This window comes from Gemmobacter aquaticus (assembly GCF_007859075.1).
GTDB classification, from domain to species: domain Bacteria; phylum Pseudomonadota; class Alphaproteobacteria; order Rhodobacterales; family Rhodobacteraceae; genus Gemmobacter; species Gemmobacter aquaticus.
On sequence record NZ_VOAK01000021.1, the window covers coordinates 168,235 to 225,348 of the forward strand.

49 protein-coding genes and 1 other RNA gene (2 of these 50 cut by a window edge) are annotated in these 57,114 nt (G+C 63.1%); 17 read left to right on the forward strand and 33 right to left on the reverse strand.

The genetic code is table 11. The annotated features are described in order from the left end of the window. On the forward strand, positions 1-946 hold the 3' portion of the coding sequence (gene murJ, locus FQU74_RS12515) for a murein biosynthesis integral membrane protein MurJ (protein ID WP_146286807.1). It extends 611 nt beyond the left edge of the window; the window shows 946 of its 1,557 coding nt (coding positions 612-1,557); the start codon falls outside the window, past its left edge; it ends in the stop codon at positions 944-946. Here murJ and ccoS read toward each other — a convergent pair whose 3' ends face one another. Genes ccoS through ccoG form a run of 4 tightly spaced genes read right to left on the reverse strand, consistent with a single transcriptional unit; the run spans position 947 to position 5,284 of the window. Continuing rightward, positions 947-1,105, reverse strand: a complete 159-nt coding sequence (gene ccoS / locus FQU74_RS12520) for a cbb3-type cytochrome oxidase assembly protein CcoS (RefSeq protein ID WP_146286808.1) — start codon at positions 1,103-1,105, stop codon at positions 947-949. It lies immediately after the preceding gene. A 3-nt stretch (positions 1,106-1,108) separates the two neighbouring features. Further along, the gene (locus FQU74_RS12525; protein ID WP_146286809.1) at positions 1,109-3,328 is read right to left on the reverse strand and encodes a heavy metal translocating P-type ATPase; all 2,220 of its coding nucleotides are present in this window, start codon (positions 3,326-3,328) and stop codon (positions 1,109-1,111) included. A 4-nt stretch (positions 3,329-3,332) separates the two neighbouring features. Continuing rightward, positions 3,333-3,788: a FixH family protein gene (locus tag FQU74_RS12530; protein ID WP_146286810.1), complete on the reverse strand. Its 456-nt coding sequence runs from the start codon at positions 3,786-3,788 to the stop codon at positions 3,333-3,335. Positions 3,789-3,841: 53 nt separating this feature from the next. Further along, positions 3,842-5,284: a cytochrome c oxidase accessory protein CcoG gene (gene ccoG / locus FQU74_RS12535; protein ID WP_146286811.1), complete on the reverse strand. Its 1,443-nt coding sequence runs from the start codon at positions 5,282-5,284 to the stop codon at positions 3,842-3,844. A gap of 239 nt (positions 5,285-5,523) precedes the next feature. Here ccoG and FQU74_RS12540 point away from each other — a divergent pair, with 239 nt between their 5' ends. Next, the gene (locus tag FQU74_RS12540; protein ID WP_146286812.1) at positions 5,524-6,204 is read left to right on the forward strand and encodes a DUF2270 domain-containing protein; all 681 of its coding nucleotides are present in this window, start codon (positions 5,524-5,526) and stop codon (positions 6,202-6,204) included. 120 nt (positions 6,205-6,324) lie between these two features. On the opposite strand, the gene FQU74_RS12545 is transcribed toward FQU74_RS12540, so the two are convergent. The 5 genes from FQU74_RS12545 to ccoN all read right to left on the reverse strand — a co-directional run bounded on the left by FQU74_RS12545 (position 6,325) and on the right by ccoN (position 10,929). Further along, complete coding sequence (locus FQU74_RS12545; protein WP_146286813.1) at positions 6,325-7,224, reverse strand: LysR family transcriptional regulator; 900 nt, start codon at positions 7,222-7,224, stop codon at positions 6,325-6,327. A 265-nt stretch (positions 7,225-7,489) separates the two neighbouring features. Then, positions 7,490-8,371 (reverse strand): cytochrome-c oxidase, cbb3-type subunit III, encoded by an 882-nt coding sequence (ccoP, locus tag FQU74_RS12550; RefSeq protein WP_146286814.1) that lies wholly within the window; start codon positions 8,369-8,371, stop codon positions 7,490-7,492. Positions 8,372-8,373: 2 nt separating this feature from the next. Further along, positions 8,374-8,577, reverse strand: a complete 204-nt coding sequence (locus FQU74_RS12555) for a cbb3-type cytochrome c oxidase subunit 3 (protein WP_146286815.1) — start codon at positions 8,575-8,577, stop codon at positions 8,374-8,376. 10 nt (positions 8,578-8,587) lie between these two features. Further along, on the reverse strand, positions 8,588-9,313 hold the full coding sequence (gene ccoO, locus FQU74_RS12560) for a cytochrome-c oxidase, cbb3-type subunit II (protein ID WP_146286816.1): 726 nt from the start codon (positions 9,311-9,313) through the stop codon (positions 8,588-8,590). A 14-nt stretch (positions 9,314-9,327) separates the two neighbouring features. Further along, positions 9,328-10,929: a cytochrome-c oxidase, cbb3-type subunit I gene (gene ccoN, locus FQU74_RS12565; RefSeq protein WP_146286920.1), complete on the reverse strand. Its 1,602-nt coding sequence runs from the start codon at positions 10,927-10,929 to the stop codon at positions 9,328-9,330. Positions 10,930-11,136: 207 nt separating this feature from the next. Between ccoN and FQU74_RS12570 the strand changes: the two genes are divergently transcribed. Continuing rightward, entirely contained in the window at positions 11,137-11,985 is an 849-nt protein-coding gene (locus FQU74_RS12570) for a universal stress protein (protein WP_146286817.1), read from the forward strand. 22 nt (positions 11,986-12,007) lie between these two features. Here FQU74_RS12570 and fnrL read toward each other — a convergent pair whose 3' ends face one another. Then, positions 12,008-12,748 (reverse strand): transcriptional regulator FnrL, encoded by a 741-nt coding sequence (gene fnrL / locus FQU74_RS12575; protein WP_146286818.1) that lies wholly within the window; start codon positions 12,746-12,748, stop codon positions 12,008-12,010. A gap of 68 nt (positions 12,749-12,816) precedes the next feature. On the opposite strand from fnrL, the gene hemN reads away from it, so the two are divergent. Continuing rightward, positions 12,817-14,172, forward strand: a complete 1,356-nt coding sequence (hemN, locus tag FQU74_RS12580) for an oxygen-independent coproporphyrinogen III oxidase (protein WP_146286819.1) — start codon at positions 12,817-12,819, stop codon at positions 14,170-14,172. Between the two features lie 15 nt (positions 14,173-14,187). Here hemN and FQU74_RS12585 read toward each other — a convergent pair whose 3' ends face one another. The 6 genes from FQU74_RS12585 to FQU74_RS12610 form a co-directional block, all read right to left on the reverse strand. Continuing rightward, complete coding sequence (locus FQU74_RS12585; RefSeq protein WP_146286820.1) at positions 14,188-15,417, reverse strand: glycosyltransferase family 4 protein; 1,230 nt, start codon at positions 15,415-15,417, stop codon at positions 14,188-14,190. Positions 15,418-15,427: 10 nt separating this feature from the next. Then, positions 15,428-17,011, reverse strand: coding sequence for an ABC transporter ATP-binding protein (locus FQU74_RS12590; RefSeq protein WP_146286821.1), 1,584 nt, complete (start codon positions 17,009-17,011; stop codon positions 15,428-15,430). Next, positions 17,008-18,117, reverse strand: coding sequence for an ABC transporter permease (locus FQU74_RS12595; RefSeq protein ID WP_146286822.1), 1,110 nt, complete (start codon positions 18,115-18,117; stop codon positions 17,008-17,010). Before FQU74_RS12595 ends, FQU74_RS12590 begins: the two co-directional genes overlap by 4 nt. Before the next feature lie 3 nt (positions 18,118-18,120). Then, positions 18,121-19,278, reverse strand: coding sequence for a microcin C ABC transporter permease YejB (locus tag FQU74_RS12600; RefSeq protein WP_146286823.1), 1,158 nt, complete (start codon positions 19,276-19,278; stop codon positions 18,121-18,123). Positions 19,279-19,300: 22 nt separating this feature from the next. Further along, complete coding sequence (locus tag FQU74_RS12605; protein ID WP_146286824.1) at positions 19,301-21,226, reverse strand: extracellular solute-binding protein; 1,926 nt, start codon at positions 21,224-21,226, stop codon at positions 19,301-19,303. A 201-nt stretch (positions 21,227-21,427) separates the two neighbouring features. Continuing rightward, on the reverse strand, positions 21,428-21,955 hold the full coding sequence (locus FQU74_RS12610; protein WP_146286825.1) for a c-type cytochrome: 528 nt from the start codon (positions 21,953-21,955) through the stop codon (positions 21,428-21,430). Positions 21,956-22,135: 180 nt separating this feature from the next. On the opposite strand from FQU74_RS12610, the gene FQU74_RS12615 reads away from it, so the two are divergent. Continuing rightward, positions 22,136-22,966, forward strand: coding sequence for a prephenate dehydratase (locus FQU74_RS12615; protein ID WP_146286826.1), 831 nt, complete (start codon positions 22,136-22,138; stop codon positions 22,964-22,966). Positions 22,967-22,981: 15 nt separating this feature from the next. On the opposite strand, the gene FQU74_RS12620 is transcribed toward FQU74_RS12615, so the two are convergent. Together FQU74_RS12620 and nudC are read right to left on the reverse strand one after the other, a co-directional pair. Beyond that, on the reverse strand, positions 22,982-23,455 hold the full coding sequence (locus FQU74_RS12620) for an SRPBCC family protein (RefSeq protein WP_146286827.1): 474 nt from the start codon (positions 23,453-23,455) through the stop codon (positions 22,982-22,984). Positions 23,456-23,507: 52 nt separating this feature from the next. Continuing rightward, entirely contained in the window at positions 23,508-24,458 is a 951-nt protein-coding gene (gene nudC / locus FQU74_RS12625) for an NAD(+) diphosphatase (RefSeq protein WP_146286828.1), read from the reverse strand. Between the two features lie 230 nt (positions 24,459-24,688). Here nudC and FQU74_RS12630 point away from each other — a divergent pair, with 230 nt between their 5' ends. The 4 genes from FQU74_RS12630 to ffs all read left to right on the forward strand — a co-directional run bounded on the left by FQU74_RS12630 (position 24,689) and on the right by ffs (position 28,345). Continuing rightward, positions 24,689-26,563, forward strand: a complete 1,875-nt coding sequence (locus tag FQU74_RS12630; RefSeq protein WP_146286829.1) for a bifunctional 2',3'-cyclic-nucleotide 2'-phosphodiesterase/3'-nucleotidase — start codon at positions 24,689-24,691, stop codon at positions 26,561-26,563. Positions 26,564-26,597: 34 nt separating this feature from the next. Continuing rightward, positions 26,598-27,227 carry an HAD family hydrolase gene (locus FQU74_RS12635; protein WP_158635582.1) on the forward strand — a complete coding sequence of 210 codons (630 nt, stop codon included), beginning with the start codon at positions 26,598-26,600 and terminating at the stop codon, positions 27,225-27,227. After that, on the forward strand, positions 27,224-28,180 hold the full coding sequence (locus FQU74_RS12640) for an alpha/beta hydrolase family protein (protein ID WP_146286831.1): 957 nt from the start codon (positions 27,224-27,226) through the stop codon (positions 28,178-28,180). The genes FQU74_RS12635 and FQU74_RS12640 overlap by 4 nt, the downstream gene beginning before the upstream one ends. A 68-nt stretch (positions 28,181-28,248) precedes the next feature. Next, positions 28,249-28,345, forward strand: an RNA gene (gene ffs / locus FQU74_RS12645) — signal recognition particle sRNA small type. A gap of 32 nt (positions 28,346-28,377) precedes the next feature. Here the strand turns inward: ffs and FQU74_RS12650 are convergent. Then, the gene (locus FQU74_RS12650) at positions 28,378-29,781 is read right to left on the reverse strand and encodes a hypothetical protein (RefSeq protein WP_146286832.1); all 1,404 of its coding nucleotides are present in this window, start codon (positions 29,779-29,781) and stop codon (positions 28,378-28,380) included. 284 nt (positions 29,782-30,065) lie between these two features. Between FQU74_RS12650 and FQU74_RS12655 the strand changes: the two genes are divergently transcribed. Further along, positions 30,066-30,431: a hypothetical protein gene (locus FQU74_RS12655; protein WP_146286833.1), complete on the forward strand. Its 366-nt coding sequence runs from the start codon at positions 30,066-30,068 to the stop codon at positions 30,429-30,431. Positions 30,432-30,449: 18 nt separating this feature from the next. Here FQU74_RS12655 and FQU74_RS12660 read toward each other — a convergent pair whose 3' ends face one another. From FQU74_RS12660 to FQU74_RS12695, 8 genes are all read right to left on the reverse strand, one after another. After that, positions 30,450-31,937: a UbiA family prenyltransferase gene (locus FQU74_RS12660; RefSeq protein ID WP_146286834.1), complete on the reverse strand. Its 1,488-nt coding sequence runs from the start codon at positions 31,935-31,937 to the stop codon at positions 30,450-30,452. Between the two features lie 82 nt (positions 31,938-32,019). Then, complete coding sequence (locus FQU74_RS12665) at positions 32,020-33,204, reverse strand: glycosyltransferase family 87 protein (protein WP_146286835.1); 1,185 nt, start codon at positions 33,202-33,204, stop codon at positions 32,020-32,022. A 216-nt stretch (positions 33,205-33,420) separates the two neighbouring features. Continuing rightward, a complete protein-coding gene (locus tag FQU74_RS12670; RefSeq protein WP_146286836.1) occupies positions 33,421-36,024 on the reverse strand; it encodes a cation-transporting P-type ATPase in 2,604 nt (867 codons plus the stop codon). A gap of 103 nt (positions 36,025-36,127) precedes the next feature. Continuing rightward, entirely contained in the window at positions 36,128-37,042 is a 915-nt protein-coding gene (locus tag FQU74_RS12675; protein ID WP_206665026.1) for a formylglycine-generating enzyme family protein, read from the reverse strand. Positions 37,043-37,164: 122 nt separating this feature from the next. Continuing rightward, entirely contained in the window at positions 37,165-38,145 is a 981-nt protein-coding gene (locus FQU74_RS12680; protein WP_146286838.1) for an HAD family hydrolase, read from the reverse strand. 115 nt (positions 38,146-38,260) lie between these two features. Then, positions 38,261-38,626 carry a response regulator gene (locus tag FQU74_RS12685; protein ID WP_146286839.1) on the reverse strand — a complete coding sequence of 122 codons (366 nt, stop codon included), beginning with the start codon at positions 38,624-38,626 and terminating at the stop codon, positions 38,261-38,263. A gap of 73 nt (positions 38,627-38,699) precedes the next feature. Beyond that, a complete protein-coding gene (locus FQU74_RS12690; protein WP_146286840.1) occupies positions 38,700-39,323 on the reverse strand; it encodes a response regulator transcription factor in 624 nt (207 codons plus the stop codon). Further along, positions 39,320-41,131 (reverse strand): sensor histidine kinase, encoded by a 1,812-nt coding sequence (locus FQU74_RS12695; RefSeq protein ID WP_158635583.1) that lies wholly within the window; start codon positions 41,129-41,131, stop codon positions 39,320-39,322. The genes FQU74_RS12690 and FQU74_RS12695 overlap by 4 nt, the downstream gene beginning before the upstream one ends. A 221-nt stretch (positions 41,132-41,352) precedes the next feature. On the opposite strand from FQU74_RS12695, the gene FQU74_RS12700 reads away from it, so the two are divergent. Continuing rightward, positions 41,353-42,960, forward strand: a complete 1,608-nt coding sequence (locus FQU74_RS12700) for an arylsulfatase (RefSeq protein WP_146286842.1) — start codon at positions 41,353-41,355, stop codon at positions 42,958-42,960. 86 nt (positions 42,961-43,046) lie between these two features. Here the strand turns inward: FQU74_RS12700 and FQU74_RS12705 are convergent, their stop codons facing one another. From FQU74_RS12705 to FQU74_RS12715, 3 genes are read right to left on the reverse strand one after another with little or no spacing between them, the layout of a single operon-like run. Then, positions 43,047-43,922 (reverse strand): SRPBCC domain-containing protein, encoded by an 876-nt coding sequence (locus tag FQU74_RS12705; RefSeq protein ID WP_146286843.1) that lies wholly within the window; start codon positions 43,920-43,922, stop codon positions 43,047-43,049. Further along, a complete protein-coding gene (locus FQU74_RS12710) occupies positions 43,919-44,395 on the reverse strand; it encodes an SRPBCC family protein (protein WP_146286844.1) in 477 nt (158 codons plus the stop codon). Before FQU74_RS12710 ends, FQU74_RS12705 begins: the two co-directional genes overlap by 4 nt. Then, positions 44,385-44,732, reverse strand: coding sequence for an ArsR/SmtB family transcription factor (locus tag FQU74_RS12715; protein ID WP_146286845.1), 348 nt, complete (start codon positions 44,730-44,732; stop codon positions 44,385-44,387). Before FQU74_RS12715 ends, FQU74_RS12710 begins: the two co-directional genes overlap by 11 nt. Before the next feature lie 378 nt (positions 44,733-45,110). Here FQU74_RS12715 and FQU74_RS12720 point away from each other — a divergent pair, with 378 nt between their 5' ends. The 5 genes from FQU74_RS12720 to FQU74_RS12740 are packed head-to-tail and all read left to right on the forward strand — an operon-like array spanning position 45,111 to position 51,696. Then, positions 45,111-47,093: an acyltransferase family protein gene (locus FQU74_RS12720; protein ID WP_229704383.1), complete on the forward strand. Its 1,983-nt coding sequence runs from the start codon at positions 45,111-45,113 to the stop codon at positions 47,091-47,093. Then, positions 47,090-48,667, forward strand: a complete 1,578-nt coding sequence (locus FQU74_RS12725) for a GMC oxidoreductase (protein WP_146286846.1) — start codon at positions 47,090-47,092, stop codon at positions 48,665-48,667. The genes FQU74_RS12720 and FQU74_RS12725 overlap by 4 nt, the downstream gene beginning before the upstream one ends. Further along, positions 48,664-49,464, forward strand: a complete 801-nt coding sequence (locus FQU74_RS12730; RefSeq protein WP_146286847.1) for an SDR family oxidoreductase — start codon at positions 48,664-48,666, stop codon at positions 49,462-49,464. The genes FQU74_RS12725 and FQU74_RS12730 overlap by 4 nt, the downstream gene beginning before the upstream one ends. Next, entirely contained in the window at positions 49,461-50,366 is a 906-nt protein-coding gene (locus FQU74_RS12735) for a hypothetical protein (RefSeq protein WP_146286848.1), read from the forward strand. Before FQU74_RS12730 ends, FQU74_RS12735 begins: the two co-directional genes overlap by 4 nt. A gap of 13 nt (positions 50,367-50,379) precedes the next feature. Continuing rightward, positions 50,380-51,696, forward strand: coding sequence for an oligosaccharide flippase family protein (locus tag FQU74_RS12740; RefSeq protein ID WP_229704384.1), 1,317 nt, complete (start codon positions 50,380-50,382; stop codon positions 51,694-51,696). Positions 51,697-51,772: 76 nt separating this feature from the next. Here FQU74_RS12740 and FQU74_RS12745 read toward each other — a convergent pair whose 3' ends face one another. Together FQU74_RS12745 and FQU74_RS12750 are read right to left on the reverse strand one after the other, a co-directional pair. Beyond that, positions 51,773-52,957, reverse strand: coding sequence for a calcium-binding protein (locus FQU74_RS12745; RefSeq protein WP_146286849.1), 1,185 nt, complete (start codon positions 52,955-52,957; stop codon positions 51,773-51,775). Between the two features lie 212 nt (positions 52,958-53,169). Beyond that, positions 53,170-54,345: a glycosyltransferase family 4 protein gene (locus FQU74_RS12750; protein ID WP_146286850.1), complete on the reverse strand. Its 1,176-nt coding sequence runs from the start codon at positions 54,343-54,345 to the stop codon at positions 53,170-53,172. Between the two features lie 170 nt (positions 54,346-54,515). Between FQU74_RS12750 and FQU74_RS12755 the strand changes: the two genes are divergently transcribed. Next, entirely contained in the window at positions 54,516-55,823 is a 1,308-nt protein-coding gene (locus FQU74_RS12755; protein WP_146286851.1) for a glycosyltransferase, read from the forward strand. On the opposite strand, the gene glnT is transcribed toward FQU74_RS12755, so the two are convergent. Next, positions 55,820-57,114, reverse strand: partial view of a type III glutamate--ammonia ligase gene (glnT, locus tag FQU74_RS12760; protein ID WP_146286852.1) — the 3' portion only. Its footprint extends 13 nt past the window's final position; the window shows 1,295 of its 1,308 coding nt (coding positions 14-1,308); the start codon falls outside the window, past its right edge; its stop codon occupies positions 55,820-55,822. The two genes, FQU74_RS12755 and glnT, sit on opposite strands and share 4 nt — an antisense overlap.

Here is a 57,114-nt window from a genome sequence, read left to right on the forward strand (position 1 = left end):
GTTTGCCGCACGTGCGGCGGGGCATACCTTCACCCTCGGGCGACCGCGCTGGACACCGGATCTGAAACGGCTCGCGATCATCGCGGGGCCCGCGATCCTTGCGGGCGGGGTGGTGCAGATCAACCTGCTGGTCGGTCGACAGGTGGCATCCTTTACCGAGGGCGCCGTGGCCTGGATGTCCTATGCTGACCGGCTATATCAACTGCCGCTTGGCGTCGTCGGCATCGCCATCGGAACGGCGCTGCTGCCTGATCTCAGCCGCCGACTGCGCGCGGGCGATGCCGAGGGCGGACGGGCGTCCTTTAACCGGGGGGCCGAGTTCGCGCTCGCGCTCACCCTGCCCGCGGCGGTTGCGTTGGTGGTTATCGCCATGCCGCTTATACAGGTGCTGTTCCAGCGTGGCGCTTTTGGCGCGGATGACACGGCCAATACCGCGCTGGTTCTGGCCGCCTATGGGCTCGGCCTGCCCGCCTTTGTGCTGCACAAGGTTCTGCAGCCACTCTACTACGCGCGCGAGGATACGCGGCGACCGTTCAAGTTCGCCGTCTGGTCGATGGTCGTGAACGCGGCCTTTGCCATTGGGATGATGCCGGTGATGGGCTTTGTCGCCGCAGCGCTCGCCACCTCGGTTTCCGGCTGGACGATGGTCTGGCAGTTGTGGCGCGGATCGCGTGGCATGGACGATGCGGCCCGGTTTGACGACCGTTTCAAGCAGCGCCTGCCACGGATCATCCTCGCCGCCCTCGTGATGGGGGTCGTGCTGTGGGGTATGACCGTCCTGCTTGGCCCCGCACTCGATGTTGCGCGCTGGCGCTGGATGGCACTGGCTGCGCTGGTCTTCGGCGGGATGCTCTCGTACTTCGGCGCCGGAACCCTGTTCGGGGCATTCCGACTGGCCGAGTTCAAGGCGCTGATGCGCCGCCGTCGCGATACGGATGCGGGCTGATCAGGGTTTCGGCCGGTCGTCGTAGTCGGTTGTCAGGATGCGGTTCGCATCACCCTGTGGGTCATCGAATTGCCCCTTCTTCAGCGCCCAGAAGAAGGCGGCAAGTCCAATGCCCCCCAGAAACAGGGAAATCGGGATCAGGATGGTCAGGATTTCCATGGATCAGCGCAGCCTCAACGCGTTCAGCGTGACAGAGATGGAAGAGAGCGACATCGCAAGCGCCGCCGCCAGTGGGGTCGCCGCCCCCACCAGTGCCAGAGGCACCGCAACGACGTTATAAGCCGCCGAGATCGCGAAGTTTTCCTTGATGCGACTTGCCGATTGGCGGGCGATGCGCGCGGCATCGCCGATGGGGGCCATGTCTTGCCCCAGAAGCACGATGTCGGATGCGGTACGCGCAGCCTCCAGCGCGGTCGCGGGCGAGATTGAGACATGGGCTGCGGCCAGCGCCGCAGTGTCATTGAGCCCGTCCCCCACCATCAGCACACACCGCCCCTGCGCCGTCAGATCGGCCACCATCGCGGCCTTTTCAGCGGGCAGCGCGCCTGCGGTGTAGTCGAGGATGCCCAGCCGTGCCGCCAGCGCGGCAACCGCACCTTCGGTATCACCGGAAATCAGGCGGATCTGTTTGCCCTGCCGCCGCAACTCGGCGATCGCCTCGGCCGCGCCGGGGCGCAGACTGTCGGTGAAGGTAAAGGCATGCGGCGCGCCATCCCCCATGCAGAGCCAAGTCGCGGTCACACCCAGATCGGTCTCTGCCCCGCACCACCCGGCCCGACCCAGTCGAACCCGGCGACCATGCCAGGTGCCCTCGACGCCATAGCCCGGCACCTCGGTCAGATCGGCGACCGTCTCGGGGCGCAGCCCTGCCGCACGCGCGCCCAGAACCAGAGCCTGCGCCAGCGGATGTGACGAGCCCTCGGCCAGCGCCATCGCAAGCTCGGCGGCCTGCCGGGGGTGATCGCCCAGATTGGTCAGTTCCGGCACACCCATCGTCAACGTCCCGGTCTTGTCAAAGACGACGGTATCCACCTCGGCCAGGCGCTCCAGCGCCGTGCCCTGCTTGATCAGAAGCCCCTTGCGGAACAGTTTGCCGCTTGCGGCTGTGACCACCGCCGGAACGGCAAGGCCAAGCGCGCAGGGGCAGGTGATGATCAGCACCGCAGCTGAGATGTTCACCGCATAGCGGATGTCGCCGCCCGTCGCCCACATCCAGTACCCGAAGGCCGAGAAGGACAGCAAATGCACCAGAGGCGAATAAAGGCGTGAGGCGCGTTCCGCGAGGCTCGTGTAGCGGGTCTTGGCGCTTTCGGCCACCGCAACCAGATCGGCCATGCGGTGCAGGCTCGAATCGCGACCCGCCGCCGTCACGCGCAGGGTCAGCGGCCCGGTCAGGTTCACTTCGCCCGCGCTCACGATGCTGTCGGGGCCGGCCCATGCAGGCAGGCTTTCCCCTGTCAGAAGCGAGCGGTCGATCTCGGACGTGCCCTCAACCACCACACCGTCGACCGGCATCCGCCCGCCGGGGCGCACGCGCACAAGATCGCCGGGGCGGATTTCCGAAATGGGGGTGATGACCTCGGCCCCGTCCCGCAGGACAGCGGCGCGCGGCACCTCGAGCGCGGCCAGTTCCTCGGCGGCCGAACGCGCCACGGCACGGGTGCGGTGATCGAGATACCGCCCGAGCAGCAGGAAGAACGCAAGCATAACGGCCGCGTCAAAATAGGCGTGATGACCCGAATGAATCGTCTCGAAGACCGAGATGGACGAGGCGAGGATCAGCGCGAGGCTGATCGGCACGTCCATGCCCAGCCGTCCGGCCCGCAGGCTGGCCCAAGCCGAGCGGAAGAACGGCTGGCCCGCAAAGACCACGGTGGGCAGCGCAATCGCCCCGGAAATCCAGTGGAACATGTCGCGCGTCGCATCCTCGGCCCCCGACCAGACGGCGACCGACAGAAGCATGACGTTCATCATGGAAAAGAACGCCACGCCAAGCCGCATCAGCAGATCACGGCCCTGCTTGTCGGTTTCGGTCGCGGACAGAAGGCCGGGGTCAAGCTCATGCGCCTCGTATCCGACGCCCTCCAGAACCCCGGCCAGCATGTCGGCATCAACCTCGGGTGATGCATCGACCGACACACGCTTCATCGTCAGGTTCACGCGTGCCGAATGAACCCCTGGCACTGCGGCCAGTGCGTTCTCGACCGTGGAGATGCAGGCCGCGCAATGCGCCGTCGGGATAGACAGCACGAGCCGCGCATCCTTTGCCGAAGCAAGCGCAGCAAGCCGCTCGGCTGAGGGCGCGGCCACACAGGCCGGGCAGGCCGAAACCGCCGTCACGCCATCGCCTTCGGCCAGCAGCGGCCCCTGGACAGTCGCCATGCTCTTAGCCCTTCACGAACAGGTCTATACGTTGCTGGAAGCGCGTGCCATCCTCGGCCTGCGCCTTGACCTGCAGCATCCACTTCCCCGGCGCGAGATCCAGCGGCGCGACGAGCCTGCCCGCCTCACGCACGAACTCGGGCCGCTGGTCCTCGTTGGACGATGTCGTGCGACCCACAAGCACCTCAAGCCCGTTTACCTGAACCGGCAGCCCCGCGCGGTCGGTGAAGGTCAGAAACAGGCCCTCGCCTGCGACATACTCATGCTGAAGCGTCCAACCCAAGGCATCTTGCGCATCGCGGGCGGCCTCGAACTCCTGCGAGGCGACGTAGGAATTCTTCACCTCCAGCCCCGGAAAGGTGGACACAGCCTGCCAAGCCATCACCACATTGACCGCGATGATCACCGCGAATGCGCCCGCCGTTACCAGAAAGACCTGCCGCCCCGTGATCTCTGCCATGATCTTTTCCTTTCCTCCGTTGGCCGGGCGACGGTGCGCCGCGCGGGCCACGGTTATTTTCCGGCGCCGTTGAAGACCGTGTCGTGATAGGTCCGCGCCTCTTTGCTGCCGGGCGTCGTCACCGCCTCGGAAACCCAGATGCGGACATCGGTGCGCGCAGACTGCGCGGCCTCGGATCCGGCCTCCGCCTCAATATAAAGGCGGGCGGACAGCGTGTCATTCGCCGGTACGCGCACGACATTGCCCTCGGCCCCCTCGACCTTCATCGTCACATGCGAACCAGAGGTCACCGTCAGTGCGTAGTCGTGATCCGATCCCAGCTTGTTGCGCAAACGGACATCATAGGCATTGCGGATCGTGCCGTCCGAGAGCGTAACAAACAGCGGGTTGCGAATGGGCGAGACGTTCATGTCGATATCCGACCGCAGGAACAGCGCCACGATCAGACCGATGCCGACGCCGCCCCAAAGCACGGTGTAGAGCACGGTGCGCGGGCGGAAGACATGTTTCCAGATCGATTTCGGGGGCATCCCGGCGCGCTCGCGCGTCTCATCGGTCAGCGCCAGATAGTCGATCAGGCCGCGGGGCTTGCCCACCTTGTCCATGATGTCGTTGCAGGCGTCGATGCACAAGCCGCAGGTGATGCAGGCCATCTGCTGACCATCGCGGATATCGATCCCCATCGGACAGACGTTGACGCAAGCCATGCAGTCGATGCAATCGCCCAACTCATCCGCGCCATCGGCCTTGCGGTGCTTGCCGCGCGGCTCGCCCCGCCATTCGCGATAGGCGATGGTCAGCGTATCCTCATCCATCATCGCCGCCTGAATCCGCGGCCAGGGGCAAGCGTAGATGCAGACCTGTTCGCGGAAAAAGCCGCCAAAGGCAAAGGTGGTGGCCGTCAGGATCGCGATGGTGGTGTAGGCGACCGGATGGGCCTGCCCGGTCAGCAGGTTGCTGAGCAGCGTCGGCGCATCGGTGAAGTAGAAAACCCAGGCCCCGCCCGTCGCAAGGCCGATCAGCAGCCACAGCGTCCATTTGATCGCGCGCTTGCGGATCTTTTCACCATCCCAGGCTTGACGATGCAGGCGCAGACGGGCGTTGCGATCCCCTTCGACCCAGCGCTCCACGAGGATCATCAGATCGGTCCACACAGTCTGCGGGCAGGCATAACCGCACCAGACCCGCCCCGCCGCCGAGGTGAACAGAAAGAGCCCGAGCCCCGCCATGATCAGAAGCCCGGCCACAAAGTAGAATTCGTGCGGCCAGATCTCGATCATGAAGAAGAAAAAGCGTCGATGCGCCAGATCAACCAGAATCGCCTGATCGGGCAGTTCCGGCCCACGATCCCAGCGAATCCAGGGCGCGATGTAATAGGCGCCCAGCATGAGGGCCATAAGCCACCACTTCAGGGTTCGGAAGGTGCCCTTCACCCGCTTGGGGAAAACCGGCTCGCGCGCGGCGTAAAGGGACGGCTGGCTATCTTGGCTGGACACGGAGGCACTCCGGCTGACGTTCTGGCGCTTGGTCTGGCGTGATATGCAGGCAGGGAACGCACCCTGCCTTGACCTGTATCAAAAATCGCATCGCCGATACATCTAAGCCATGCGTCAAAGTGCCCGCCAAGGGCTTTGATAACCATTGCCATGGCCCACCCACGCCTTTGACCGCCCGCCGGCGGGCTGTCATGCTGCGACGCAGGGTCGCGGGAGGGTGGCCCGACAAGGGGGGAAGCATGGCAGACAAACGCAGCGTCGCACGGTCCGAGGAATTCAGCGCCGCTGAAATCGGTGCGCTCGCGCACCTTTACCGTGGCGAGGTCTATCGCTCGACCGTCTGGCGCACGCGGCTGGACACGACGACGAACTGGAGCGTGGTGACGCTTGGGGTGGCGCTTTCGATCACTTTCAGTTCACCCGGCGCCTCTCCGCTGCCGCTGATCCTTGTCGGCGTGCTGATCCTGCTTTTCCTTTCGCTTGAGGCCCGGCGCTATCGATACTTCAACGTCTGGCGGGCGCGGGCGCGCTGGATCGAGACGCATTTCTATGTGCCCATGCTGCGCGATGGCGATCTGCACACCGAAGAAGACTGGCAGCGCGTTCTGGCTGAAGACTACCGCACGCCGCAATATCACGTCAGCTACATGACTGCCGTCGCTCGCCGCATCCGGTCAAACTATCTGTGGATCCTGCTCATTCAGGCGTTGGCCTATGTGGGCAAGCTGATGGTCCATCCGGGTGCGGTATCGGGTTGGGATGAATTCGTCAGCCGCGCCGATGTCGGTCCGGTGCCGGGCGAGGTCATGCTGCTTGCGGGTCTGGTCTACATCGCAATCTGGGGCGGTCTTGCCGCTTGGGTGACGATTGAGGACCAGCGACGGGGCCGCAGGCGCGGGCAAGGCAGCTCCATGGGATGAAAGAAGGCACCGCTACCCCCAGGAAACGCGCGAACAGGATGGGGCGGCGGTGCCATGTCCAGCTTTGGGCCCGGACACATGAAACATAGACAGCCCGTGCTGCCACCACCTTGACCTGAATCAAGCGCGGGGCGGCACGGGCGGAAAAAACCCTGTGCCAGACTGTCGCAGCACCCAGCGGGTAAAGGCTTTGACGGCGGCGCGTTGCGGACCGGGCCGCGTCACCAGAAAATAACCCTCCTTGTCCGGGTCCTCCATCAACAGGCGCAGCCGGCCTGCCGCCAGATCACCCTCGACAAAGGCGCGCGCAACCACGGCCACCCCCTGCCCGTCGCGGGCGGCATCCAGCATCAGGTTGCCGGGAAGCGAGATGATCGCCGCCCCCTTGCGCCGCGTGAGGCCATTGCCATCCAAAAATGTGCTGGCCTCATTGGTGCCCAGTTCCTGCAACCATGGCAGTCCTGCCAGATGCGAGAGATCAGCAGCACGGTCTGCCGGCACCAGAGAGGGAGCGGCCACAACAACGATCGACGAGCGCAGGATCAACTGGGCATCAAGCCCCGGCCAGCCACCGTTGCCGTAGCGCAGGCCCACATCGGCCTCGCGACCGATCTCGCGCATCTCGGGGGCCGGATCGATGGCAATGTCGATCGCCGGATGATGTGCGCGGAAGTCCGGCAGGCGCGGCATCAGCCAGCCGGCAGCAAAGGAGGGTGTGGTCGTTATGCGCAGCGGCGCCGTTTCATCGGCGCCCGTGATCTGCGCAATGGTCGTGGCGATCTGCGAGAACCCTTGGCTCAGCGCCTCGGCGAGCCGCTGGCCGTCGGCGGTCAGTGTCAATCTGCGGCCACCACGGTCAACCAGCGCCACCCCAAGCTCGCCCTCAAGTGCCCGGATCTGTTGCGAGATCGCGGCGTGCGTCACACCAATCCGCACGCCCGCCTGTTCCAGCGAACGCGCCTCGGCAAAGGCCGCAAAGGCCCTGAGGGCAGAGAGCGAGGGAAAGCGCCGCCAGTCCATTGTGTAACTTCACCTTACATTTTGCAAGAATCGCTGAGTCGATATCGGCACGATATCAATGCATACATAGGCTATCGAAGATCGAAAGGAGAATACGATGTTAGCCCTGATTGCACAGAGCCTGATGATTGCCAGCCGGATGGCACCGCAGGATGCCCGGCATGACGATACGCGGAAGCGCTGAGACCATGGTGGCAGAACAGTAAAGGCCCCCGGACATCATCCGGGGGCCTTCGAATTTTCAGGGACTGCAGGCTTGCAGAGATTACTCGCCGCCACCCAGGCTATGGACATAGACCGCAACGGCGCGAATCTCATCCTCGGTCAGGCGGGTATTCCAGTTCGGCATCACACCGAAACGGGCCTTGGTCACGGTTTCGGTCAGCGCCGCCCGGTCCCCACCAAACAGCCAGACAGCGTCGGTCAGGTTCGGCGCGCCCTGCGCCCGATCACCGGTTCCGTCTTCCATGTGGCAGGCGGTGCAGTTGTCGGTGAAGACCGTGGCACCAGCCGCGGCGCGGGTGGCGTCATGCTCCTGGCCCGAAAGCTGCAGCACATATTCCACCACATCCCCGATCTGCGTGGCATCCAGCAAACCGTCGGTCCCGAAGGCCGGCATCTGCGAATAGCGCGCATCCGCATCGTCGGTGTTGCGGATCCCGTGGGTGATGGTGGTGTGGATCGACTCCATGTCGCCGCCCCACAGCCAGTCATCGTCCAGAAGGTTCGGGAAGCCGACGTTCCCGGCTGCACCCGCGCCGTGGCACTGGGCGCACCAGGTCTTGAACACGGCCGATCCAGCGGATTTGGCATAGGGGCCAAGTTCCGGATCGGCTGCAATCGCGTTCAGGTCGGCAGCGGTGAGCTTGGCCTTGATCGGGGCGTTCGCCTCGTCATAGCGCTTGATCTCGTCGCTGACAGCCAGGCGGGTATCACCGGCGGATTCGGTGCCCACGATCCCTTGTGTCGCCCGCGAGATCATCGGCCATGCCGGATAGTAGATCGAATAGCCGATCGCCCAGATGATGGTCAGGTAGAACGTCCACAGCCACCAGCGCGGCATCGGATTGTCGAATTCCTGAATGCCGTCCCACTCATGGCCGGTGGTGCCCACCTCGCCGGGTTTCTTCACTTGCTTGGCGCACATGATCACGCCTCCTTCTTGTTGCGGGCCGGCTCCGCAAGGTCGGGCGCCGGGCGCCGTTCATTGCGGAAGATCGAGTTGGCGGCATCGTCCTGAAGTTTCCGGCTGCCCGGGCGATAGGCAAAGAGCACGATCGCCACAAACAGAACGGTCATCAGGATCAGCACCCAGCTGTCTGCGAGCTGGCGGAGGAAGGAATAGGTATCCATGCCTGCCCCCTTACCGGTCCGGGTCTGGCTGGAAGGTCGAGAAGTCGACCATCGTCCCCAGAACCTGAAGATAGGCGATCAGCGCGTCCATCTCGGTCAGAGCGGGCTGACCATCGAAGTTGCGCACCTGCGCCTTGGGATAGCGGGCCAGCAGCCCCTCGGTGTCAGCGTTGGGATCCGCCTGGGCCACGAAATCGGCCTGCGCATTCTCCATCGCCTCATCCGAGTAGGGCACACCAACCAGCCGGTTTGCGGCCATGCTGTCCGCGATATGATCGGCAGTGATCACATTGCCCATCAGATACTCGTACTTGGGCATCACCGATTCAGGCACCACGGATTGCGGACTGATCAGGTGCTGCACGTGCCATTCGTCCGAATAGCGGCCACCGACCCGCGCGATATCGGGTCCCGTGCGTTTCGAACCCCACTGGAACGGGTGGTCGTACATCGACTCCGCCGCCAGCGAGTAATGGCCATAGCGTTCAACCTCGTCCCGCATGGGGCGGATCATCTGGCTGTGGCAGACGTAGCAACCCTCGCGGATGTAGATCTCGCGCCCCGCAAGCTCCAGCGGGGAATAGGGCCGCACGCCTTCAACCTCTTCGATGACGTTTTCAAGGTAGAACAGCGGCACGATCTGCACGAGCCCGCCAATGGTCACCACCAGAAGTGACAGCACCATTAGCAGCGTGGCGTGGGTTTCGATTGCCTTGTGTTTGTCGAGGAATGCCATTCTGTGCCCCTCCTTCACTCTGCCGGAACGGCCGCAGGTTGCGCCGCCCGAGAGGGCTGCGCACGCACGGTCATCCAAAGGTTGTAGCACATGATCAGCGCCCCGATCACGAACAGCTGGCCGCCGACGGCGCGCACCACATACATCGGGAACTTGGCGGCCACCGTGTCGGCGAATGCGTTCACAAGGAAGCCATTCGCATCGACCTCACGCCACATCAGACCTTCCATGATGCCGGTCACCCACATCGAGGCGGCATAGAGAACGATCCCGATGGTCGCGAGCCAGAAGTGCCAGCTGACCAGACGCAGCGAGTACAGCCCATCACGGTTCCACAGACGCGGCACCAGGAAGTAAAGCGCCCCGAAGGTGATCATGCCGTTCCAGCCAAGCGCGCCGGAATGGACGTGGCCGATGGTCCAGTCGGTGTAGTGCGACAGCGAGTTCACGGCCTTGATCGACATCATCGGGCCTTCGAAGGTCGACATGCCATAGAAGCCGATGGACACCACCATCATCCGGATCACCGGGTCGGTGCGCAGCTTGTCCCATGCACCCGACAGCGTCATCAGGCCGTTGATCATCCCGCCCCAGGACGGCATCCACAGCATGATCGAGAACACCATGCCCAGCGTCTGCGCCCAGTCGGGCAGAGCCGTGAAGTGCAGGTGGTGCGGACCAGCCCAGATGTAGAGGAAGATCAGAGCCCAGAAGTGGATGATCGACAGCTTGTAGCTATAGACCGGGCGTTCAGCCTGCTTGGGCACGAAGTAGTACATCATGCCAAGGAAGCCTGCGGTCAGGAAGAAGCCCACGGCGTTGTGCCCGTACCACCATTGCGTCATGGCATCCTGCACACCCGAGAAGGCCGAGACCGACTTGGACGAGAAGATACTCACCGGGATGGCAAGGTTGTTGACGATGTGAAGCATCGCCACGGTCAGGATCATCGACAGAAGGAACCAGTTTGCCACATAGATATGCGGCTCCTTGCGCTTGATCAGCGTGCCCATGAACGTCAGCAGGAACGCCACCCAGACCACCGCGATCCAGAGGTCGATGTACCAGACGGTTTCGGCGTATTCCTTGCCTTGCGTGCCCCCGAGAATGTACGAGGTCGCGGCAAGGACGATCATCAGCTGCCAGCCCCAGAACACGAACCAGCCCAGATTGCCGCCCCACAGCCGCGTCGCGCAGGTGCGCTGCACGATGTAGAAGGCCGACATGATCAGCGCATTGCCACCAAAGGCAAAGATCACCGCCGAGGTGTGCAGCGGACGCAGGCGCCCGAAGTTCAGGATGCCCTCGACACCCGGAATGTTCAGCGACGGGAAGGCCAGCTGAAAGGCGATGAAGTCGCCGACCAGAAAGCCCACGACGCCCCAGAAGGCGGTCGCGATCACGCCGGCGCGCACGACACCGTCGTTGTATTCATTGGCAGAAGCCACGACCTTCGGCTCATACATGCCGCGTGCCACCACGATGAACGTGGCAGCCGCCGCAAGCATGATGACGATCGCGTTCACCAGATAGGCAGGGTCGAGCGCCCGGTTCGCCGCGATCGCGGCCAGCACCGCAACCAGGCCGAGCACGACCAATTTAACGTAATCCCACATTTTGCGTCCCTTCGTCATTGCCCGTTCCGCCCCGTTCACACGAGTCGGCCGGACACTTTTCGACCCGTTCGCTTTCGCAGAATGTGCGAAAAGCTACTTTGATCCATATCAATGCAGTGATGGGTGTGGTTTGATCGAGGTCAATGCGTCACAATGGCCGCGCCTATAGCCTCCTGTCACATGTTCATGCCCCGGAAAGGCTAGCAGATGGCATATAAAACCCTAACCACAATCGTCACGTCTGATGACGATAACGCCCGTGCGGCGGTAGATGCTGCGGGACGGGTCGCATTGGCGCTTGATGCGCATCTTGATGTGCTTGCACTCGGCGTTGACCGGACGCAGGCGGGATACTCTTACATAGGCGGTGGTGCCGTCATGCTGCAGGTCGCCATGGAGAAGGCCGAGGCTGACGCCCGAACGGCCGAGGCGGCCGCGCGCGCCACCCTGTCATCCGCGCCGGTCGATCTGCGCTGGTCGCTGGAAAGTGCCGTGGCGCAGGTTGGAGCGCTTGGTGAACTGGTGGCGCTACGGGCGCGGTTTGCCGACCTGGTCGTGTTGCCACGCCCCTACGGCAAGGGCCGCGGGGTCGAGGCAGAGGCGGTCATCGAATCCGCACTTTTCGAGGGTCAGGCCCCGGTGCTGGTTCTGCCGGAATCAGGTGCCATGACAAAGCTGCCCGAACGGGTGGTCATCGGCTGGAATCAGAGTCGCGAGGCAATGGTCGCCGTGCGCCGCGCCCTGCCGCTGCTTCAGGCTGCACAACTGGTCAACATCGCGGTGATCGATCCGCCACAGCACGGGCCGGAACGGTCGGACCCCGGCGGGATGCTGTGCCAGATGCTGGTGCGTCATGGCGTCAAGGCCGAGGTTTCGGTTCTGGCGCGGTCAATGCCGCGCATCTCGGACGTGCTCAGCCGACATGTTCGCGACATGAACGCGGATCTTCTGGTGATGGGCGCCTATGGCCACTCGCGCTTCCGCGAAGCCATTCTGGGCGGCGCCACCCGCAACATGCTGGAAATGGCCGAAGTGCCGGTGCTGATGGCGCATTGATACCGACCGGCGTGCCGGATGCTTACTCCGGCACGCCGCCATCACTGTCGTCACCCGCCTCTTCCATCAGCCGTTCCAGATCGGGGATGGTGACGTGACGCTTGCCATCAAGGATGATGACGCCATCGCGCTTGAGCGCGGAGATCTGGCGGCTGACCGTCTCAAGCGTCAGGCCCAGATAATCGGCCATCTCTTCGCGCGTCAGCGGCAGATCAAAGACCAGCTGCCCCTTGGGCGCGCGCAGGCGTAGCGTGGCATCGCGTCGGGCGATGATGGCGAGCAGCGAGGCGATCTTTTCCCGCGCGGTCTTGCGGCCCAGAAGCAGCATCCATTCGCGTGCCGCATCCAGTTCGTCCAGCGTCATCTCCAACAAGCGTTGCGCGACATGCGGGGTGCTCAGCATAAGTTCTTCAAACGGGCGCTTGCGGAAGCAGCACATCACCAGATCAGTGGTCGCGGTGACGTCATAGGCGGCCGTCGCGCGGCCCGGCCTTCCGACAAAGTCCGACGGCAGCAGCAGACCCACCATCTGGCGGCGACCGTCTTCAAGTGTCTGCGTGAGCGTGGCGATGCCCGAGACGACCGAGGCGACAAAATCCATCCGGTCACCTGACCAGATCACCGTCTGTCCCGCCTGATAGGACCGGTAGTACTTGATCTGCTCCAGCTTGTGCAGCTCAGCCGCATCGCAGCGCGAGCAGACCGCCCGGTGCCGGATGGGACATTCGACGCACTCATGGTGCTCGTGCTGCATGTCATGCATGGGGGCTCGATCTTCCTGGCTTGATCTTAATCAAAGCGTTCGCGCGGATACGCATTAAACCTACCCGCATGGAACAGGAATCGCAACTCGCCCGTCTGGGGCTATTCGACGCGCGCGTGCCGCGCTACACCAGCTATCCGACGGCACCGCATTTCAACAACGCGGTCGATCCGGCGCTTTTTGCAAGCTGGATAGAGGCCATCCCAACGGGGTCGGCCATATCGCTCTACGTCCATGTGCCGTTCTGCCGCAGACTGTGCTGGTTCTGCGCCTGTCGCACGCAGGGTACATCGACGGACGAACCCGTGATCGCTTACGTCGAAACCCTGAAGGCCGAGCTGGAGGTTCTGCGCCGCCATCTCCCCGCAGGGGTGCGGCTTGCGCGGCTGCACTGGGGCGGTGGCACGCCCACGCTGTTGTCGCCGGGTTTGATTGGCGATCTGGCGGGAAGCATTCTGGATGTCGTCCCGCTGGCGGAGGGGGCGGAGTTCTCTGTCGAGATCGACCCCGATGAAGTTGACGCCGCACGGCTTGACGCGCTGACCGCTGCGGGCATGAATCGTGCCTCGATCGGGGTGCAGGACTTTGATCCCGAGATCCAGAAGACCATCGGGCGAATCCAGCCCTATGAGTTGACACGCGATGTCGTGGACATGATCCGTGATCGCGGTGTGAAAAGCCTGAACGCCGACATACTCTACGGTCTGCCCTATCAGACGCCGGCGCGCATCACCGACAGCGTGCAGAAGCTGCTCAGCCTCTCGCCCGACCGGGTTGCGCTCTATGGCTATGCCCATGTGCCGTGGATGAGCCGACGCCAGCAAATGATCCCCTCGGACACGATTCCGACCCCGCAAGAACGCCTGCGCCTGTTTGAGACCGCCGCGCGCCTGTTTCAGTGGGATGGCTATGATGCGATCGGGATCGACCATTTTGCCCGCCCGGATGACGGGCTGGCGGTTGCTGCCCGCACCGGGCACCTGCGGCGCAACTTCCAGGGCTATACCGATGACACGGCCCCGGTCCTTGTGGGACTCGGCGCCTCGTCGATCTCGCGATTTCCTCAAGGCTTCGCGCAAAACGCATCCGTCACCTCGCAATACGTCAAGGGCGTGCGCGAAGGGCGGTTCACCACCCACCGCGGCCATGTCTTCGGCGGTGAAGACATCCTGCGCGCCCGCATCATCGAGGCACTGATGTGCGACTTCCGCGTGAACCGGGCCGAGCTGACGCGCGACTTCGGCGCAACCGATGCGCAACTCGACAGCCTGTTCGCCAGGGCGATGGCGCAATTCGGCACCGTCCTTCGTCAGGACACCGGGGGCCTGTCCATCCCGCCAGAGGCACGGCCTTTGACCCGCATGATCGCCCGCGCCTTTGATGCCTACGATCAGACCAAGGCGCAGCACTCAGCCGCGATCTGAGGGGATCCGCGCGGGTCACGCCCGCGCGGGACCATAGCTTTCGACCCAGTCGATCATCTGCGGGAGGCATACGCCTTGCAGGTCATAACGGCTGACAATCGTTTCGCGCGCCGCCCGGCGCAGGTCGGTGAACCGTTCCGGGCGCGCCAGCGCCTTGGTCAACAGTTTCGACCAGCCCTCGACATCGAAGAAATCGATCAGCCGCCCGTTGACTCCGTCCTCGATCAGCTCCTGCACCGGGGCGGTGCGCGAGCCGACAACAAGGCAGCCCGCGCTCATTGCTTCGAGCATCGACCAGCTGAGGACGAAGGGATAGGTCAGATAGGCATGTACCCGGCTGACCTGCAGGATCGAGGTGAAGGTGGGATAGGGCACCTTGCCCAGGAAATGCACGCGAGAGAGATCAATCCGGTCGCGGACCTCGTTCAGGATGAGGTCCTTCCAGCCCTTGCCGCCCTGCGGCGTGCGGCCATAGCTGACCTCGTCGCCCCCGACGATCACAACCTGCGCCTCTGGTCGTTCGGCCAGCACCGCAGGCAGGGCTCGCATGAAGATGTGGTAGCCGCGATAGGGCTCCAGATTGCGGTTCACAAAGGTCAGAACCTCGTCACCCGCCTTCAGCACGCGGCCATCAGGCAGTGTCAGCGTGGCCGCGGGGTTCGGTTTGACAAGCTCGGTATCGACGCCGTCGAAGATCACCTTGATGCTGTCGCGCAAGAGCGGCGGATGGGTCGAGGCTTGCCACTTCGTTGGCGAAAGGGCGCCATCGGCGTGCAGCACCGACTGCCCCAGATGAGCGGCGCGGCCCTGTGCGATCATCACCTGATCAAAGGTGTAGGGATCGAATTCGGTATCGAAGCCCACATCGGCCCCGCGGCCCTTGTAGTAGAATTCGGAATAGACCAGCAGCTTCGCTTCGGGCCAGACCTCTTTCAGGAACAGCGTCTCACCCCAGCCGGAATGGCCGAAGATGACGTCGGGTACATAGCCCTGTTCCCGCAATTGGAGGCAGGCGCGGGCAACGGTCACGCCCCGGTCGCTCATCTGCGTGAAATTGCGGCCAAGGCGCGTGGCCTTGGGGTCCGGCATCTCGGTCTTGTGCCGGTAGCGCATCACCGGAATCGGCGACGCCCGGTTGTTCCCGGCATCGGTCAGCGCGCGACAATCATGGCCGCGCGCCTGCATGGCAGGGGCAAGATGCAGAAACTGGCCGGGAAAATTCTGGTGAACGAAAAGCAGCTTCATCAATGACCCGCTATGACCCGAAGGCCGCCTGCATCAGCGTCCGGGTATAGTCGCTTTGCGGCGCATTGAACACAGCCACCCCGTCGCCCGCCTCGACCACGTCACCCGCGCGCATCACGATCACCTTGTGCGACAGCGCACGCACCACACGCAGGTCGTGGCTGATAAACAGATAGGCCAGTCCCCATTTGCGCTGCAGCCCCCGCAGCAGATCGACGATCTGCACCTGAACCGTCATGTCGAGCGCCGAGGTGGGTTCGTCCAGCACCACAAGTTTCGGGCGCAGGATCATTGCGCGGGCAATGGCGATGCGCTGGCGCTGGCCACCGGAAAATTCGTGCGGGTAGCGCCCCATCGCCTGCGCATCGAGCCCGACCTCACCCATGATCTCGGCCACCATCTCGCGACGGTTGCGGCCGGGCTCAACGCCATGGACGCCCAGGCCTTCGGCGATGATCTCCTCGACCGTCATGCGCGGTGAAAGCGAACCGTAGGGGTCCTGAAAGACGATCTGCATGTCGCGACGCAAATCGCGCAAGGCGCGCCCCTTCAGCCCGGCTATGTCACGGCCCATGAAGACGATCCGCCCGTCCGACGGGATCAGCCGCATCAGGGCCAGCGCAAGTGTGGTCTTGCCCGACCCGCTTTCGCCGACGATGCCAAGCGTCTCGCCCGCACGCACGGAAATAGTGGCGTCGTTCACGGCCTTTACATGGCCGGTAACCCGCCGCAGCAGCCCGGTCTGGATCGGGAACCAGACGCGCAGGTTTTCGGCGCGCACCACCTCGGCCGCATCCGGCGCGATGGGTTCGGGCCGGCCCTTCGGTTCGGCCGCCAGCAGTTTCTGCGTATAGGGATGCTGGGGTGCGGCAAAAATCTCGGCCGTCCTGCCCTGCTCGACGATCTCGCCGTCCTTCATCACGCAGACCCGATCGGCGATCCGCCGCACGATGTTCAGATCATGGGTGATGAACAGCATCGATAGCCCCTCTCGGGCCTTCAGATCTGCCAGAACATCCAGGATCTGCGCCTGGATCGTCACATCAAGCGCCGTTGTCGGCTCATCGGCGATCAGAAGCTCCGGCCCGTTGGCCAGCGCCATGGCGATCATCACCCGCTGTCGCTGCCCACCCGAAAGCTGGTGCGGATAGGCGGCAAGCCGGCTCTCTGCCTCGCGGATACCAACTTTCTGCAAAAGCTCGATGATGCGCGCGCGCGCCGGGGCACCGGTCAGCCCCTGATGCAGGGCAAGGCTTTCGCCGATCTGCTTTTCAATCGTGTGCAGCGGGTTCAGCGAGGTCATCGGCTCTTGAAAGATAAAGCTGATGTCATTGCCACGAATGGCGCGCAGTTCACCCTCGGACGCGCCGATCATCTGGCGACCTTGATAGGTGATGGACCCATCGACCTGTGCCGCATCCCCCAAAAGCGAGACGGTCGACAGCGCCGTGACTGACTTGCCCGACCCGCTTTCCCCGACCAGCGCCACGGTTTCGCCCTTGGACACCGTGAAGCTGACCCCGCGCACGGCGTGGATCACGCGACCGTCCTGACGGAAACGGATGTTCAGGTTATCGACGCCAAGGACGGTCATTTGAAAGTCTTCCTCGGGTCGAAGGCATCACGCACGCCTTCAAATATGAAGACCAGAAGCGAAAGCATGATCGCGAAGGTGAAGAAAGCGGTAAAGGCCAGCCATGGCGCCTGAAGATTGTCCTTGGCCTGCTGGGTCAACTCTCCAAGGCTGGGGGCCGAAGCGGGCAGGCCAAAGCCAAGGAAATCGAGCATGGCCAGCGTGCCGATGGTGCCAGTGATCAGGAAGGGCAGCATGGTCAGGGTCGCGACCATGGCATTGGGCAGCACATGGCGGAAGATGATGACGCGGTCGGTGACACCAAGCGCCTTGGCCGCACGCACATATTCAAAATTGCGCGCCCGCAGGAACTCGGCCCGCACCACCCCGATCAGCGAGGTCCAGCCAAACACAACCATCAGCGCGACAAGCAGCCAGAAGTTCATCCGCCAGATCGCCGCGACGATGATGATGACGTAAAGCGTGGGCGTCGCGCCCCATATCTCGATGACGCGCTGGAAGATCAGATCGACCCACCCGCCAAAATAGCCCTGCACCGCGCCCGCGGCGATGCCCACGACCGAGGTCAGCAAGGTCACCACCAGCGCAAAGGTCACCGACAGGCGGAACCCGTAGATCACCCGCGCCAGCACATCGCGCGCGGTATCATCGGTACCCAGCCAGTGCTGCGCGTCGGGCGCACTTGGCGCGGCGCCCCCGATGTCATTGATCGTGTTGAAGCTGTAGGGCACCGGTGCCCAGAGGATGAAGCCGCGATTGACGGGCTGCCCCTCGACCGTGCCCTTGTCGCGCGCCTCGGCCAGAAAGCCCTCGGGGTCATCCCAGCAGGCCTGCGATCCGGCCGTCATGATCAGGCATTGCACCTCGGGGTCGCGATAGGCGGCCTCGGTCTGGAAGTCGCCGCCAAAGGCGGTTTCCGGGTAGAACCGCAGGAAGGGAACATGCCATTCGCCATCAAAGCGCACCAGCAGCGGCTTGTCATTCGCAACCAGTTCCGCACAGAGCGAAATGCCGAACAGCACCGCAAAGATCCACAGCGACCACCACGCCCGACGGTTGGCCTTGAAGTTGCGCCAGCGGCGCTGGTTCAGGGGCGAAAGCGCCATAGCCTAGCCCCTCCCCTCAAAGTCGATGCGCGGATCGACGAACACATACATCATGTCCGACAGGATCCCCACGACCAGCCCCAGAAGGCTGAAGAAGAAGAGCGTGCCAAACAGCACCGGATAGTCGCGCGCGACTGCCGCCTCGAACCCCAGGCGGCCAAGGCCATCGAGCGAGAAGATCGTCTCGATGATCATCGACCCGCCAAAGAAGACACTGACGAATACCGCAGGAAAACCCGCGATCACGATCAGCATGGCGTTGCGGAAGACATGGCCGTAAAGCACCCGACCTTCGGACAAGCCCTTGGCGCGGGCGGTCATCACGTACTGCTTGCGGATCTCGTCCAGGAAGCTGTTCTTGGTCAGCAGCGTCATCGTCGCAAAGCTGGAGATGGTCGAGGCGGTGATCGGCAAGACCATGTGCCACAGGTAGTCGGTGATCTTCTGCCACCAGGGCAGCTCATTCCAGTTTTCCGACACGAGCCCCCGCAGCGGGAACCACTGGAAATACGACCCGCCCGCGAAGAGCACCATAAGCATGACCGCGAACAGAAATCCCGGAATGGCATAACCCACGATGATCGCGCCCGAGGTCCAGGTATCAAAGGCCGTGCCGTCACGCACCGCCTTGCGGATACCGAGCGGGATGGAGATCAGATAGGCGATCAGCGTCGACCACAGGCCAAGCGAGATCGAGACCGGCATCTTTTCCAGCACCAGATCGACCACGCTGATCGACCGGAAGTAGCTGGTGCCGAAATCGAAGCGCAGATAGTTGCCCATCATGATCCAGAACCGCTCGATCATGCCGATGGTCTCTTTGCGGCACTCGGGCGCCGCGGTCGTGACGGGTCCGGTGTAGCCCGCGTCGCAGACGATGCGGGCAAAGCCGAACTCGGCCTCAAGCTGGTCGATGAATTCGGGCGGCAGGCCACGGGCGCCGATATAGCCGCCGCTGTCCTGCGCACCGGCCTGTTCGGCGCCTGCGTCACCCGCCCCGCCTGCGACGCTCTTGAAGGCATCGCCCTGGCCTTCCAGCCGGGCCAGAACCTGTTCAACCGGACCACCGGGCACGAATTGCGTCAGCGCGAAGTTGATCAGCATGATCCCGAACAACGTCGGGATGATCAGCAGCAACCTGCGAAGGATATAGGCGCCCATGGGGTGCGTCTGCCTGCCCTGTTTACTTGATGGCGCCGGCGGATTTCAGTGCGGCGGCCTTGTCCGCGTCATACCACCAGAAATCCAGCTCGCCCAGTGCATAGGGCGGCAACGCCTCAGGGTGGGCATACATGTCATAGTAGGCGACGGTATGCGTGTTCTTGTACCATTGCGGTATCCAGAAGCGTTCGGCGCGCAGCACGCGATCAAGCGCCTTGGTAGCGATGGTCAGCTCGTCGTTCGAGCCGGCGGCCAGCACCGTGTCAATCAGACGGTCCACCGCGGGCGATTGCAGACCCATCAGGTTGAAGGCCGACACATTCGCTGTCTCGGACCCGAAGTACTGCTTGAGTTCCGAGCCCGAGATATAGTTCGACCGCGCATTGCCGGTGATCAGGTCAAAGTCATAGGCGGGCGGGCGGGTGCGGCTTTCCATCTGTGCCGGATCGACCTTGGTGTTCAGCGCATCGATGCCAAGTGCGCGCAGGTTCTCGATCACCGGATTGATGACGCGGTCAAATGCAGGATCGTCATTCAGCATTTCGACGCGCAGCACCTCGCCCTTGGCATTGCGACGCAGACCGTCGGCGCCAACGGGCCAGCCTGCGTCATCAAGCAGCTTCGATGCTGCACGCAGGTTCTTGCGGTCAAGCTGGCGTTCGCTGGAGACGGGGGCCATCACCGCCTCATCCGTCAGGATGGATGCGGGCAGCAACCCCTCATCGACAAGCGGCTTCAGAATAGCCGCCTCTTCGGGTGAAGGTGCGCCCTTTGCGGCGAGCCAGCTGTTTTCCCAAACCGAGTTGATACGCGCATACTGCCCGTAGAACAGCGTCTGGTTCGACCATTCAAAGTTGAACATCATTCCGATCGCCTCGCGCACGCGGGGGTCCTGGAATTTCTCACGGCGCAGGTTGAACAGGAACGCCTGACCGCTCGCCTTGTTCCCGTTCGGAAGCTCTGCCTTGACCGCATGCCCCTTGGTCAGCGCGGGAAAGTCGTAGCCCGTCGCCCATTGCTTGGCCGAATTCTCGTTCCGGAAGGTATAGACGCCGGATTTGAACGCCTCGAACGCGGCCGCGCCATCGGCAAAGTACTCGATACGGATGGTGTCAAAGTTGTTCCGGCCACGGTTGATCGGCAGATCCGCGCCCCAGTAATCGGGGTTTCGGCGATAGACGAGTGTGCGCCCCGTCTCCATCCGGTCGAACATATAGGGCCCTGATCCGATCCAGGGCTTCAGCGTGCTCTGTTCAAGATCCAGACCGTCGCGTTCGTATTGCGCCTTTGAGAGCACAGGCAGGCCACCGACGTCCTGAATCAGGTCGCGCTTCGGGAAATCCGCCCGAAAGGTAAATTTGATGCGATGGGTATCCAGGACCTCGACCTTTTCGACCTGCTTGGCCAGAACGGTGCGAAAATCGGTCAGCCCTTTGGCGAGAAACGTCTCATAGGAAAAGAGGACGTCATCCGCCGTCAGGGGCGTTCCGTCCGAGAACTTTGCCTCGGGGCGCAGGTTGAAGATGACCCAAGACCGATCCTCGGGGTACTCCAATGTTTCGCAGAGCAGACAATAGGCCGCGCCGATTTCATCCGACGTGCCGGTCAGAATTGATTCCAGCATCACCGTGGACAGCGCGGCACCGACGCCCTTCACGGAAAACGGGTTCAGCGAGTCAAACCCGCCCATCGCCCATTCGCTGATTTCGCCGCCCTTGGGCGCATCGGGGTTCACATAGTCGAGATGTTTGAAATCGGCCGGATACTTCAACTCTCCAAAAGTCGAGATTCCGTGCGCGGTGATGATCCCATCCGCCGCCCGTGCCTGAGCCGCACCGAAGCCGATGGCGAATGCCAAAAGGCCAGCCCCGAGCCAGCGCAGGGCGCTGCCTTGGTCCGGGCCGGTGGCGGCAAGGGCGAGGGCGGCGCGGCGACGTGTGTGGGGCATGGACACTCCTTCAACGGGGCGCCAAAGGGCGCCCTCTGCGAACACGGGCCGAGAGTAGCGAAAAATGTCGCCCCCTCAAGGCGCGATTGCGTGAGTTTCCGTGTGCAGCAGCGATCAACTGGCGTGGGGCCGGATTTGCCCTTTGGAATAACAAAGGCCGCCCCATTGGGCGGCCCCGTAAACTAGGTATGCTTGCTGCGCTTATTGCAGCGAGGCGAGATAAGCGACCAGATTGGCGCGATCCTCGACCTTGGGCAGGCCCGCGAAGGACATCTTGTTGCCCGGCGCATAGCCCTTGGGGTTTTCCAGCCAGTGATCCAGTTCTTCCGGAGTCCACGATTTGGCGGCCAGCGCCTTCAGCCCGTCCGAGTAGCCAAAGCCACCAACGCTTGCGATCGCACGACCCACGACGCCGTTCAGGTGCGGACCGGTGCCATCGGTGCCGTCCACCTTGTGGCAAGCCTTGCACTTGGCGAACACTTTCTCGCCCTTGGCCGGATCGGCACTGGCAAGCACCTCGGCGAAGGCAGGGCCTGCTTCGGCGGCTTCAGCCTCGCCACCCGACTCACCACCTTCGACAGCGATCGTGTAGGCTTGCGCCCCTTCCTCGCCATGGCCGCCGTGGCCCATCGAGTACAGGCTCGACCCCGCCCAGCCCAGCAGCAGAAACACGAGCAGCGACCCGCAAACCGCGCCCAGACCCTTGGTGATTGTCATCGTGTCGAACATGTCGCGTCCCGTATTGGCATGAAGCTGTCGCGGCTTCTATCCGCTTCCCCCCCTCGGTTTCAAGGTGTAGTAGCACCTTTGGCCCCGCAAATGCGGCGATTTGACCACGCTAGGCCCTCAACCGACGGCTTAGCGCGGCAATTGCGCCGGCTGAGAGCGCAAACACGGAGAACCTGACCCATGACCGGACGCATCGCCTTTCAGGGAGAGCTGGGCGCCTATTCGCATCAGGCCTGCCAGCAGGCTCGCCCGGGAATGGAGCCCGTCCCCTGCACCACCTTTGAGGATGTGGTCGAGATGACCCGGTCGGGCGAGGTCGATCTGGGGATGCTGGCAGTCGAGAACTCCACCTACGGCCGGGTGGCCGATGTGCATAGCCTGCTGCCCAAAGCAGGGCTGCATATCGTCGACGAGGCCTTTGTTCGGGTACATGTCAATCTGCTCGGCATCCGCGGCGGCAAGCTTGAAGACATCCGCGAGGCCCATGGCCATGTCGTCATTCTGCCGCAATGCGCGGGATTCCTGCGCAGTCATGGAATTCGGGGCCGTGTAAGCTCGGACAACGCCCGCGCCGCGCGCGAGGTGGCCGAGGCGGGCGATCCGACCCGTGCCGCGCTGGCGAGCGAGCTTGCGGCCGAGATCTACGGTCTGGATGTTCTTGCCCGCCACATCGAGGACCACAAGAACAACACGACCCGCTTTCTGGTGATGAGCCGCGCCTTCGACGACAGTCGCCGGGCCGACATGATGATCACCACCTTCACCTTCCGGGTGCGCAACATTCCGGCGGCGCTCTACAAGGCGCTCGGTGGATTCGCGACGAACGGCGTGAACATGACCAAGCTGGAAAGCTATATGGTGGGCGGAAGCTTCACCGCGACCGAGTTCTACGCCGATATCGAGGGCCACCCCGAGGATCGGAATGTGGCGCTGGCGCTGGATGAGTTGCGCTACTTCACCACGCACGTCGATATTCTGGGCGTATACCCGGCCGACCGCGCCCGCGGCTGAACGCGGGCCCGCGCATCAGACCTTGCGCCGGGCCGCGATCTTCTGCTCCAGCTCTTGCGCCAATTGGCCGAGCTTGGCCTCGTATTTCGCCTCGATCCGGCCGCGCGCGAGTTTCAGCGACTGCACGATCACACGCGCCGACAGGTTGCGCGGCTTGATCTCGGTCCGCAGGATGATGCGTGACTTGCGGACCGAAAGCGCCACAAACTCGGCTTCGATCATGACGTCCATCAGGCTGCCGAAGGCGTGGAACTTCATACTGGTGGGACGCTCGGCAGAGAGAAGCTTCACCTCGGCCGCACGCCGCTTCTCGCGCCACAGAAAACCGATGGCCCAGTGCATCCCGGGCGCAAAGGACGACAGCGTGTCCTTGCGCTCTATCTCTACACCGCGCCGCAGGGCTGCTCGCTCCCAGATGGCGGTGTCAGTGCAGATGTCAAACACATCGGCGACGGGGGCATCGATGTCCTTGCGGGCGCTCAGCTTCATGCGGGTTCCAGTTCTGACAGGCGGGCTTGTTCTGCCACGCGACCTTTTGATGTCAATCCAGCCGATCCGCAAGCCAGTTTGACAGCAGAAATTGCGCGATCGAGCCCTTGCGGGGTGGGCGAATAGCGGGATTCTCGCCTGCAAAGACAGAAAGCAGGTCTTCGCGGCTGATCCACAGCGCATCTTCAAGCTCGGCCGGGTCAAGCGTGATGGCCGTATCAAGCGCTTGCGCCCGGCAGCCGATCATCAGGGAGGCGGGAAAAGGCCAGGGCTGGCTGGCCAGATACTCCACCGGGCCCAGCCGAACACCCGATTCCTCGAACACTTCGCGCCGGACGGCAGCCTCGACCGTCTCGCCGGGTTCGATGAACCCCGCAAGGCAGGAATACATTCCCTCGGGCCAGCCCGGCGACCGCCCGATCAGCGTCTGGTTGCCCTTGGTGACCAGCATGATGACGACTGGATCGGTGCGCGGAAAATGCTGGGTGCCGCAGGCCGCGCAACTGCGCTGCCAGCCCGCCATCACCATCTCGGATGCAGTGCCGCAATTGGCGCAGAAGCGGTGACTGCGATGCCATGTCAAAAGCGCGCGCGCCGTCGCGACGAGTTCTGCCTCGACCGGTGTCAGGCCCGCCATCACCTGACGCAGATCGGCAAAGCCCCAGTCGGCGGGCAAGAGCGGATGCTGCTGGACGCTATTGTCGAAGATCCCCGTGGGCAGCGGCGCGCTGTCGGCGGGCGGCTCCCAAGCAGAGATATCCGTCGCAAAGACAAAGGCGCCCAGATGTTCCCCCAGAAACACCGGCTCAGGTTCGCCCTGCAGGACGGGATGATCAGGTGGCAGCCAACCGGGCGCGCCTGCGGCCATCAGTACCTTGCCCCGCCAAAGCGCGAGCACACGACCATCCGCCAGCGCCTCGGCCATCTGCGTCGGATCGGCCCGCAGATGCGCCGAACGGGAGAGCCCGCCACCACCGAACGTCACCGTCTCTGCCAGTCGCAAGATCACACCCCCGCCATCGATGCCTGTTTGCTGGCATGGCCTGTGTTCTGGCATGACCCGTGCGTCGGGTAAACCACCCTCTGGCATCGCTGGATAACGTCAATTCTGGACACAACCCTGGGGTGATTGTTTACAAGTGATTAAATTGACGTGGATTTTCCGCAGGTCATAATGACACGGGTAGCGGCATCCTCTGTCTGGGCTGCGTGTCCTTTTATCCGAGATTTCGAGTGAGTCCTGCAAATGATCCTGGCACCCATCGCGCCAACCTGCGATTGCTCGCAACGACAGATGTGCATGTCCACCTTCTCGCCCATGACTACTATGCAGACCGCGCTGCAGCCGTTGGCTTGGCAAAGACGGCGACGCTGATCGCCGCGGCGCGGGCAGAGACCTTCAGCAGCCTCTTGCTGGACAATGGGGATTTCCTGCAGGGCAATCCACTGGGGGATCACGTGATTGCAGAGATGTCAGGGGACGAAGCGAGCACCTCGACGCATCCCGCGATCCGGGTAATGAACCGACTGCGATACGATGCGGCCTGCCTGGGCAACCACGAATTCAACTACGGGCTCGACCTTCTGGAACGTGCCTTGCAGGGGGCAAGCTTTCCGATCGTCTGCGCCAATATTGCAAGGGAACTGGGCGATGGCCCGCTGCAGGACGCGCTGCTGAAACCGCCTTACGCGCTGCTGCATCTGCAGATCGCTTGTGATGACGGGCGGACGCTGCCGATATGCGTGGGGGTCGTCGGCTTTGCACCGCCGCAGATCACACAATGGGACCAGAAGGTGCTCAATGGCGCCGTTATCGCCCGCGGCATTGTCGAGGCCGCCGCCGCATGGGTGCCGCAGCTTCGGGCGGCGGGGGCTGATCTGGTGGTGGCCCTGTCGCATTCAGGTATCGGTGCCCCGGATGAGCCGGTGATGGCCGAGAACGCGACCGGCGCGCTCGCGCTGATCCCCGGCATCGATGCGATCATCGCCGGACACAGCCATCTTGTCTTTCCGTCAGGCAGTTTTGCAGACCTGCCCGGCGTCTGCCTTGCCGATGGCACCCTTCACGGGGTGCCCACCGTCATGCCGGGGTTCAACGGCTCGCACCTCGGGGTGATCGATCTGCGACTGCAGCATCAGGACGGGCGCTGGCGCGTGGAAGGATCGCTGGCAGAGGCGCGGCCCATCACGACAGATACCCCTGATGATCCCGACATCGCGGCCGCAGTGCACCCCGAACACGAGCGTGCCGTAGCACATGCACGGCGGGCCATTGGTCAGAGCCCGATCGCGATCAACAGTTTCTTCGCCTGCATCGGCGCCTCAGCGGCACTCGATGTGGTGGCACGCGCCCAGATTGCCCATGTCGCGGCCAGTATCGCAGGCCGCCCTGAGGCCGACCTTCCGATCGTTGCAGCGGTGGCACCCTTCAAGGCCGGGGGGCGCGGCGGGCCCCTCAACTATACCGACATCCCGGCGGGCGAGATCGCGCTGCGCCATGCCTCTGACCTCTACATCTTTCCCAATACCATCGCCGCCCTGCGTCTGACCGGGGCCGAGTTGCGGGAGTGGCTGGAAATCTCGGCCGGCATCTATCACCAGATCCTGCCCGGCTCTTGCGATGCCCCGCTGATCGACCCGGATTTTCCCAGCTACAACCACGACCGCATCTTCGGCCTTTCCGCCATGATCGATCTTTCGCAGCCTGCGCGCTATGATCGGCACGGAATTCTGCGCAACCCCGCTGCGCACAGGGTGCAGAGCCTGACCTACGCAGGTCAACCCGTCGATGCAGGGCAAGAGTTCATTCTGGCCACCAACAGCTACCGCGCGGCGGGGTCCGGTGGCTACATTCAGGCCGATCCTTCGCGCCATCTGGATCTTGGCCGGACCCCGATTCGTGATCTGCTGATCCGGCATCTGGCCAGCGGGGCGATCCCGGATCAGCCAGAGGCCCCCTGCTTCAGATTTCGCCCCATGCCGGGCACCTCGGTCAGCTTTGCAACTTCTCCGGCCGCCACAGCGCATCTGGATGACATCGCCGATCTGCGCCCCGAACCCCTCGGGCTCGATCCGGATGGCTTTGCCCGCTTTCGCCTGCATCTTTGATCGGCTAAGGGTTCCGCAACACGCGGAGAAGCCGATGTTCGATGCAGTCATCTTCGACCTGGACGGAACCCTTGTGGACACCGAGGCCGTCGCCCTCGACCTCGGGCGGCGCTGCCTGATGTCCATGGGGCATGAGCCCGATGATCAGGTGTTCCATCAGATGATCGGCAAGGATGGCCCGACCAGCGATGCCATTCTGGTTGCCGCCTATCCGGGGCTGGACCTTCCGGCTTTTGACAGGCTTTGGCGCGGCGGCTTTGAGTCGGCGATCGAGAATCACCTGCCATTGAAGCCCGGCGTGCATGACCTGATCGCCCGGATCGCACAGCCCATGGCCCTGTGCACCTCGTCGCGCCGGGACAGTGCGCTGCGAAAACTGGCGCTGGCGGGACTTGAGACCGCCTTCCGTCAGGTGGTTGCACTTGAAGATGTGCAGCGTGCAAAGCCGCATCCCGAGCCCTATCTGACCACGGCGGCCCGCCTGGGCGTGGCCCCGGCGCGCTGCGTGGTCTTTGAGGACAGCGAGACCGGCGCCGCCGCTGCAAGGGCGGCGGGTTGCATTGTCGTGCAGGTGCCCGACATCCTGCCTGCAACCGGCGATCATGCCCATCACGTCGCCCCCACGCTGCTTGACGGTGCGCGCCTGTGCGGGCTGATCGGATGAGCCGTTCACGCTGGCCACGTCGGCTTCTTCTGGTCCTCGTGGCCGGGTTTTGCCTCGCCGTGGTCTTTTCCACCTGGTTCTCGCATCGGCTGCTGGTCGAGGTGCTGACCGGGCGCGCCTTTGGTGCGCCAGCCGAAGCCATCGCCGATCCGCTGGTCATGGGCTATCGCGGCGACCCCGGACAGGCATTCGGCTTGCCATTCCAGACGGTCAGCGTGGATACTCCCGGCGGACCGGCGCCCGCCTGGTTGATCCCTCCGGCTGCCAATGCAACACCCGACGGAACTGCGGCAATTTTTGTCCACGGCATCGGTGGCGCGCGCGAGGACGGCTATCCCTATCTGCACGCCCTGCATGAGGCAGGCCTGCCGGTTCTGTTGATCACCTACAGAAATGACCCCGAGGCACCACGTGCCCCCGACGGTCTGCGCCTTTTCGGATTGACGGAATGGGAGGATTTGGACGCCGCCGCCCTCTGGCTGCAGGCGCGCGGCGCGCGCAAGATTGTGCTGGTTGGCGCCTCGATGGGGGGCGGGATTGTCGGGCAGTTCCTTGCGCGCTCACCAAGGGCCGATCAGGTCAGCGCGCTGATCCTCGATGCACCTGCACTCGATGCGCAAATGGTGCTGGGTCATATCACGGACGAGCTGAAACTGCCGCTGCGCAGCCTTGGCGCGAGGCTCGCGATTCCCGCCTTTGCCCTGACGCATGGGGCCAATCTGGCGCAGGCCGCCGTGATCCCGGTGGTGGCCGGGTTCGATGGTCCCGTCCTGCTATTTCATGGCGCGGCGGATCGTATCGTGCCACCTGAGATCAGCTTTGCCGTGCTTGAGGCGCGCGATGGCGGCACGACCATGCTGCACACCGCGGGCGATCATCTGCAAAGCCATCTGGTCGAGCCCGAGCGGTTTGACCGGATCCTGCGTGGCTTCCTCGGCGCGCTGCCGCGCTGAAGTTTGCCGCGGCGCGACCTCTATCGCGCCCCTTGCGCTTGGTCACGTCATGCCCTATCTGACGCCTTGAGAGGTTGGCGCGGGCGAGCGCCTCGCCAACCCGGTCAGGTCCGGAAGGAAGCAGCCGTAACGAGCCCCGCTTGGGTCGTTGTCCAGCCTCTCACCCCCTCCCCCCAAATCGTGTTTTCGGGCCATCGCTAGATGATGGTCACCAGACCCGGTTTCTCGGGTTGCGGTTTTTCCGCGCCGTCGGCCAGTGTCACGGCATGGCCGCCATAGACCCGTGCCGCGTTCCCCAGCAAGGTGCCCGCAATCAGCCAGGTGATCGGGGTCAGCGTCGCATTCGGAATCAGGTCGATGATGTTCATCGTCACGGCAACCGCCATTGCCCCCAGCAAGGGAAACTCGCTGCTTTCCACCGACCGGTATTTCGAAGCCGCCCGATACATCAGAAAAACTGGCGCGCAGAGCAACAGGAACGCCGCCAGATAGCCGACAAGCCCCCGCACGCCGAGGAAGATCACCCAAAGCCCATCGGGAATGTTGACGGTATCGCCATCATAGGGATCGACGTTCAGCGACCGACCCGAACCGCCCCAGCCCATCATCGGCTTTTCCAGCGCCCGTTCGAGCAACTTTTCCTCGTTCATCAGGCGGAATTCAAGGGAACGCCCGCGCTCGGGCGATATGCTCATGGCGAGATCGACGATCCCCTGCAGCGGCATGAAGGTCGAGGAGCGCAGGACAGGGTAGGCCGTCGCGAGTGTCACGCCGATACAGCAGATCATCAGCACCCGCCGCGGGTTGGCAAAGCCGATCAACGGCGCAAAGATCATCGACAGCAGAAGTGCGCCTGCGGATTTGCAGATCAACAGCAGAAGCGCGAGATAGGCGACCGTAAGTTTTGCGCGCAGCGAACGGTCGGTCTTGGCCAGTCCGACTGAGAAGACAAATGCAATCGAGGTGATCGAGGCCACCCACAGGGGGTGTTCAAGGAACACGATCGGCCGGTAGCCGCCATAGCGGATCGTCTGCAGGAAGTCGTGCTGGAAGTAGCCATAGACCCAGACGTTGATCTGCGGGCTGAGCCTGACCTCGATAATCATGGGGATCGAGTAGAAGAGCATCCCCAGGACAACATAGCCGCAAAGCATCTTTGCTCCGCGGTAGTCGTGCAGATACCGATAGCCCAGAAGCAGCGGCAGAACCTCGATATAAGCCCCCATCACTTCCTTGACGCCGCTGGCGACCGTCAGTCCCGGCCTGACGGTATTGCCCTCGATCAGGACATCGCCATTCAGAAGATCGGTAATAAGCGGTGTGACGATAAAGACCGCCAGCAGGACCTTGACGATGGGACCCATCGGCGGCGGATCGGCAACTGTCTTCTCGTGGCGTTTGCTGGCGAGCAGGATCGCGGCAACGATCGCGGGGATCGAGTGTTTGTCGAAACCCGGAATGCCGGGAAGGTAGAAGGTAATCAATTGCGGCAGCAGCAGATAGCCCACCACAAGCGAGAGGATCAGCGCCTGTTGCTTGTCGAACTTCGTGAACAGCCACAGCATGACCGCCGGCCAGATGAGCAGCACAAATCCCGCCATGCTACTGCTCCGTCCTGGCCCGGGGTTGTGCTCGCACGCAGAGATGCTCCAGTTTCGATGACCTGCAGGGCAAGACATCTTGTATTCGATTGGACCGGAATTGCAACGCAGCGACGGGCCGGCGATCACGGGTTTTGCCGCGCCCTGCAACCACCCACAGTTTGCAGGTGCAGCGTCGCCCTTGATCCGCGCCTGGCGCCAGCATAGTGTGACCGCGTTTTCCGCCAGCCGGCAGACCGGGCTGGGATTTGCAATTCCACATCCTTTGAAGGACGGCCGCGCGTATGAACCACTGGATCCTGATCGTCACCGCCGCCGGCGCCAACGTCGCCCTGAACCTGTTCCTGAAGAAAGGTGGCCAGGGCCTCGATACGACGAACATCGGCACGTTGATCCTTTCGATCCTTGGGTCTGCATGGATGTGGATGGCGGTCATCAGCGCGGCTGCACTGCTGACTGCGTTTGTTGCCGCGATACGGACCTACTCGCTGAGCCTGACCTATACCGCTGTGACGGCCCTCGCCATGGTCACCCTTACGATTGTCGACGCGATGATCCAGCATGAAACCATCGGCATCGGTCGGTCGCTCGGGCTGGGGCTGATCGTCTCGGGCCTGCTGGTCACCGCCTTCGCGACAACCTCGGCCTGAGGCATCCTGACCGCACGCTCAGCGCACGGCCAGAATGAAGATGAGCAGCATCAGGGCGCCGCAGATCAGACCCACGCGGTCCTTGATCGTGAACACAATCGGATCATCTGACATATGCCCACGGCGGGTAAGCATCTGCATGCGGCCAAGCCAGAAGAACAGCACGGGACAGATGAGCAGCAACAGGTTTGGGGTGCCGAAACTCGCCTGAACCTGCGGGTCCTGCGAGTAGAGCGCAAAGACCAGCACAGCCGCCTGCGCCGCGCCGACAGACATGGCCTGCAGGATCGGCAGATCACCCGCCATCATGTTCCGCCCCGCCGTCTTGTCGGCCCCGCGCGTCACCATATCCTCAAGCTCGGCCTGCCGCTTGATCGTGGCCAGCGAAAAGAAGAGGAACATCGAGAAGACCAGAAGCCACGGAGAGAGCACGATGCCAGTCGCCGCGCTGCCGGCGACGATCCTGAGGGTATAGAGCGAGGCCAGCGCCACGACATCGACCATCATCTTGCGCTTGAGCAGGAAGGAATAGGCCGAGGTCGCAATGAGATAGATCAGCAGCGTCCAGAAGAACGCAGCCGGCAGCAGGACCGCAGCCACCAGCCCCGAAACCGTCAGCAGACCCACGGCAAGCATCGCCCCGCTACGCGCGCTGGCATCGCCTGCGGCAAAGGGGCGGTGCTTCTTGCGCGGATGGGCGCGATCCGAGGGCAGGTCCACCAGATCGTTGATGATGTAGATAGCCGAAGCTGTCAGCGAGAAGCAGACCATCGCCAGAAGTGCCGCCGGCAAGTGGGCAAGGTCGTGTGCGGTCAGCACCGGCAACAGCACTAGCAGGTTCTTGGCCCATTGATGCGGTCGGCAGGCGCGCAGCAGGGCAGGCAGTTCTGACTGCCCGTCGCCGACGCGCTGCAGACGGATGCCCTGCGCCTCGGCCTGACGTTCGGTTGCGGGGGCCACGCGGATCCCATAGGCCTTGCGTGCCGCTGCCCATACCGGCACATCCGCCGCACTGTCGCCGATATAGTCGAACCCCTTCGCACCAAAGCGCCGGACAAGGTAGTCGGCCTTCGCGTTCCCCGAGAGGTTGTCGGAAACATCGTCGGAACCGGTTCCCACGGCCTCGTCAAAGAGGCCAAGGTGACTTGCAATCGCCGACACCTGACGCTGCTCAGAGGCCGAGATCAGCGCGACTTTCCGGCCCTCGGCGCGGGCCGTCTCGATCAGTGCGATCACATCGGCATCATAGGGCAGCTGATCAGGATCGATGATCTTGCGATCGGCCAGTGCCGTCTTGAACGCCTTCTTCCCCGAGGCCAGCCAGGATGGCAGGCTGGCGATGGCGCGCGGGCTGGATGCGAAGAGACCGATCAGCGCCTCATGCATCGTGTCAGTCCGGCACAATGTGTGGTCAAGATCGACAATCAGCGGAATGGCGACCGGCGCCGGGCGCTGATCCTGCAACCCGTAGTCAGGGACAAATGCCTGGGTATCTTCGGCGGACATCGACTAATTTCCATTCAATTTCATTTCACGTCATGCCAGAGCGTTACGCTGGCATCTGCGGCATGTGGCGATGCCGCAGAGTTCAGGATGCGGGCTCCAGGCGCGATGCGCGCTGTGCCGTCCGGCAAATCACCAGATAGATCGTCAGCATCAGCAGAAGCGCCACTTCGCGCGACCGGGCGAGATCTGCCATGTCGAGACGTTCCCATATCCGCTGCGGGAAATAGATCACCATCGCCAGAAGGATGATCGACACCAGTGCCAGAGGCTTGCCACGGGATGCCATCAACAGCGGGAAGGTCATGATCGCGAGCGGCGCAAGATCATAGTCATGGGCGTAGATCAGCAGAACCGAAATCGCCAGAAGCGGGCCGATCAGCCAGACCGCATCGTAGGACTGGCGATAGCGATAGAGGATCACTACGGCAACAATGGCCACGGGCAAGGTGGAGGGGATCAAAATGCCCTGCCCCGCAAGCAAGCTGCGGATACCGAAAACATGCTTGAACGCCAGCGTGTTGTAGGTTCCGTCCTGATAGTCGATCAGCGACCTGACCCAGGCCACCCATGATCCTTCAAGACCGTTCACCCAGAGAGGCCAGCCAGACATCACGACAACGGTCACGGCCGATGCCGCGATCAGGGTCCAGCGGCGGTCCATCAGAAACCAGAATCCGACCAGAAACACCAGTTGCGGCTTGATGGCGCTGATGCCCAGCAGGACGCCTGCGACAAGATCAAGACGCTTCGTCGCAAACAGCCAGCTTCCCAGCAGAAAAGCCGCCGAGAACAGGGTCGTCTGCCCCATCCAGACCACATGGGCGGTAAAGGGATTTCCGATGACCACTGCCCAGGTCACGATCTCGGCCACGCGGAGATTCTGCGCAGCAGCATCGGCGACCGATGGCGTCAGGCGGATCGCGTGATGCACAAAGGCGAGTATCCCCAGAATCGAGGCAAGGTTGATCGCGCCAATGATCAGCTGGCCCATGCTGATCGAGCCGACCGACATCGCCAGTGAGAACGGGGCAGAGTTTGGCGGATAGGCATAGCTGACCGACTGGATATCGGCGATCGTGCTCATCTGCGTCTTGAAGCTGGCGGGATCATAGGGGGTAGATCCATCCTCCCACATCTCGCCCGAGACGTAGAAATACATGGAATCAAACGCGAAATTCCCACCGCCACGCGCAACACCGGCGTAGCCGAACATCACAAGCGCAGCGACCCCGAGAAGAAGCATCACGACGGGCAAAATGTAGGACATCCTGGTGGAAGACGTCGCAGGTAAAAAATGCACTTGTCACCTCACAGTTGAACGAACGCGGAAATGATTCGTCAGAAATCTTCAATGCACCTGCGGCATTCTGGCTGACATCGACCATCTTGTCTATTCTTGCAGGCCAGATGCGCTTTGACAGTGCCCCCGTCCTGTGGCGAAAATATGGGGAAAAATGGACCGATCCCGCCACCTCGGCATGGGTCAGGGACGACCGCGCAGGCCCAGCCTGATCTGCTTTTCAATCTCGATCAGGGCAAGGAAAGCCGCCCCGACCCCCACGATCAGAAGCCCGTCCGACAACGCAACCGGCTCTGTCCCGAAGACCTTCTGAAGTAGAGGCACGTAGGTGACAGCGACCTGGGCTGCGGTAATCGCGGCTGTCACCGTCCAGATGACCGGGGTTCCCCGCACTGCGCTCCATGTCAGCGATGTGCCGTGAATATTGCGGATGAAAAATAGATGGAAGATCTCAAGCACCACCAGTGTGTTCATGGCCATGGTCTGCGCGAGCGCGAGCGAATACCCCCGGTCGAGCGCATAGGCGAAGACGCCGAAGACTGCAGCCAGAAACAACCCCGTCACGAGCACGACATGCCAGCCGAGCGCCCCCGACAGGATCGGCGCGTCGCGGCCGGGTGGCGGGCGCGACATGGTGCCCGCCTCTGTCGGCTCGAAAGCAAGGGCAAGGCCCAGCGTGATGCCGGTGATCAGGTTCACCCACAGGATCTGCACCGCCGTCACCGGCAAGGAGAGGCCCAGAAGCAAGGCAACCACGATCACCCCGGCCTCACCCGCGCTTGTAGGCAACTCGAACCCGATGACCTTGCGCAGGTTGTCGCGGACGGTGCGCCCCTCGCGTACGGCGGCGGCGATGGTGGCAAAGTTGTCATCGGCCAGCACCAGATCGGCCACCTCTTTCGCGGCCTCAGATCCTTTCTGGCCCATGGCGATGCCCACATCCGCGCGCTTCAGCGCCGGGGCGTCATTCACCCCGTCACCGGTCATCGCAACAGACAGACCATTGGCCTGAAGGGCCGCGACAAGGCGCAGCTTGTGTTCGGGGCTGGTGCGGGCAAAGACATCGACGCCCGCCACCTCCAACGCCAGCTCAGCATCGTCGAGCCCATCGATCTCGGACCCCGTGAGCACCCGGTCAGGGGTCTGCAAACCAACCTGCGCCGCGATGGCGGTGGCGGTTCCCGCGTGATCCCCGGTGATCATCTTGACCCTGATGCCCGCTGCCCGGCATTCGGCCACAGCGGCAATCGCCTCGGTACGTGGAGGGTCGATCAACCCGACAAGCCCCAGAAAGGTCAGTCCTCCCTGCAGGGTGGTCTCATCGATCTCTATGCCGGTCTCCGCACGCTCGGCCAATGCCAGCACGCGCAGGCCACGACGCGCCATGATCTCGGCCCGGGTGTGCCAGTGGTGCAGGTCGATCCCTGCGCACATCATCAGGACCCGTTCAGGCGCGCCCTTCACATGGGTCAGACGACCGCCCTCCCCCTCGGTCAGAACGGCCATGAAGCGATGGCGGCTGTCGAAGGGCACTGTATCAAGCCGCCGCGCTGCCGGTTGACTGCCAACCTTCCGGGCAAAGGCAAGCAGCGCCCCCTCCATCGGATCCCCTTCGACGGTCCAGCGGCCATCCTTGCCGCGCAGATGCGCGTCATTGCATAGCGCCGCGGCACAGGCGAGGCGGCCAAGGTCGCCTGCGGGCGTGATCGTGCCCTCGGGCGCATAGCCATCGCCGCTGATCGTGAAGATGCCTTGGGGGGTTTCGGCCACCACCACAACCATCTCGTTGCGCGTCAATGTGCCCGTCTTGTCGGTGCAGATGACCGAGACCGATCCGATCGCCTCGATTGCGGGCAGGCGGCGGACGATCGCATTGCGCCGCGCCATCGCCTGCACACCGATGGCGAGCGCAATGGTCATCACGGCGGGCAAGCCTTCCGGTATTGCGGCCACGGCGACGCCGACCACAGCCATGAACATATCGGGGAAGGCATGGTGCCCAACGAAAGTGCCATGAACCAGAAGCAGAGCCGAGGCGAGCAGAATGAAGAGCGACAGCCAGCGCGCAAAATGATCCATCTGCGCCACCAGCGGGGTGGTCAGCTCATCCACGTCCGCCAGCAGACCGCCGATGCGCCCGATTTCAGTCGCAGCGCCAGTCGCCACGACCAGCCCCCGTGCGGAGCCATGGGTCACCAGCGTTCCCGACCAGAGCATCGAGCGCCGATCCCCTAGCGGCGCATCCATGGCAACCGGGTCGGGCGCCTTTTCCACCGGGACCGACTCCCCGGTAAGGATCGCCTCCTGCGCCGACAAGCTGCGTGCGACCAGAATACGAAGATCAGCCGGAACTTTGTCGCCAGCCTCCAGCAGCACGACGTCGCCGGGCACGAGGGCGGCCCCGTCGACGCTCAGGCGCAGGCCATCGCGCAAGACCGCAGCCCTCGGGGCCAGCATCTTCCGGATCGCGACCATTGCCGCCTCGGCCTTGCCCTCTTGCAGGAAACCGATCGCCGCATTGGCGAACACAACTGCAAGGATCACGCCGGTATCTACCCAGTGCTGCATGGCGCCCGTGATGATCGCCGAGCCAAGCAGCACATAGATCAGGACATTGTTGAACTGGTCAAAGAACCGTCGCATCGGACCGCGCGTCCGCACCGCGGGCAGGCGGTTCGGACCTAGCTCGTCCAACCGGCGCGACGCCTCGGCCGAGGTCAGCCCATCAGAGGCGGATTGCGTCGCCGCAAGGCATTCAGCCACATCAAGGTGATGGAATGCAGTCATGCGAAGGCCCGGTCAAAGGGCGCACCGACGTGGTGGCGCCGGTGCAAGGTCGCATGTGCAGCCTATCACGGCCTTGATCTGGCACAAGGTCGGCGCGCGCCGTTCAACCCTCGCGGATCACGCAGCGGAAGCTCAGGTGGCTTGTCGAGGTGTCGATCGCCTCGGCATGGCGGGCGGCAGGGCGATAGCGTTTGCAGTAGTTTGGCGCGCAAAGATGCGAGCCCCCCTTCAGCACGCGCCGCGGGATGCGGATCGCCGGAAGCGTCGGATCGAAACTTGCCTCCATCGGTCCGCCACGCGGGTTTTCGGGCACACAGCAGGCCTTGGCGACATCAGGGCTATGGGCGGTGCTGAACCAGTCCTGCGTCCATTCCCAGCAGTTACCGATCATGTCGAGAACCCCATATCCATTTGGCGGGAAGGCCGTGACCGGGGATGTGCGCTCATATCCATCGAGCGCGAGGTTCTCGACCGGGAAGGTGCCCTGCCAGGTGTTCGCCATCTGCCGCCCATCGGGGTTCAATTCATCCCCCCAGGCGAACTCGGCGCCATCGAGACCGCCACGCGCGGCGAACTCCCACTCTGCCTCGGTCGGCAGATCCTTTCCGGCCCATTTGGCATAGGCCAGCGCATCGGCATAGGCGACATGCACAACGGGGTGATCATCACGCCCGTGAAGGGTGCTGCCGGGCCCCTCGGGATGGCGCCAGTTCGCCCCCTTGCGAAAGTCCCACCACTGGCTCCAGTCCTGCAGGTCACGGATTCCGGGCATCGGCGAAAAGACCAGCGAACCCGCATAAAGCAACTCAGGCAGCGCGCCGGGATAGTCCTTGGGGTCAGGCTTTTTCTCGGCCACGGTGACATGGCCCGTCGCTTTCACAAAGCGCTTGAACTGGGCGTTCGTGACCGGGGTCGTATCAATCCAGAAGCCGCGCACCCTTACGCGATGCACCGGCGCCTCTTCAGGGTAGTGGACATCCGATCCCATCCGGAAAAGCCCTCCGGGGATCCAGGTCATGTCACGCAACCGCCGGGCCTGCCTGCGGTCATCCGCCAAGGGTGCGGGGTGCGCGTCGTCTGGCATAGTCTTCCTCTCGTCTGTTCCGGCCCGTCCTGGTCCCACTGCCTGTCTCGTGTAGGTCAGGGCGCTGGCGGGAATACCGTTTTCCAGTCGCGGGCCATGTCGATTACCACCCAGCCCTTTTCGGGCGCGTCGGTCAATGCCTTGTCGAGCTTGCCGATATGGCTTTCACGATCATAGGCGAATTCGCGGGCTGCGTCGGTATGGTGAAGGATCAGGCCCAGTCGCGGCCCTTCGGCGGCGGTGACATATTCAAGCATCTGGTAATCGCCATCCGAATTGCCCACTGCAAGCACCGGACGCTTGCCGATGTGCCGATGGATGCCAACGGGCTTGCCGGGACCATCGTCGACAAAGAAGATGCCGGATTCGCGTACCATCTGGGGCTTTCCGTCGATCACTTGGTAGCTTTCCGCGATTTGCGAGCCGACCACCTGCTGGGGCGGAATCCCGTAGGCACTCTCGACCCATGGCCGCATGAAATCGATGCCGCCGCCCGAGACGATCCAGGTCTCAAAACCATTTGCGCGCAGATAGGTCAGCAGCTCGACCATCGGGGCATAGATGGCCGACGTGTAGGGCCGCTCCAGCTTTGGATGTCGGGCCGTGGCGATCCAGTCCTTGACGATCGCCTCGAACTCGTCGGCCGTCATACCTGAATGCGTGGCCGCGACAAGCTCCATCAAGCCTTTCTGCCCGGCTTCGGCAAGGGCATGCATGTCGCCGTCAAGCACCGCCTTGAAGGGCTGGGTCGTTGTCCATTCAGGATGGTCGGGCGCAAGTGCCCGAACACGGTCCATCACGAACATCGCCTGAAAATACATCGGCTGCTCAGCCCAGAGCGTGCCGTCATTGTCAAAGGTGGCAATGCGGTCAGCCGGCGCGATCCAGCCCGGGGACCCTTCGGTCGTTGCTGTCGTGACAAAGTCGACGACTGCTTGCTTGACCGGCCCGTCCGTCCACGACGGCAAGTCATCCGCACGTGCTGCACCCAGCGAAGCCACGGCGATCAATGCCGAAATCAGGATGGAACGCAGCATAAGAAATCTCCTGTCTTACCGGTGCCTGCCATGCGTCCGGTCAATCGGCCTGTCACTGTCGCGATCCTATGGTCGTGGCCGCCCGGCGCAAGTCGGACCATGGGCCTACCGCCGCTCAGGCGAGCCCGATGCGGGCGAGGATCGCGCCAACCTCTGCCGCACCGACAGGCTTTCCAAGCACCTCAAGCGCCCCGTGCGCCAGGCAACTGTCCTGCACGCCCGCACGTTTGACCCCCGTGATCATGACCACCGGCACCTCGATCCCGCGTGAGCGGACCTCGGCCAGTACCTCGGTTCCGGATGCGCCCGGCATGTGTACGTCGAGGATGATCAGGTTGGGCAGTTCCGTCACCAGGCCCGCCAGCATATCGGCGCCGGTTGCATAGACAGTGCAGTCGCATGACATCGCTTCGACCAGCCGCCGCATTGCGCGCAGCACGGACGGATCGTCATCCACCACCCAGACCGTTGGCTTGCCCATGTTGCGGCCTCGCGTTTCCTGCCTTCATTCTGGCAGACTCGTCACCGGTGTCGAGTTGGGCCTGGGTCTTATATCAGCCGGCATCACCGTCGCGACCGTCGCGCGCACGCGCGAGAAGCCGGACCAGATCCGCGACCGATCGAACCCCAAGCTTGTGCATGACCCGCCCTCGATGAACCTTGATGGTCTTTTCGGCAGCCCCCAGCCTGTCGGCAATCTGCTTGTTCAGACGCCCGGCTGCAACCTGCTCCATCACCTCGGTCTCGCGCGGGGTCAGGCTTGCAAGGCGTGCACGGTCGGCGTCCACTGCGGCTTTGCGCAGCCTGAGCGTCCCATCACGCTCGATGGCCGCGTGAATCGATCGGATCAACGCGACGGGCTCGACGGGTTTCGTCAGGAAATCGACCGCCCCTGCCCGCATCGCGCGGACCGACGCGGGTATGGTGCCCTGCCCTGTCAGGAACAGGATCTGCCGGCAGCCGTCGGCTTCTGCGAGGCGCTCCTGCAATTCCAGCCCGTCCAGATCGGGCAGACCCAGGTCGATGACCGCGCATCCCGACCGGCCCGGATCATGGGCGGCCAGAAACGAGGTGGCATCGGCAAAACAGGCAACCTCGAATCCCTCGGCGCCCAGAAGACGCGAGAGCGCACGCATGACTGCAGGATCGTCATCGACCAGATAGACCACCGCATTCATGCCGCACCTCCCGTCAGGGGCAAGGTCAGTTCAACCCTCGATCCGGGCGATGGATGGTCGACGAAATCAAGCCCACCGCCATGGGCCTTGGCGATGTTGCGGCATATCGACAATCCGATGCCCAGCCCGGTATCCTTGGTCGAAAAGAACGGGCGAAAAACCTCTTCCCTGAACCCTTTCTCCACGCCGGGTCCACGATCCTCGACGGCAAGTTCGGCCTTTCCGTTCGGCAACTGGCGGGTCGCAACACGCAAGACACGCTGTTCGGCGGGAAGCTCCGACATCGCCTCGGCCGCGTTCAGCGTCAGGTTCAGGACGATTTGCTGCATCTGGGGCATGTTCGCCTGCACCATCAAAGGCACCGCCGACAGATCCTGCTGGACGGTGGCACCCCGCGCAATGAACTCGCTTTCAGCCAGCAGAAGCGTTGCGCGTACCACATCGTTCAGATCGACCTGCTCAAAGTTTGTCTCGCCCTTGACCATCAGCCGTCGCAGACCGGCAATGATCCCGGCGGCGCGGCGGTCATCGGTCGCGATGTCATCAAGGATGGCAGACACCTGTTCGATATCAGGCGGAGTTCGGCGGATGAGCCGGGCGCCAGCCTCGGCATTGGCCAGAATCGCGGCGAGCGGCTGGTTGATTTCATGGGCAAGCGCACCGGAAAGCTGGCCAAGGCGCATATTGCGCGACACATGGATGAGCTGCTGACGCTCTAGCGCAAGGGCAGACTGTGCACGCTGCGCGCGTGCGCGCTGAACGATCAGGGCTGCGATCGTGGCCGTCTGTGCAAGCAGGATTGCAGCAACAGTCAGGATCGCGGTTCGATAGCGTTCCCAGACGGAGGGTTCATAGAACTTGATCTTTGTGCCTGCAGGAAGCGCCGCACGATCCAGACCCCACCGGTTCAGCTCACGCCAGTCTACTGCGGGATACGGCGAAATCGTTGCGATCTGCGGAGGGTCCTGTCCATCAAGGATCATGCGAATGCTGCGGCCGATGCTGCGCCCCGTCTCGCGCGAGTCGTCAACAACGCCGCCGACGATGCCATGCCCGATGTAGGTGTCATAGACCCCGTAAAGCGGTGCACCCGAGCGTGCCGAGATTGCGCGCACCGCATCGCGCGGGATGAAGCGGCGCCCGGTTGCATCCTGCGTAAAGGTCAGCATCAGCACGATTGATGATGGGTCGAGCGTCTCCACCTCGGCCTGCACTGCACCCAACGCCATGTCATCAAGGTAACGGACGGACAGGCCCTGATACCTGTCAGCGAACATGCTGCCCGCAGCCTCGCGCCACTGCCGGTCGTAGATGCCCGCGCCCGTGATGATCACCAGCTCTCGCGCCTCAGGCTGTAGCCGTCGGGCAAGCGCGACCGCCGCGATCGGGTCATATCCGCTGAAGGTTCCGCTTGTCTTTGGCGCGGCCGGCAAGGTGGTGTACTGACCCTTGGATATCCCGGTAAAGACGATAGGCGCTCCTGCCGCCAACCTATCGCGGTTGGCAAGGACAAAGCGCATGGCATTCGGGCCCAGAACGACTACCGCGTCCAGAGTTGCGCCGCCATGGCGCGCGATCAGTAGATCACGCAGAAGTCGCTGCTGCTGTGGCTCTTCGAAGCGAAACATGTCGAGATACTCGACATAGGTATCGCCACGGGTCATGAAATCCTCGCTCAGCACCTCCTGCATTCCAGCAAGAATGCTTGTGGTCAGCGGAAGCCGGCTGTCGGCTTCGGAGAGAACGAGAATTCGCGGGTCATGCTGTGCCTGACTGGCCGGCGCGCAGGCAATGATCAGGACCAGCATCCATATGCACAACCAGGCCTTGCGCCCGCCCGCCAATCGTTCGGGTTGTTCTGGCATTGCCCCCACTCCGGCCCAAAAAACCCTGGCAGATAGGTACTAGGTCCAACTGTGCGTAATTGCCGCAGCAAGCCTAATCTCGCTGAGACCCTAAGACCAGCAGACCAGCCCTGTCAAAGCGTTACGTGCGCAATGGCGGGGCATTTCAACAGGAGGATTGAAACATGTTCAGACGCACATTTGCGGCGCTTGGCGGATCATCCGCGCTGATTGCAGCGGCGGCAGTGACGGCGACCATGTTCGGACCCGCGCAGGCGCAGGAAGCGGCCGCGCCCAATATCGTCGTGATCTGGGGAGACGACATCGGCCAGTTCAACATCAGCGCCTACAACATGGGCATGATGGGCTACAAAACGCCCGCCATCGATTCGATTGCCGAAAGCGGGGCGATGTTCACCGATTGGTATGGCGAACAGTCCTGCACTGCCGGCCGGGCGGCCTTCATTACCGGGCAGGCCCCGATCCGCACCGGCCTGACCAAGGTCGGCTTGCCCGGAACGCCCGAAGGGATGCCTGCGGAGGACCCGACCATCGCGACCGTTCTGGGCGACATGGGCTATATGACCGGCCAGTTCGGCAAGAACCACCTGGGGGACCGCAACGAGCACCTTCCGACCGTCCATGGCTTTGACGAATTCTTCGGCAACCTCTACCACCTGAATGCCGAGGAAGAACCCGAGAACCCCGACTACCCGAAGGACCCGGCTTTCCGGGACAGGTTTGGACCGCGCGGCGTGCTCGATTGCAAGGCGGCGGATGCCGATACCTCGCCGCCGGATCCGCGTTTCGGGGCCTGGGGCAAGCAGACCTGCACCGACACCGGCCCTCTGACCCGCAAGCGGATGGAAACCATCGATGGCGAAGTGCTGACACGCTCGATTGATTTCATGCAGCGCGGGGTCGAGGCCAAGAAGCCGTTCTTCCTGTGGTTCAACTCGACCCGCATGCATATCAACACCCACCTCAAGCCAGAATCCGCTGGCGTGACGGGCCTTGGTGTCTATGCCGATGGTATGGTGGAACATGACGGTCATGTCGCCTCGATCCTGGCCGAGATCGACCGGTTGGGCATCGCTGACAACACCATCGTGATCTATTCGACCGACAACGGCGCCGAGGCCTTCTCATGGCCCGATGGCGGAACCACCATGTTCAGGGGAGAGAAGAACACCAACTGGGAGGGCGGTTACCGCGTGCCCATGATGATCCGCTGGCCCGGCAAGATCGAACCGGGCACCGTTGTGAATGAGATCGGCGCACACTCCGACATGTTCACCACGCTGATCGCAGCAGCCGGAAACACCACGGCGGTCGAAGACCTGAAGGCTGGCAAGACCATCGGCGATGTTACCTACAAGTCGCATATCGACGGCTACAACCTGTTGCCTGCGCTGGTCGAAGGTGGCGAATGGCCGCGCAACAACTTTATCTACTGGACCGATGACGGCAATGTTGCGGCACTGCGCTATGAAGACTGGAAGGTGACCTTCCTGCGCCAGAGCGCGACCGGCCTGCATGTCTGGATCGAGCCCTTTGATGTGCTGCGCGCGCCCCTGATCACCAACCTGCGCATGGACCCGTTCGAACTGGCGCATGAACATGGGGCTGGGTACGACAACTTCTATGTCGATCACATGTTCGCCTTTGCGCCTGCCGGTGCATTTGTCGGGCAATGGCTGCAAAGCTTCCGTGACTTCCCGCCACGCCAGCGGCCCGGCAGCTTCAACCTTGAAAACGTGATGGAATCGGTCATGTCGGGATCGAACCAGTAACCGAACAAGCGTGCGGAAAAGGGGTCGGCTGCCGGCCCCTGATACTTCGGGGTCGCGCGGTGCGTGGCCCCTTTTTGTGTATCGACCTAATCGGCCCCGACAAAGCGGGCGAGCTTGCCCAGCGTCTGAAGGCCCAGTTCAATCGCGCCGAATCCCTTGGCTTCGTTGAACTCGGTCGTCGTGGCGAAGACCATGCCCAGTGTCACCAGGGTTGCGCCATCCGCATCCTCGAACGTCGCCCATGCATCGGCGTGTTTGGGCCCATCCTCACCCCACAAGAGCGAATAGCCGAAGCGCTGCCCCGCCAGAACCTCGCCATAGCGGTGATGATTGGGAAAGACCGTCCCATCGGGCGCGATCATGTCAAAGACCCACTCCCCACCCGCGCGCAGATCGATGCGCTTGGTGCGGCAGGAAAACCCGTCAGGACCCCACCATTTCGGCAATGTTTCGGGGTTCATCCACGCGCCCCAGACCACCTGCCGCGGCGCCCGGATTACACGTTGAAGGACCATCGTGCGCTCGGCCACGCCCGCCAGATTGTCGAGCCCCGCGCCAAAGCCTTGTCGGTAGCCCGCCTCCATACCGGCCGCCAGCGCCGAAAGTTGCACTGTCACCTCGAGCTTGCACATCGCGCCCGCCTCGCTGAAGGCAGCCGTCACCAATGCCGAGGACTGCGTTACCCCCTGGGACGAGATCACCTCATAGTTCACGCTGCGGAAATGGGGCTGCAGCTCCAGCCAGCCCGCCTCGCAACGGACGTCGGGCTGCCCACTGGCCTTGCAGATCGACAGCTCGCGCCCGCCAACCCGAGGCTCGGATTGAAGAAACTCGACCGTGACTGCGGACGTGGGCGCAGCCCAGATCGCGCGGGCGGCGGGCGCGGTCCAGGCCTGCCACAGCGTTGCCACAGGGGCCGATACCTGCCGCTCGAACCGCAAGGTCGCGAAGTCGCCGCTCATCGCATCAGGCCCCGGGCGTAGGTCTCAAGTTGGGTCACCACGGTGCCCCAGCCATCGTAGAAGCCCATCGACTCATGCGCCTTGCGCGTGTCAGGGTTCCGGTGACGGGCGATCGCCGTATAGGTGGTTCCACCCCCCGGCGCATCAGCCAGCAGCAGGATCGCGGTCATGAAGGGTTCGGGCGCGGGTTTCCAGCCTTCGGTGTAGGCATCCGTAAACACAAGCTTTTCGCCATCAACGACATCCAGATAGACGCCTTTGTTGTCCATCACGTTGCCCTCGACGTCGAACGTGGTGTTGAATCTTCCGCCCACGCGCAGATCGATGTCGACCGCCGTCACCTTATGCGGTGCAGGGATAAAGAAATGGGGAATGTGTTCTGGCGTGGTCCAGCATTCCCAGACCAGCTTGCGCGGAACCGCCAGAGTGCGGGTGAAGCTGAGGTCCGTTTCCGGATCGAGGTCAAGGGTCATTTGCGCGTTCCTTCATCAGGTTCATGACATAATCGTCCAGCCGGTCGAGCCGTGCTTCCCAGATGGCCCGCTGCTCATCGAGCCATGTCCGCATCGGGGTCAGCGCCTCGGGCACAATGGCGCAAGACCTGACCCGGCCGTCCTTCGCAGTGGCGATCAGGCCCGCCTCTTCAAGCACGGCCAGGTGCCGCATGACGGTGGGCAGCCGCAGGCCTGTCGGCGCCGCAAGCTCGGAGACCGGAGCCGCCCCTTTCGCCAGCCGCGACAGGATCGCGCGCCGGGTGGGGTCAGCGAGGGCGTGGAAGAGCAGGGAGAGGTCAGGATCATGCTTAGCCATGTGACTAACTATACACAGGCAAGACCTCGCATCAATGAAAACTTCTCAATATGGCTAAGTATTATTTGGCCGACCTGCGCTTGCGCGCATTTCTGTGGATTTGCGAGGGGAATCGCCGTATTTGTGTTAGTCTAGTCACGATGTTTAGTAGGTAGCCATTTTGCTGGTAGCGACTGTAGCCAAACCCTTGGCCGAATGTGCGGCCACTCTTTCAAAGGTGCCAACTTGCGGGGCCGACGCCTGCGCCATGTCGCGTCGAGTGAGAGCGACGTCAGGGTTGCCATCTGACGCCATGATTGCACCTTACAGACAGAATCCCATGTCCGCCCCTGTGCGGTCTGTGAAAGCAGGCGCCCTTGCTCCAAGGGGTGCTGCGGCATGATGTTGCACCCGGCCGAACCGCAGTTGGGCTACCGCCCCGAGATTGACGGCCTGCGCGCCGTCGCGGTGATCGGTGTTGTCCTCTATCACTTCGATTTGCCGGGGCTTCCGGGGGGCTTCACCGGCGTGGACGTATTCTTTGTCCTCTCGGGCTATCTGATCGGTGCGATCCTGTGGCGCGAATATCGGGAGCGGGGCCGCGTTCACCTTGGGCGCTTCTACGTCCGACGCTTTCGGCGGCTGGCTCCGGCCTGGACGGTCATGGCGCTGTCGGTCTTTGTGGCGGGCTGGTTCATCCTGTTGCCGCATGACTTTCGGGAACTGGGCAAGTCTCTGATCGCCTCGACCCTTTTTGTGGCGAACATCCATTTCTGGCGCGGGTCGGGCTATTTCGACAGCGTGGCCGAGGAAAAGCCACTGCTGCACATGTGGTCGCTGTCGCTGGAAGAGCAGTTCTATGTCGTCCTGCCGCTGCTCCTTCTGCTCTGTGCGCGCAGGCCAAGGCTTGCGCTGTGGCTGCTGGCAGGCGGCGCTCTGGTGTCGCTTGCACTCGCGCTTGGCTACACGCGGCAGAACCAGACGGCGGCCTTCTTCCTTTTCCCCTTCCGCGCCTGGGAACTTCTGGCGGGCGTGCTTTTGGCCATTCTGGCTGCGCGGTGCCCCGGCCCGAGGCAGGGGGTGACAGCATCCGCCGCAGGTCTTGCGCTCGTCATTCTGGGGATGACGCTGATCCATCCCGAAGACGGCTTTCCCGGCCCACTGGCGCTGTTGCCGGTTGTGGGAACCCTCTTGCTGATCTGGAATGGACGGGCGCAGAATCCGATCAACCGGGCGCTCGCTTGGGGGCCGGTGCGATGGATCGGTCTCATTTCCTATTCGCTCTATCTCTGGCACTGGCCGGTTCGCAGTCTGTCGGACTTTGTGATCGGGACCGAGAAGGGGATCAGCACGAACGCAGCGCTGATCCTTCTGTCCGTGGCGCTCGCCTGGCTCAGCTGGCGGTTTGTCGAGCAGCCTGCACGGGATACCGAGCGCCTGTCGGCGCGGCCACTGATGATCGGGGTCGTGGTCAGCAGCTCGATCCTGCTGGCGCTTGGCGCCTGGCCCTTCCTGCGCGCGGGCCTGCCCGGTCGCTGGTCGGATGATGTGCTGATGCATGCCGACGCGGCCGAGGACTTCATTCAGGACTGGTCGCGTTGCCGCATCCCCGCTGAAGGTGCCTTTGCCGGCGTCGAGATCTGCCCCATTGGCCCAGAGGGTGCGCCCAAGCTGCTCGTCTGGGGGGATTCGCACATGCGCGCCATGAAAGAGGGGCTGGACCTGCTGGCGCATGAGAGCGGCACCCCTGCCCTTCTCATCTGGCACGCAGGATGCCCGCCGATGTTCGGCATCGAAAAGCGCGAAACGGCGGCGACGCGGGCCGAGGACGAGAATTGCGCGCGTGCCAATCGCCAGATCGAGGCCACGCTGCGCGAACAACCCTTTGCCGATGTGCTGCTGATCGGCCGTTGGAGCTATTATGCCGAAGGTGCGGGCGTCGGCGTCGATGCCCACAACCGGATCGAGGTGACGCCCTCGTGGCCCGCGGCGGTGGAACATACCATTGGCGTGCTGACCGCCATGGGCAGCCGGGTTCATGTCATGCGACAGGTGCCCGAGATCCCCGACTACGGTTCCCTGCCAGTTGCGCGCGCCCTTGCCCGGGGCGAGGAGGTGCCGCAGGCACGGCTGGAGGTTTCCCTGCAGCAGGCCGCAGCCCGTGATGCCGCCGGGTTTGCCCCGTTCACTGCTGCGGCGCGCGATGGGCAGATTGATCTGATTGACCCATGGCCCCTGACTTGCGACGATGATCGCTGCGGGGTGATGCATGATGGGCGCACGATCTATTATGACAACAACCACATGACCAATCAGGGGGCGATGCGGTTGCGGCACATCTGGGCACCGGTTTTCGGGCAGAACGCTGACGGTGACAAATGAACGAGCTTCTGCACCGCAAATGGGACGTCATCATCATCGGCGCGGGGTTGGGCGGCGGCGTTTGCGGTCGCACCCTCGCCGAGGCCGGGCTCTCGGTACTTTTTGTCGAGAAGGGCCCCGCAACGCCGCGCCGCGCCGAGAACAATCAGGACTGCGGATATGAAGATCCGTTCGCGCGCGAAATGTTTGGCTGCTGGCCCCGTCAGGTCGAGGCGCGGGTCAATGGCACGACGACGATAGGATGGGGTGCGCAGGGCGTGGGGGTCGGTGGCACCTCGGTCTTTTACGCCGCAGCGATGGAACAACCCGAACGCCACGATTTTGAGCCAGTGCAGGACATGCCGCATCCCACCGGCGGCTGGCCGGTGGGCTATGACGAGTTTGCGCCCTGGTACGCGCGTGCCCGCGAGATCATGGCCGTCAACGGCGAGCAAGACCCCCTTGGCGATGCGGTCTTGCCTCTTGCGCCGCCCACGCCGCTGGCACCACGCGACGAGGCGCTTGGTCAGGCGCTGATCAAGGCCGGGCTGCACGCCTATCGCGCGCATCTGGCGATCCGCCAGCTCGACGGATGCAAAGAGTGCATCGGGCGCAAATGCCCGCGTGACTGCAAGATGGACGGCCGCTCGGCGGGCGTGATGCCTGCGCTGGCGACGGGCCGTGCGGAGGTTCTGGACGGCGCCGAAGCTCTGGCCCTGGTCGGTGATGCAGGCAGCGTCCAGCATCTGCGCGTGCGCTGGCACGATGCCGAGCATCTTCTGCAGGCGCGGGCCTTCGTTCTGGCGGGTGGCAGCCTCTCTTCGCCCCGGCTTCTTCTGGCATCCGAGGCCCCGCACTGGCCGGGAGGCTGCGCAAACTCCAGCGGTCTGGTCGGGCGGGGACTGATGTTCCACATCAACGAGCGTATCGCGATCTGGCCGCCTCGCGGGGCACCACCCAGCAGTCCCGGCCCGCTGAAGGCCTATTCCCTGCGTGACCTCTACAGAAATGGTCAGGATCGTATGGGCCTGTTTCAGTCGCTCGGCCTGCCGGCAGACTATGGAAACATCCTGTTTGTCCTGCATCAGCGCTACGACACCTCACCCCTGCGACGCCTGTCGATCGGGCGCGAGCTCTTGCGTGTGCCGGCCATGATCGCCGCACGCGTGCTGGGCGATGCACGGGTGTTTGCAGGCATCATCGAGGATCTGCCCGATGACCGGAATCGCGTCCTCTATGATCCGGCCCGGCCTGATACGATCATCTATGACTACACCATCGCCGACGAATTGATGGCGCGGCGCCAGCGGTTCCGGCGGCTCCTGAAGCAACGACTGAAGGGGCTGCGTTCGCTTTGGCTCAATCACCGCCCCGAGTTGAACATCGCCCACCCTTGCGGAACGCTGCGCTTCTCGGATGATCCGCGTCGGGGTGTGCTTGACCGCGACTGCAAGGCCCATGACCTGGACAACCTCTACGTCGCGGATGCGAGCTTCATGCCCAGTTCGACCGGGGTCAATCCCGGCCTGACCATCGTCGCGAACGCACTGCGCGTGGGACATACGCTAGCGCAAAGACTGAGGGCTTCGGGATGAGCGATCCGTCAGACGCCCCAGTTGTCGTGATCACCGGTGCAAGCTCTGGCCTGGGCCGTGCGCTCGCACGCCGTCTGGTCGCAAAGGGCTTGCGCGTGATCGGCATCTCGCGACAACCCGATGGCCGCGACAACCAGATCACCGATGGCCTTGGCAGCCTGTTTACCGGCTTTGCCGGGGATGTCGCTGATGCCGCGCAAATGCGCCTCATCGCGGCCGAGGTCGAGGCGCGGATCGGCCCAGTCGCGATCCTGATCAACAATGCCGCAACCTATGAGCGGGGCGATTTCCTCTGCACCCCTGCCGAAGAAATCTGCCGCCACATCGAGGTGAACCTCTGCGGCCAGATCAACGCGGCCTCGGCCTTCCTGCCCGCCATGGTGGACCGCGGGCACGGTCGTATCGTCAACATCACCAGCTTTGCCGGTGGCGATCCGCTTCCGGGCAGTCTTGGCTATTCGGTGTCAAAGGCCGGAACGCGCAGCTTTTCCAAGGCGCTGGCGGTTGAACTCGCTGGCCGTCTGCCCGGGATCGTGGTGACGGAATGGGCGCCCGACATGATGGCCACACATATCGGCCGCCCGGACGGCGTCGATCCGGATCGGGTTGCGCAACTGGGCGTCGCACTTGCGCTGAACGCCGATCCGGCGCTGCATGGGGCGACCTTCCTGCAAGATCAGCAAATCCTGCCCCGGCGTTCGCTGCGCCGGCGTCTGAAGGACCTGCTGCTCTTGAAACGCCCCGTTCGCCCGCTCCGGTTGATCCCGGACCAGACCCCGCCGGGAGGGACGAGATGACCCAATGTATTCGGCGCACATTCCTGGCGATTGCCCTGATCCTTCAGGCCAGTCTTGCGGCTGCCGGGCCATGGCCAGAGCGCGACTCGGCCCGGATCTATATTTTTGGCAACAGCCTGATCACCCATCTGAGCGACACGCAGGAAACGACCGTGCCCCATTGGCTGGGCATCATGGCAAAGGCCGAGGGCCGCAAGCTGGCGCTGGACGGGCGGTGGGGCTTTCCGCGCAACTTCCTTCCGCCCATCGACAACTGGGCCTTTGCCGAGGTCGACAGGGCCTGGTATCAGGACCGGCCCTTTGCAACCGGGAAGTTCGACACGATCATCCTGAACACAGAGAACTTCATTCAGTACAACCTCGCCGACGTTCCATATCTGGGCGACAACCCCGATCAGGCGACGCCGCTTGGGGCAACGCTGAAGGTGTTCGACTGGGTAGAACAGAACACCGACACGCTGCCCCGTTTTTTCATCTATGAGGGATGGGAGGGTCTCGGCGATGTCAGCAAGGTGTTCCCGCCACCCCCCGAAGTCATGCCGCAATACCATGCCCATGCACAGGGCAGCTATGCTGCGTGGTACGATGATTATGTGGCCAAGCTGGCAGCAAGTCGTCCGCAAATGGATATTCGTCTGATCCCTGTTGGCCGCATCATGTCAAGACTGCTGAGCGAAGAGCCTCTGTCACAGATCCCGCCCGAAGCGCTTTATTCCGATCTGTCGCCGCATGGACGCGAGACGACCTATCTTCTGGCAGCGATGATCACTTATGCCGCGGTTTTCGGCGCAAGGCCGCCGGAAGGGTTGGAGTTGCCGGATTCCATCGACACGGTCTTTGCCACGGCCTATGAAGCGACGGCGGACCGTATCTGGGACATCATGCAGACTGGGGCGAATTGACAACATGCGCGTGATGATGGGGTCGCTGATCCGCGGCCAGGGACTGGCCCAAAAGGCCCTAAGGGGTTCGGCGCTGACCATGCTCAGTTTCGGGGGCATGCAGGCGATCCGGCTTGCGTCCAACCTGATCCTGACCCGGCTGCTTTACCCCGAGGTCTTCGGCCTGATGACCCTGATCATGGTGATCATCCAGGGTTTGAACAATTTCTCGGACGTGGGCATCACACCGGCCATCCTGCAGAGCAAGCGTGGCGACGACCGGACCTTCCTCGACACGGCCTTCACGATGCAGGCCATCCGGGGGGTGATCCTCTGGCTGGGATGCTGCATCCTCGCGGTGCCGGCAGCGCGGTTCTACGCGGTGCCCGAGTTGATGTGGTTCCTGCCCGTCGCGGGCACAACTGCAATGATCTACGGGCTTCTGCCAACCAAGATCGAAACCGCGAACCGCCACATGCAGATGGGCCGCCTGACGCTGGTCGAGCTGGCGACGGCTGCGATGACGACCCTGATCACCATCATTCTGGCGGCGATGCTCGGATCAGCCTGGGCCTTGGTGATCGGGCTGATTCTGGGGTCGGTGGTCAAGGTGCTGATGGTCCGCTACTGGATGCCCGGCCCGCCCAACCGATTTCATTGGGACAGTGACTGCGCGGCAGAACTGATCCGCTTTGGCAAATGGATCATGCCGTCGACGGTGGTCGGCTTCGTGATCTCGCAGGGTGACAAGGCGGTACTGGCGCGTTTGCTGACGCTGACGCATCTGGGCATCTACAACATTGCCTATTTCCTCGCCAGCTTTCCACAGATGCTGGGCACGGCCGTCATTTCGCGGATGATGATCCCGATCTACCGCTCGGCGGCCGAGGATCCGAGTCCAAGGCAGTTTCGCCGCGTGCGACAGGTGCGCGCGGTGCTGACCGGAACGCTGATGCTGCTGCTTGCCGTACTTGCCGTCATGGGCGACGACCTCGTTCAGCTGCTCTACGATGACCGCTATGCTGAAGCCGGACCGATGGTCACGCTGATTGCGTTGGCCAGCATCCCGGCGCTGATCGGCCTTAGCTACGATCAGGCGGCGCTGGCAGGGGGCGACTCGCGCGGGTTCTTCTGGGTCACGCTGGTGCGGGCCGTGCTGTTTCTGGGCCTGTTCACGTTGGGCGCGCTTGAGGCAGGGATCCCTGGTGCCCTGGCAGGTCAGGCGCTGGCTGCCACGCTTGCCTACCCAATGTTGGTGCGCATCGCGCGCAAGCATGGGGTCTGGGATCCTTGGCACGATCTTGGCTTTGCGATCTGCGGCGCCCTGCTGGCCATTGCGCTGCTGCGCTAGGACACCCCAAACAGAAAGACCCGGGGCCAAGGCGCCCGGGTCTTTGGGATCTTGATTATCGATGGGGGTCAGCCCATCAGATCAAATCGTAGTATCCATGCAGAAGCACGGTATCACCGTTGCCGAAGTTCAACAGAGTGCCATTGCTGACCTCGCGGGCACTGTCGTAGCCGCTGATCTGATCCCGGCTGTCGAAACCATAGACCGTGTCCTTGCCGTCACCGGCGTTGAAGATGATCACGTCGCGGTCTCCGTCGCCGCCGGTTCCATTGCCGATCCAGAGCTGGTCATTGCCGCGCCCGCCTTCGATGGTGTCTTTTCCATCGTCGCTGACAAGCGTGTCATTGCCGTTGCTTCCGATCAGGCGGTCATGGCCCCATCTGGTGTTGAAGTTCACCCCCATGCGGTTGCCCGCGATGGTCGCGTCAGACGCATCCAACGTGTCATTACCGCCATGGGTCCAGCCCAGCTCAAAGTTTGAGAAACGAAGGCTGGACGGCCCCCCGATCGTCGTATTTGCGCCACCGGCCATGCTGCCAGAGGCGTTGATGCTGTTGATCGTGACCCGGATCCCGTCGATGCCCTGGGCCTCATTGCTCGGCAGGATATCGCCGCGCTTGATCCAGATGTTGATGAGATCGCTGCCAGACCCACCAGATATCGTATCGTTCCCCGGATTGTGGTTCTTGTCACCACTACCCCAGCGGATGTTCTCGTTGCCGCCACCACCGTTGATCAAGTCATCGCCAGTGCTGGAGTGGATGAAGTCATTGCCGCCGCCAGCGTTGATGGTATCGCTGCCAGAGCCGCCATCGATGATGTCATCAAACCGCGACCCCACGATGCTGTCGTTGCCAGCGCGCGAAAAGATCGAAAGCCCGTGGTGCGGAATGCCGTTCCCGGTGCTGTTGTGCTTGGCACCACCACCAAGAAACACGTCGTTCCCGCCGGTCCCGAAGAAGCGCTCAAATCCGTTGAACTGCAACTCATTCCCGCCGATCGATACCGTACCGGCATCTGTCGCACGAAACGTGATCGTCGCCCCCGTCGTTCCGTCAAGGTAGAGACGGTCGCCGCCCGGATTGCCCGGTGCATAGGGGTCGGTGTTGTAGTTTTCACCGCCGGTGCCGCCGTAGTAGGTGTCATTGCCCCGGCCCGAAGTCCAATGGAAGGTGTCCGCCCCGCCATATCCCCAGACTACGTCGGATTGCTCGCCGCCGCGCAGGACGTTGTCTCTGTCGTTTCCTTCGAAAGTCGGCATGGTGTCCCCACGATTGTTGCCTGTTTCAAGGCGACACTATTCTTACGTCACGAGGCAAATTTTAACCCGTTTTCTCGCACCCATGAAAAAGGAAGCGAATTCTCGCGGAATCGCGGAGCGCAGTCGGCGGTTCACCGCCTTTCCGCAGGGGCAATGCCCGAGATTTGAACTTGTTCCACCATAAAGTGACCGGTTTCAGCATTCGAATCCAGTCAACTCGCGCGGATCCGATCCAGCAGAAGACGTGCATTCCGGCGCCGGTCGAACAGCGCAAGCGCGGTTTCACGGGCCTTTACCCCGATCTGTTCAGCCAGATCCGCGTCGTTCAGAAGACGCCGCAGCCGATCGGCGATGGCGGCCACATCGCGCTGATCCACAAGGTATCCATCGACGCCATCGTTGATCATGTCCGGCGTGCCCCCGATGCGCGAGCAGATTACTGGCAGGCCACAGGCCATGGCCTCCATGACCGTGACGGGTGCCGCCTCTCCCTGCCCGAAAGAGGTGAGAAGAAGCGCGTCGATGCCCTGCAGCAGGTCAAGCACCTTGTCCTCGTCAAGCGAGCCCAGCATCCGCACCTGACCGCGCAACGCCAATCGGTCGATCTCGGCCTCGATGGCAGCGCGGTCCGGCCCCTCGCCAGCGATCAGGTAGTCGATCCTGATACCCTGATCGCGCAGTTGTGCAAGCGCCTGTAGGGCGAAAACATGACCCTTCATCGGGTTCAGCCGTGCGACGGTCGCCACTGTGAACACCGCGTTGCGCGACCGCGAGACAGGGGTGAAACGGTCGCAGTCAACGCCCATCCAGATCACCGGCGCGTCGGTCGAGGGGCTTACCCCGGCGATCTGCTCTGCCAGGGGGCGCGTCACGGCGGCCACGAACTTTGCCTTACGCATCTTGGCCGCATGGTCCACACCATAGACCGGCAAGTCCCCATGCAGGGTCAGGCTATAGGGCAGCCCCCCAAGGATCGAGGCCAGCGCGCCCAGATGAGCGGCATTCGCGCAGGAATGGATGTGGAGATGACTGACCCCATGGCCACGCGCGTCATCAACCAGTTGTGCCGCCGAAGGGACCAGCGCCATCAGTTTCAGCCGCTCTCGCCAAGGGGTTTCCGAAAGTCCCGCGACATAAGCCACCGATCGAAGCGTGCGCAGCGGATGGAGTGCGAGGTGCAAGAGCGCCCGTCCTCCCGGTGGAAAGACATAGGTCGTCCGCGCGGCAGCCTCGGGCCCGAAGGCGTGCGGGCAGGAACCGGGCACAGGCCGGCGGGTGGAATATAGACGAACCGCGACCCCTTCATCCTCGATCGCCCCGATCTCTCGCCAGAAGAATGCGTGGGTCTGGCCCGGAAATTCCGGCACGAGGTAACCAAGTGTCATCATCAAATCCCCTTTGAGGCACAAAGGTACACGGGCCGAAACCGGGACCGCAAACTAAAAAACGCTGCACTGTTGCAATCGGGCAGGTGGCCTCGGCTTGCCGCCTCGGCTAGGGTCATCCATGTTGTCGGTGGTCGCATGTGCGACGTCAAGATCACTGGAAAGGCAAGTGGATGTCCCAGTCGCGACCAAAGGTCCTCGCCATTGCCGAGGCGGCGAACCCTGAATGGGTATCTGTGCCTCTGGTCGGTTGGTCACTGGCCTCTGCCCTGCGCAACCACGCCGATGTCCATATCGTGACGCAGATCCGCAACCGGGATGCCTTTCTGCGCGCCGGTCTGGTCGAAGGGCAGGACTTCACCGCCATCGACAGCGAGGCCGTCGCCGCCCCCATGTACCGCATGGCCGAGGCGCTTCGCATGGGCAAGGGGCGCGGCTGGACGACGGTCACGGCAATCGCTGCGCTCAGCTACCCCTATTTCGAACGGCTGGTCTGGAAGCGGTTTGGCGATGATATCCGCGCGGGCCGCTTCGATGTGGTCCATCGCATCACGCCCCTGTCTCCCACTACTGCCTCGACCCTTGCGCCCAAGGTCAGGGCAGCGGGCGTGCCCTTTGTGCTGGGGCCGCTCAACGGCGGTGTGCCGTGGCCCAAGGGCTTTGAGGCCGAGCGGATGCGCGAGCGCGAATGGCTTTCCTATATTCGCGGCATCTATCGCCTGAACCCGCAGATCCGCCGGACCCATGCCGCTGCCTCGCTGATCCTTGCCGGATCACGTCACACGGCCAGCGAGATACCGGCGGCCTTTCAGGACAAGGTTGTCTGGATGCCCGAGAACGCGATCGATCCGTCGCGGTTCAATCTTGTTGCGCCACAGAACCTGACACTGCCGCTGCGGGCGTGTTTTGTCGGCAGACTGGTGCCCTACAAGGGGCCGCATTTCCTTTTGGACGCCATTGCGCCTTTCGCCCGTGACGGGCGGCTGGTGCTGGATGTCGTGGGCGACGGCCCGATGCTGGAGGACCTGCGCGCGCAGGCCAAGACGCTTGGTATCGCAGGACAGGTCACCTTCCACGGCGCCCTGCCGCATCATCAGGTGCAAGAGGTGCTTGCCGCCGCGAACCTGTTTACCTTCCCCTCCATCCGCGAATTCGGGGGCGGTGTCGTGCTTGAGGCGATGGCGCTTGGTGTGGTCCCGGTGATCGTGAACTACGCAGGGCCGGGCGAGCTGGTTTCCGAAGCGACCGGTTATCCCATCCCGCTTGGCACCCGCGAAGAGATCACGGAACGTCTGGGCGGCATCCTTGCATCCATTCTGGAGAATCCCGGAGTGCTGACGGAAAAAGCCCGCGCCGCGCGCGAGCTTGTTCGGTCTGATTATACCTGGGATGCAAAAGCCGCGCGGATCGTCGATCTCTACCGCAGCCTGCCCGCAGTGAAGACGCGCGAGGGCCAGGCCCGCGCCGGGATCAGGGCTTAAACGTCGAGCGTATTCTCGTGTTCCCATTTCGAGAAATGCGAGACGTAGCTGTCCCACTCCCTGCGCTTCAGCTTGACATAGGCGGTCGAGAACTCTTCGCCCATCATCGCTTTCAGCGTGCTGTCGTTGTCGTAGTCGCGCAAAGCATCCAGCAGGTTCAGCGGCAGCTTCGGCGCATCGGTGATCGTATGGCCGTGCTGATACATGTCGATGTCATGCCGCTTGCCTGGATCGGCCTTGGTGCGTACTCCGTCCAGACCGGCGGCAAGGATCACAGCCTGCATCAGATAGGGGTTGGCTGCGCCATCGGGCAGCCGCAACTCGAACCGGCCCGGACCAGGCACGCGGACCATATGGGTGCGGTTGTTGCCGGTCCATGTCACCGTATTGGGCGCCCATGTCGCGCCGGATGATGTGCGGGGCGCGTTGATCCGCTTGTAGCTGTTGACTGTCGGATTGCAGATCGCCGCAAGCGCACTGGCGTGTTTCATGATGCCACCCAGAAAGTTGCGGCCCTGATCCGAAAGGCCAAGCTCCTTGCTGTCATCGGCGAAGGCATTCTTCGTGCCATCCAGCGACCAGACCGAGATATGGGCGTGGCAGCCCGAACCCGTCAGCCCCTTGAACGGCTTCGGCATGAAGGTCGCGCGCAGACCGTGCTTTTCTGCCACCGATTTCAGCATGAACTTGAAAAAGCTGTGCTTGTCGGCCGTCTGCAGGACGTCGTCATACTTCCAGTTCATCTCGAACTGGCCGGTCGCATCCTCATGGTCGTTCTGATAGGCCTCCCAGCCGAGTTCCAGCATGTAGTCGCAGACTTCGGCAATCACGTCATAGCGGCGCATGACCGCCTGTTGATCATAGCAGGGCTTTTCGGCGCAATCGTAAGGGTCCGAGATCTGGTCGCCCTCGGGGGTCAGCAGAAAGAACTCGGGCTCGACCCCGGTCTTGACGCGCAGGCCCTCCTTGGCAGCCTCATCCACCAGCTGGCGCAGCACGTTGCGGGGGGCCTGTGCCACCGGCGCGCCCTCCATCACGCAGTTCGAGGCAAGCCAGGCCACCTCCTTCTTCCAGGGCAACTGGATGGCCGAGGCCGGGTCGGGTACGGCCATCATGTCGGGATGGGCAGGCGTCAGGTCCAGCCAGGTGGCAAAGCCGGCAAAACCCGCCCCCTCGCGCGCCATGTCATTGATGGCCTGCCAGGGAACCAGCTTGGCGCGCTGGCCCCCAAACAGGTCGGTGTAGGACACCATGAAGTATTTGACGCCCTTTTCCTGGGCCCATGCCGCAA

Excerpts from the sequence above, each read along its gene's own strand:
- FQU74_RS12555 (WP_146286815.1), bottom strand. The coding sequence starts at position 8,577 with ATGGATACCTATTCCTTCCTCCGCCAGCTCGCAGACAGCTGGGTGCTG.
- FQU74_RS12545 (WP_146286813.1), bottom strand. The coding sequence starts at position 7,224 with ATGGACTGGCGGCGCTTTCCCTCGCTCTCTGCCCTCAGGGCCTTTGCG.
- FQU74_RS12705 (WP_146286843.1), bottom strand. The coding sequence starts at position 43,922 with ATGAGCGGCGACTTCGCGACCTTGCGGTTCGAGCGGCAGGTATCGGCC.
- FQU74_RS12655 (WP_146286833.1), top strand. The coding sequence starts at position 30,066 with ATGAACCACTGGATCCTGATCGTCACCGCCGCCGGCGCCAACGTCGCC.
- FQU74_RS12590 (WP_146286821.1), bottom strand. The coding sequence starts at position 17,011 with ATGACCGTCCTTGGCGTCGATAACCTGAACATCCGTTTCCGTCAGGAC.
- FQU74_RS12725 (WP_146286846.1), top strand. The coding sequence starts at position 47,090 with ATGAACGAGCTTCTGCACCGCAAATGGGACGTCATCATCATCGGCGCG.
- FQU74_RS12685 (WP_146286839.1), bottom strand. The coding sequence starts at position 38,626 with ATGGGCAAGCCAACGGTCTGGGTGGTGGATGACGATCCGTCCGTGCTG.
- ccoN (WP_146286920.1), bottom strand. The coding sequence starts at position 10,929 with ATGTGGGATTACGTTAAATTGGTCGTGCTCGGCCTGGTTGCGGTGCTG.
- FQU74_RS12525 (WP_146286809.1), bottom strand. The coding sequence starts at position 3,328 with ATGGCGACTGTCCAGGGGCCGCTGCTGGCCGAAGGCGATGGCGTGACG.
- FQU74_RS12600 (WP_146286823.1), bottom strand. The coding sequence starts at position 19,278 with ATGGGCGCCTATATCCTTCGCAGGTTGCTGCTGATCATCCCGACGTTG.
- FQU74_RS12720 (WP_229704383.1), top strand. The coding sequence starts at position 45,111 with ATGATGTTGCACCCGGCCGAACCGCAGTTGGGCTACCGCCCCGAGATT.
- FQU74_RS12680 (WP_146286838.1), bottom strand. The coding sequence starts at position 38,145 with ATGCTGCGTTCCATCCTGATTTCGGCATTGATCGCCGTGGCTTCGCTG.
- FQU74_RS12605 (WP_146286824.1), bottom strand. The coding sequence starts at position 21,226 with ATGCCCCACACACGTCGCCGCGCCGCCCTCGCCCTTGCCGCCACCGGC.
- FQU74_RS12640 (WP_146286831.1), top strand. The coding sequence starts at position 27,224 with ATGAGCCGTTCACGCTGGCCACGTCGGCTTCTTCTGGTCCTCGTGGCC.
- FQU74_RS12670 (WP_146286836.1), bottom strand. The coding sequence starts at position 36,024 with ATGACTGCATTCCATCACCTTGATGTGGCTGAATGCCTTGCGGCGACG.
- FQU74_RS12585 (WP_146286820.1), bottom strand. The coding sequence starts at position 15,417 with ATGAAGCTGCTTTTCGTTCACCAGAATTTTCCCGGCCAGTTTCTGCAT.
- FQU74_RS12700 (WP_146286842.1), top strand. The coding sequence starts at position 41,353 with ATGTTCAGACGCACATTTGCGGCGCTTGGCGGATCATCCGCGCTGATT.
- FQU74_RS12540 (WP_146286812.1), top strand. The coding sequence starts at position 5,524 with ATGGCAGACAAACGCAGCGTCGCACGGTCCGAGGAATTCAGCGCCGCT.
- FQU74_RS12650 (WP_146286832.1), bottom strand. The coding sequence starts at position 29,781 with ATGGCGGGATTTGTGCTGCTCATCTGGCCGGCGGTCATGCTGTGGCTG.
- ccoS (WP_146286808.1), bottom strand. The coding sequence starts at position 1,105 with ATGGAAATCCTGACCATCCTGATCCCGATTTCCCTGTTTCTGGGGGGC.
- FQU74_RS12690 (WP_146286840.1), bottom strand. The coding sequence starts at position 39,323 with ATGAATGCGGTGGTCTATCTGGTCGATGACGATCCTGCAGTCATGCGT.
- FQU74_RS12665 (WP_146286835.1), bottom strand. The coding sequence starts at position 33,204 with ATGTCCTACATTTTGCCCGTCGTGATGCTTCTTCTCGGGGTCGCTGCG.
- FQU74_RS12635 (WP_158635582.1), top strand. The coding sequence starts at position 26,598 with ATGTTCGATGCAGTCATCTTCGACCTGGACGGAACCCTTGTGGACACC.
- ccoO (WP_146286816.1), bottom strand. The coding sequence starts at position 9,313 with ATGGCATTCCTCGACAAACACAAGGCAATCGAAACCCACGCCACGCTG.
- FQU74_RS12695 (WP_158635583.1), bottom strand. The coding sequence starts at position 41,131 with ATGCTGGTCCTGATCATTGCCTGCGCGCCGGCCAGTCAGGCACAGCAT.
- FQU74_RS12710 (WP_146286844.1), bottom strand. The coding sequence starts at position 44,395 with ATGACCCTTGACCTCGATCCGGAAACGGACCTCAGCTTCACCCGCACT.
- ccoP (WP_146286814.1), bottom strand. The coding sequence starts at position 8,371 with ATGTGCGCCAAGCAAGTGAAGAAACCCGGCGAGGTGGGCACCACCGGC.
- FQU74_RS12745 (WP_146286849.1), bottom strand. The coding sequence starts at position 52,957 with ATGCCGACTTTCGAAGGAAACGACAGAGACAACGTCCTGCGCGGCGGC.
- FQU74_RS12715 (WP_146286845.1), bottom strand. The coding sequence starts at position 44,732 with ATGGCTAAGCATGATCCTGACCTCTCCCTGCTCTTCCACGCCCTCGCT.
- FQU74_RS12755 (WP_146286851.1), top strand. The coding sequence starts at position 54,516 with ATGTCCCAGTCGCGACCAAAGGTCCTCGCCATTGCCGAGGCGGCGAAC.
- FQU74_RS12615 (WP_146286826.1), top strand. The coding sequence starts at position 22,136 with ATGACCGGACGCATCGCCTTTCAGGGAGAGCTGGGCGCCTATTCGCAT.
- FQU74_RS12570 (WP_146286817.1), top strand. The coding sequence starts at position 11,137 with ATGGCATATAAAACCCTAACCACAATCGTCACGTCTGATGACGATAAC.
- FQU74_RS12750 (WP_146286850.1), bottom strand. The coding sequence starts at position 54,345 with ATGATGACACTTGGTTACCTCGTGCCGGAATTTCCGGGCCAGACCCAC.
- FQU74_RS12675 (WP_206665026.1), bottom strand. The coding sequence starts at position 37,042 with ATGACCTGGATCCCCGGAGGGCTTTTCCGGATGGGATCGGATGTCCAC.
- FQU74_RS12620 (WP_146286827.1), bottom strand. The coding sequence starts at position 23,455 with ATGAAGCTGAGCGCCCGCAAGGACATCGATGCCCCCGTCGCCGATGTG.
- FQU74_RS12595 (WP_146286822.1), bottom strand. The coding sequence starts at position 18,117 with ATGGCGCTTTCGCCCCTGAACCAGCGCCGCTGGCGCAACTTCAAGGCC.
- fnrL (WP_146286818.1), bottom strand. The coding sequence starts at position 12,748 with ATGCATGACATGCAGCACGAGCACCATGAGTGCGTCGAATGTCCCATC.
- FQU74_RS12730 (WP_146286847.1), top strand. The coding sequence starts at position 48,664 with ATGAGCGATCCGTCAGACGCCCCAGTTGTCGTGATCACCGGTGCAAGC.
- FQU74_RS12660 (WP_146286834.1), bottom strand. The coding sequence starts at position 31,937 with ATGTCCGCCGAAGATACCCAGGCATTTGTCCCTGACTACGGGTTGCAG.
- FQU74_RS12740 (WP_229704384.1), top strand. The coding sequence starts at position 50,380 with ATGATGGGGTCGCTGATCCGCGGCCAGGGACTGGCCCAAAAGGCCCTA.
- FQU74_RS12735 (WP_146286848.1), top strand. The coding sequence starts at position 49,461 with ATGACCCAATGTATTCGGCGCACATTCCTGGCGATTGCCCTGATCCTT.
- FQU74_RS12530 (WP_146286810.1), bottom strand. The coding sequence starts at position 3,788 with ATGGCAGAGATCACGGGGCGGCAGGTCTTTCTGGTAACGGCGGGCGCA.
- FQU74_RS12610 (WP_146286825.1), bottom strand. The coding sequence starts at position 21,955 with ATGTTCGACACGATGACAATCACCAAGGGTCTGGGCGCGGTTTGCGGG.
- hemN (WP_146286819.1), top strand. The coding sequence starts at position 12,817 with ATGGAACAGGAATCGCAACTCGCCCGTCTGGGGCTATTCGACGCGCGC.